The 41401-nt window shown below is 73.3% G+C and carries 38 protein-coding genes and 1 tRNA gene (1 of these 39 cut by a window edge); 26 read left to right on the forward strand and 13 right to left on the reverse strand.

Annotation, left to right across the window (positions count from 1 at the left end):
* Window positions 1-312, reverse strand: the 5' end (the start) of a protein-coding gene (locus ACGFZL_RS26350) for an ABC transporter permease (protein WP_393695312.1). Its footprint begins 765 nt before the window's first position; 312 of the gene's 1077 nt are visible here — the first part of the coding sequence; the start codon lies at window positions 310-312; its stop codon lies beyond the left edge, outside the window.
* Entirely contained in the window at window positions 312-1334 is a 1023-nt protein-coding gene (locus tag ACGFZL_RS26355) for a sugar ABC transporter substrate-binding protein (RefSeq protein ID WP_393695314.1), read from the reverse strand. The genes ACGFZL_RS26350 and ACGFZL_RS26355 overlap by 1 nt, the downstream gene beginning before the upstream one ends.
* A 197-nt stretch (window positions 1335-1531) precedes the next feature.
* On the opposite strand from ACGFZL_RS26355, the gene iolC reads away from it, so the two are divergent.
* The 4 genes from iolC to iolD all read left to right on the forward strand — a co-directional run bounded on the left by iolC (window position 1532) and on the right by iolD (window position 6246).
* Entirely contained in the window at window positions 1532-2500 is a 969-nt protein-coding gene (iolC, locus tag ACGFZL_RS26360; RefSeq protein ID WP_393695316.1) for a 5-dehydro-2-deoxygluconokinase, read from the forward strand.
* A complete protein-coding gene (locus ACGFZL_RS26365; protein ID WP_393695318.1) occupies window positions 2497-3387 on the forward strand; it encodes a deoxyribose-phosphate aldolase in 891 nt (296 codons plus the stop codon). Before iolC ends, ACGFZL_RS26365 begins: the two co-directional genes overlap by 4 nt.
* A 73-nt stretch (window positions 3388-3460) precedes the next feature.
* A complete protein-coding gene (iolB, locus tag ACGFZL_RS26370) occupies window positions 3461-4366 on the forward strand; it encodes a 5-deoxy-glucuronate isomerase (protein ID WP_393695397.1) in 906 nt (301 codons plus the stop codon).
* 8 nt (window positions 4367-4374) lie between these two features.
* Complete coding sequence (gene iolD, locus ACGFZL_RS26375; protein WP_393695320.1) at window positions 4375-6246, forward strand: 3D-(3,5/4)-trihydroxycyclohexane-1,2-dione acylhydrolase (decyclizing); 1872 nt, start codon at window positions 4375-4377, stop codon at window positions 6244-6246.
* A 7-nt stretch (window positions 6247-6253) separates the two neighbouring features.
* Here the strand turns inward: iolD and ACGFZL_RS26380 are convergent, their stop codons facing one another.
* A complete protein-coding gene (locus ACGFZL_RS26380) occupies window positions 6254-7240 on the reverse strand; it encodes an aldo/keto reductase (protein ID WP_393695322.1) in 987 nt (328 codons plus the stop codon).
* 109 nt (window positions 7241-7349) lie between these two features.
* Here ACGFZL_RS26380 and ACGFZL_RS26385 point away from each other — a divergent pair, with 109 nt between their 5' ends.
* Window positions 7350-7772, forward strand: coding sequence for an ankyrin repeat domain-containing protein (locus tag ACGFZL_RS26385; RefSeq protein WP_393695324.1), 423 nt, complete (start codon window positions 7350-7352; stop codon window positions 7770-7772).
* 145 nt (window positions 7773-7917) lie between these two features.
* Window positions 7918-9570, forward strand: a complete 1653-nt coding sequence (locus ACGFZL_RS26390; RefSeq protein WP_393695326.1) for a purine-cytosine permease family protein — start codon at window positions 7918-7920, stop codon at window positions 9568-9570.
* A gap of 42 nt (window positions 9571-9612) precedes the next feature.
* Here the strand turns inward: ACGFZL_RS26390 and ACGFZL_RS26395 are convergent, their stop codons facing one another.
* Together ACGFZL_RS26395 and ACGFZL_RS26400 are read right to left on the reverse strand one after the other, a co-directional pair.
* Window positions 9613-10419, reverse strand: coding sequence for an ABC transporter permease (locus tag ACGFZL_RS26395; protein ID WP_393695328.1), 807 nt, complete (start codon window positions 10417-10419; stop codon window positions 9613-9615).
* Window positions 10416-11426, reverse strand: a complete 1011-nt coding sequence (locus tag ACGFZL_RS26400) for an ATP-binding cassette domain-containing protein (protein ID WP_393695330.1) — start codon at window positions 11424-11426, stop codon at window positions 10416-10418. Before ACGFZL_RS26400 ends, ACGFZL_RS26395 begins: the two co-directional genes overlap by 4 nt.
* A 66-nt stretch (window positions 11427-11492) precedes the next feature.
* Here ACGFZL_RS26400 and ACGFZL_RS26405 point away from each other — a divergent pair, with 66 nt between their 5' ends.
* The 4 genes from ACGFZL_RS26405 to ACGFZL_RS26420 all read left to right on the forward strand — a co-directional run bounded on the left by ACGFZL_RS26405 (window position 11493) and on the right by ACGFZL_RS26420 (window position 15449).
* Window positions 11493-12122 (forward strand): TetR/AcrR family transcriptional regulator, encoded by a 630-nt coding sequence (locus ACGFZL_RS26405; RefSeq protein WP_393695332.1) that lies wholly within the window; start codon window positions 11493-11495, stop codon window positions 12120-12122.
* 107 nt (window positions 12123-12229) lie between these two features.
* The gene (locus ACGFZL_RS26410; RefSeq protein WP_393695334.1) at window positions 12230-13111 is read left to right on the forward strand and encodes an alkaline phosphatase family protein; all 882 of its coding nucleotides are present in this window, start codon (window positions 12230-12232) and stop codon (window positions 13109-13111) included.
* On the forward strand, window positions 13111-14418 hold the full coding sequence (locus tag ACGFZL_RS26415; RefSeq protein WP_393695336.1) for an MFS transporter: 1308 nt from the start codon (window positions 13111-13113) through the stop codon (window positions 14416-14418). The genes ACGFZL_RS26410 and ACGFZL_RS26415 overlap by 1 nt, the downstream gene beginning before the upstream one ends.
* On the forward strand, window positions 14415-15449 hold the full coding sequence (locus tag ACGFZL_RS26420) for a TolB-like translocation protein (protein WP_393695338.1): 1035 nt from the start codon (window positions 14415-14417) through the stop codon (window positions 15447-15449). Before ACGFZL_RS26415 ends, ACGFZL_RS26420 begins: the two co-directional genes overlap by 4 nt.
* Before the next feature lie 12 nt (window positions 15450-15461).
* Here ACGFZL_RS26420 and ACGFZL_RS26425 read toward each other — a convergent pair whose 3' ends face one another.
* Window positions 15462-16238, reverse strand: coding sequence for a class I SAM-dependent methyltransferase (locus ACGFZL_RS26425; RefSeq protein WP_393695340.1), 777 nt, complete (start codon window positions 16236-16238; stop codon window positions 15462-15464).
* A 66-nt stretch (window positions 16239-16304) separates the two neighbouring features.
* On the opposite strand from ACGFZL_RS26425, the gene ACGFZL_RS26430 reads away from it, so the two are divergent.
* Entirely contained in the window at window positions 16305-16907 is a 603-nt protein-coding gene (locus ACGFZL_RS26430; RefSeq protein WP_393695342.1) for a TetR/AcrR family transcriptional regulator, read from the forward strand.
* A gap of 64 nt (window positions 16908-16971) precedes the next feature.
* On the forward strand, window positions 16972-17754 hold the full coding sequence (map, locus tag ACGFZL_RS26435; RefSeq protein ID WP_393695344.1) for a type I methionyl aminopeptidase: 783 nt from the start codon (window positions 16972-16974) through the stop codon (window positions 17752-17754).
* 46 nt (window positions 17755-17800) lie between these two features.
* Here map and ACGFZL_RS26440 read toward each other — a convergent pair whose 3' ends face one another.
* The gene (locus ACGFZL_RS26440) at window positions 17801-18367 is read right to left on the reverse strand and encodes a hypothetical protein (protein ID WP_393695346.1); all 567 of its coding nucleotides are present in this window, start codon (window positions 18365-18367) and stop codon (window positions 17801-17803) included.
* Between the two features lie 157 nt (window positions 18368-18524).
* On the opposite strand from ACGFZL_RS26440, the gene ACGFZL_RS26445 reads away from it, so the two are divergent.
* On the forward strand, window positions 18525-19109 hold the full coding sequence (locus ACGFZL_RS26445; RefSeq protein WP_393695348.1) for a TetR/AcrR family transcriptional regulator: 585 nt from the start codon (window positions 18525-18527) through the stop codon (window positions 19107-19109).
* Window positions 19110-19179: 70 nt separating this feature from the next.
* Here ACGFZL_RS26445 and ACGFZL_RS26450 read toward each other — a convergent pair.
* Window positions 19180-19253 (reverse strand) — tRNA-Pro (locus ACGFZL_RS26450).
* Between the two features lie 102 nt (window positions 19254-19355).
* On the opposite strand from ACGFZL_RS26450, the gene ACGFZL_RS26455 reads away from it, so the two are divergent.
* The 3 genes from ACGFZL_RS26455 to ACGFZL_RS26465 all read left to right on the forward strand — a co-directional run bounded on the left by ACGFZL_RS26455 (window position 19356) and on the right by ACGFZL_RS26465 (window position 22840).
* A complete protein-coding gene (locus tag ACGFZL_RS26455) occupies window positions 19356-19865 on the forward strand; it encodes a DUF309 domain-containing protein (RefSeq protein WP_355175885.1) in 510 nt (169 codons plus the stop codon).
* A 38-nt stretch (window positions 19866-19903) separates the two neighbouring features.
* Window positions 19904-20677 (forward strand): precorrin-6A synthase (deacetylating), encoded by a 774-nt coding sequence (gene cobF / locus ACGFZL_RS26460; RefSeq protein WP_393695351.1) that lies wholly within the window; start codon window positions 19904-19906, stop codon window positions 20675-20677.
* A 75-nt stretch (window positions 20678-20752) separates the two neighbouring features.
* Complete coding sequence (locus tag ACGFZL_RS26465; protein ID WP_393695353.1) at window positions 20753-22840, forward strand: MDR family MFS transporter; 2088 nt, start codon at window positions 20753-20755, stop codon at window positions 22838-22840.
* A gap of 28 nt (window positions 22841-22868) precedes the next feature.
* Here ACGFZL_RS26465 and ACGFZL_RS26470 read toward each other — a convergent pair whose 3' ends face one another.
* The 3 genes from ACGFZL_RS26470 to ACGFZL_RS26480 all read right to left on the reverse strand — a co-directional run bounded on the left by ACGFZL_RS26470 (window position 22869) and on the right by ACGFZL_RS26480 (window position 26456).
* Window positions 22869-23639 (reverse strand): sulfite exporter TauE/SafE family protein, encoded by a 771-nt coding sequence (locus tag ACGFZL_RS26470; RefSeq protein WP_393695355.1) that lies wholly within the window; start codon window positions 23637-23639, stop codon window positions 22869-22871.
* Window positions 23640-23674: 35 nt separating this feature from the next.
* Window positions 23675-25186 (reverse strand): long-chain fatty acid--CoA ligase, encoded by a 1512-nt coding sequence (locus ACGFZL_RS26475; protein ID WP_393695357.1) that lies wholly within the window; start codon window positions 25184-25186, stop codon window positions 23675-23677.
* Window positions 25187-25268: 82 nt separating this feature from the next.
* Entirely contained in the window at window positions 25269-26456 is a 1188-nt protein-coding gene (locus tag ACGFZL_RS26480; protein WP_393695359.1) for a thiolase family protein, read from the reverse strand.
* A gap of 131 nt (window positions 26457-26587) precedes the next feature.
* On the opposite strand from ACGFZL_RS26480, the gene ACGFZL_RS26485 reads away from it, so the two are divergent.
* The 6 genes from ACGFZL_RS26485 to ACGFZL_RS26510 all read left to right on the forward strand — a co-directional run bounded on the left by ACGFZL_RS26485 (window position 26588) and on the right by ACGFZL_RS26510 (window position 30767).
* Window positions 26588-27394 (forward strand): alpha/beta hydrolase, encoded by an 807-nt coding sequence (locus ACGFZL_RS26485; RefSeq protein WP_393695361.1) that lies wholly within the window; start codon window positions 26588-26590, stop codon window positions 27392-27394.
* A gap of 80 nt (window positions 27395-27474) precedes the next feature.
* Window positions 27475-27807 (forward strand): DUF3140 domain-containing protein, encoded by a 333-nt coding sequence (locus tag ACGFZL_RS26490; RefSeq protein WP_355175892.1) that lies wholly within the window; start codon window positions 27475-27477, stop codon window positions 27805-27807.
* A complete protein-coding gene (locus ACGFZL_RS26495; protein WP_393695364.1) occupies window positions 27804-28460 on the forward strand; it encodes an endonuclease in 657 nt (218 codons plus the stop codon). The genes ACGFZL_RS26490 and ACGFZL_RS26495 overlap by 4 nt, the downstream gene beginning before the upstream one ends.
* Window positions 28461-28561: 101 nt before the next feature.
* Window positions 28562-29374, forward strand: a complete 813-nt coding sequence (locus ACGFZL_RS26500) for a hypothetical protein (protein ID WP_393695366.1) — start codon at window positions 28562-28564, stop codon at window positions 29372-29374.
* Window positions 29375-29495: 121 nt separating this feature from the next.
* Window positions 29496-30032 (forward strand): NUDIX hydrolase family protein, encoded by a 537-nt coding sequence (locus tag ACGFZL_RS26505; protein ID WP_393695368.1) that lies wholly within the window; start codon window positions 29496-29498, stop codon window positions 30030-30032.
* A gap of 78 nt (window positions 30033-30110) precedes the next feature.
* Window positions 30111-30767, forward strand: a complete 657-nt coding sequence (locus tag ACGFZL_RS26510; RefSeq protein ID WP_355175895.1) for a TetR family transcriptional regulator — start codon at window positions 30111-30113, stop codon at window positions 30765-30767.
* A 10-nt stretch (window positions 30768-30777) separates the two neighbouring features.
* On the opposite strand, the gene ACGFZL_RS26515 is transcribed toward ACGFZL_RS26510, so the two are convergent.
* Window positions 30778-30936: a hypothetical protein gene (locus tag ACGFZL_RS26515; protein ID WP_393695370.1), complete on the reverse strand. Its 159-nt coding sequence runs from the start codon at window positions 30934-30936 to the stop codon at window positions 30778-30780.
* A 533-nt stretch (window positions 30937-31469) separates the two neighbouring features.
* Between ACGFZL_RS26515 and ACGFZL_RS26520 the strand changes: the two genes are divergently transcribed.
* Entirely contained in the window at window positions 31470-32225 is a 756-nt protein-coding gene (locus ACGFZL_RS26520; protein WP_393695372.1) for a thioesterase II family protein, read from the forward strand.
* Between the two features lie 30 nt (window positions 32226-32255).
* Entirely contained in the window at window positions 32256-33053 is a 798-nt protein-coding gene (locus ACGFZL_RS26525) for a BTAD domain-containing putative transcriptional regulator (protein ID WP_393695374.1), read from the forward strand.
* Between the two features lie 60 nt (window positions 33054-33113).
* On the opposite strand, the gene ACGFZL_RS26530 is transcribed toward ACGFZL_RS26525, so the two are convergent.
* Window positions 33114-34376 (reverse strand): cytochrome P450, encoded by a 1263-nt coding sequence (locus ACGFZL_RS26530; protein ID WP_393695377.1) that lies wholly within the window; start codon window positions 34374-34376, stop codon window positions 33114-33116.
* Between the two features lie 232 nt (window positions 34377-34608).
* On the opposite strand from ACGFZL_RS26530, the gene ACGFZL_RS26535 reads away from it, so the two are divergent.
* The gene (locus tag ACGFZL_RS26535; protein WP_393695379.1) at window positions 34609-39525 is read left to right on the forward strand and encodes a type I polyketide synthase; all 4917 of its coding nucleotides are present in this window, start codon (window positions 34609-34611) and stop codon (window positions 39523-39525) included.
* 59 nt (window positions 39526-39584) lie between these two features.
* A partial coding sequence (locus ACGFZL_RS26540; RefSeq protein ID WP_393695381.1) for a type I polyketide synthase occupies window positions 39585-41401 on the forward strand: 1817 nt, incomplete at its 3' end.

The following is a 41401-nucleotide window of genomic DNA, read 5'->3' on the forward strand; positions in this document are numbered from 1 at the left end:
CGAGGTCACCACGGCGACGCCGGCCGACAGGTCGAACTCCCCGCCGATCATCAGCAGCGCCACCGGCAGCGCCATGATGCCGATGACGGACGACTGGTAGAGCACCGTCGCCATCGAGCCGCCGCTGCGCAGCGTGGGCGCGGCGATCAGGAAGAACACCAGCACGGCCGCGGCGCCGAGGAACACCCCGACCTCGGGCCGGGCGAGCAGCCGCAGCGCCAGGGGGCGCCGCCGGGTCCGCCCGTCGCCCGGCGCCGGGTCGCCGGCCGGCGGCGCGGTGGCCGCCGGCGCGTGCTGCCCGGTGGCACTCATCAGCGGGTGCCCTTCTCGGCGTACGCGGAGACGGCCGCCACGTTGGACTTGTCCACGAAGGCGGGTCCGGTCAGCACCGGCTGCTCGCCGCCGCCGGTGTAGTTGCCGTTGTTCTTGTACAGCCACAGGCCGTCCACCGCGAGGTAGCCCTGGAGGTAGGGCTGCTGGTCGACGGCGAACTCGACGGTGCCCTTCTCGATGGCGCCGGTCAGGTCCTTATTGAGGTCGAAGGTGGCGACCTTCGCCTTGCCGCCGGTCTCCTCGACGGCCTGCGCGGAGGTCATGGCGAAGGGGGCGCCGAGGGTGACGACGTGGTCGATGTCGCCGTCCTGCTTGAGCTTGGCGGTGACGGTGGACTTCACCGAGGGCATGTCGGTGCCGTTGACGTAGAGGTTCTCGAGCGAACCCTCGAAGGTCTTCCGCACGCCGTCGCAGCGCTGGGTGAGGCCGACGTTGCCCTGCTCGTGGATGACGCAGACTGCCTTCTTCGCGCCGACGTCGTTCAGCTTCCTGCCGAACGCCTCGCCGGCCACGCTCTCGTCCTGGCCGAAGAACTCCAGCAGGCCGAGCTTCTTCCAGTCCGCGAGGCCGGAGTTGAGGCCGACGACGGGTATTCCGGCCTGCTTCGCCTTGCCGAGGACCGAGCGCAGGGCGCCGGGCTTGGCGAGGGTGACGGCGATGCCGTCGACCTTCTGGTCGATGGCGTTCTGCACGAAGTTGGCCTGGTTGCCGGCGTTCGGGTCGGCGGAGTAGACCAGCTTGACGTTGTCCTTGGCCGCGGCGGCCTCCGCGCCCTTGCGGACGATGTCCCAGAAGGTGTCGCCCGGGGCCTGATGGGTGATCAGGGCGATGGTCAGACGGGGGGTGTTCGCCCTGCCCGCCGAGACGCCGGAGTCGTCCTTCTCGTCGGCCTTCTTGCCGCCGGAGTCGCTGGAGCAGCCGGCGAGGGCCAGGGCCGCGGCCGTCGCGAGGGCCACGGCGGGGGTGGATCTGCGGAAGCGGGCATGCGAAGAGCGGACCATCTTTCCTGCACCTCACTGTGCGACGGCTGGTGGCGCTGGAACCGGATACAAGTGCGTGTGCGGGCCACTGTCAAGGCAATGTCAAGACATCATTTCGCCCACAGGTCCGAATGTACGGACAAAGCCTTGACAAGGGTGCCGGGGCGTCCTACACCTGAGAGCCAACAGGCCCCCGCCCAGCCTGAGGAGCGTCGCACATGACCGCGTCGGCACAGCGTCTCGATCTCATCACGATGGGCCGGATCGGGGTGGACCTCTACCCCTTGCAGACCGGCGTGCCGCTGGCGGAGGTCGAGTCCTTCGGCAAGTTCCTCGGCGGCTCGGCGGCCAACGTGGCGGTGGCCGCCGCCCGCCTCGGCCGCGCCTCGGCGGTGATCACCCGCACCGGCGACGACCCGTTCGGCGCGTATCTGCACCGGGCGCTCGGGGAGTTCGGCGTCGACGACCGCTGGGTCACGCCGGTCGCGGCCTACCCGACGCCGGTCACCTTCTGCGAGGTCTTCCCGCCGGACGACTTCCCGCTCTACTTCTACCGCCTCCCCAAGGCCCCCGACCTGGAGATCCACCCGCACGAACTGGACCTGGCGGCGATCGCCGCGGCCCGCGTCTTCTGGGTCACCGGCACCGGCCTGAGCGAGGAGCCGAGCCGCACGGCGACGCTGACGGCGCTCGCCCACCGCGCACGGCGTGGGACCACCGTCTTCGACCTGGACTGGCGCCCGATGTTCTGGCGCGACCCCGACGCCGCCCGCCCCCACTACGCCGAGGCCCTGCGGCACGCCACCGTGGCGGTCGGCAACCTGGACGAGTGCGAGATCGCCACCGGCATCCGCGAACCGCACGCCTGCGCCGAGGCGTTGCTCGCGGCCGGCGTGGAGCTGGCCGTCGTCAAACAGGGCCCGAAGGGCGTCCTCGCCGTGCACCGCGACGGGCGCGGCGCGGACGTGCCGCCGGTGCCGGTCGAGGTGGTCAACGGGCTCGGCGCGGGCGACGCGTTCGGCGGCGCCCTCTGCCACGGCCTGCTGGCCGGCTGGGACCTGGAGCGCACCGTGCGCTTCGCGGGCGCGGCCGGCGCCCTGGTCGCCTCCCGGCTCGCCTGCTCCTCGGCGATGCCGGCCGAGGCGGAGGTCGCGGAGCTGCTGGAGCGTGCCGGGGACCGCCCGTGACCTCGCGCGTCACCGGCCTCACCGCGATACGGGCGCGGCACCCGGAGGCCGTCGCCGAGGCGGCGGCCCGCCGCGCCCGACGCCCGCTGCTCGGCGCCTCCGGCCGCCTGATGATCGTGGCCGCCGACCACCCGGCGCGCGGCGCGCTCGCCGTGGGCGAGCGCCGGCTCGCCATGGCCGACCGGGCCGACCTGCTGGAACGCCTGTGCACCGCGCTGTCCCGGCCCGGCGTCGACGGGGTCCTGGCCAGCGCCGACGTGCTGGAGGACCTGCTGCTGCTCGGCGCCCTGGAGGGCAAGGTCGTGATGGGCTCGATGAACCGCGGCGGCCTCGCGGGCGCCGCCTTCGAGCTGGACGACCGCTTCACCGGCCACCGCGCCGAGGACCTCGCCCGGCTGCGCTTCGACGCCGGCAAGGCGCTGCTGCGCATCGACTACGACGACCCGGGCTCGCTGACCACCCTGGAGGCCACCGCCCGGGCCGTCGACGCCATGGCCCGCCACCGACTGCCGCTCTTCGTCGAGCCGTTCATCTGCCGCCGCGACGAGGGCGGCCGGCTGCGCACCGACCTCTCCCCCGAGGCCGTCACCCGGTCGGTGGCCATCGCCTCGGGACTGGGCGGCACCTCCGCCTACACCTGGCTGAAACTGCCCGTCACCCGCGACCCGGACGCCATGGCCGAGGTCCTCGCGGCCTCCACGCTGCCGGTGGTCCTGCTCGGCGGCGACATCGGCGGCCGGCCCGGGGAGCAGGCCGCCGTCTACGAGCGGTGGCGCGCGGCGCTGCGGCTGCCCACCGTGCGGGGCCTGGTCGTGGGCCGCTCGCTGCTCTATCCGGCCGAGGGCGGAGTGGCGGAGGCGGTGGACGCGGCCGTCGCCCTGCTCTGAGCGGGGGCGGACGGGGAACACGGGACGGAGCAGAGCCAGTGACGGAGGACGCCCTGTGACCGGAAGGCAGCCGATGACGCACCACCTCGCCGCGGGCACGGCCCGGGGCGGCCCGTACACGGTCCACGTCACGCCCGAGACGGCCGGCTGGGACCACTCCTCGCTGCGCGTCCTCACCCTGCCGCCGGGCGGCACGCACACCTTCGCCGGCGGGGACAGCGAGTGGATCGTGCTGCCCCTGGCCGGCTCCTGCACCGTCACGGTCACCGACGAGGCCGGCCGGCACGTCTTCGAACTCGTCGGCCGAAAAGACGTGTTCAGCGCCGTGAGCGACTTCGCCTACGTGCCGCGCGACGCCCACGCCACCGTCTCCTCGGCGGCCGGCGGCCGGTTCGCGCTGACCGGCGCCCGGTGCGAGCGGCGGCTGCCCGCGCGCCACGGCCCGGCCGCCTCGGTGCCGGTGGAGCTGCGCGGCGGCGGCAGCTGCTCCCGGCAGGTCAACAACTTCGCGGCGGCCGACGTCTTCGCCTGCGACCGGCTGATCGCGGTGGAGGTGCTCACCCCCGGCGGCAACTGGTCGTCCTTCCCGCCGCACAAGCACGACGAGCACCGGCCGGGCGAGGAGTCGGTCCTGGAGGAGATCTACTACTTCGAGTTCGCCGCCCACGACGGCGTGCCCGGCCTCGGCTACCAGCGGGTCTCCCCCTCCGGCCCCGGCCGCACCACCGACGTCCTCGCCGAGGTCCGCGACGGCGACGTGGTGCTCATCCCCGACGGCTGGCACGGCCCGTCGATGGCGGTGCCGGGCCACCACATGTACTACCTCAACGTCATGGCCGGCCCCGGCGCCGAACGGGCCTGGCTGATCAGCGACCACCCCGACCACGCCTGGGTCCGCGACACCTGGACCGGGCAGCCGGCCGACCCCCGCCTCCCCCTGTACTCCGCGCCGGCCCCGTCCGGCCACCCGTCCCCGTGAGGTCCGCCATGCCCACCTCCACCAACCGGCTGACCACCGCCCAGGCCCTGGTGCGGTTCCTGGCCGCCCAGTACACGGAGCGGGACGGCCGCCGGCACCGCCTGATCGCCGGGACCTGGGGCGTCTTCGGCCACGGCAACGTGGCCGGGCTGGGGCAGGCGTTGGTCGAGTACGCCGACCTCATGCCCTTCCACCAGGGCCGCAACGAGCAGGCCATGGTGCACGCGGCGGTCGGCCACGCCCGGCACCTGAACCGGCTCTCCGCGCAGGCGGTGACGACGTCCATCGGGCCCGGGGCCACCAATCTCGTCACCGGCGCGGCCCTCGCCACCGTCAACCGGCTGCCGGTCCTGCTGCTGCCCGGCGACTACTTCGCCTCGCACGCCGCCGACCCGCTGCTCCAGCAGCTGGAGCACCCGGTCTCCGCCGACCTCTCGGTCAACGACACCCTGCGCCCGGTCTCCCGGTACTTCGACCGCGTCACCCGCCCCGAGGCGCTGATCCCCTCCGCGCTCAAGGCGATGCGCGTGCTCACCGACCCCGCGGAGACCGGCGCGGTCACCCTCGCGCTCCCGCAGGACGTGCAGGCGGAGGCGTACGACTGGCCGGCCGAGTTCTTCGCCGAGCGCGTCTGGCGGGTCCGCAGGCCGGCGCCCGACCCGGCCGAACTGGCCGACGCCGTGCACGCGATCCGCGCCGCCGAGCGCCCGCTGATCGTCGCCGGCGGCGGCGTCCACCACAGCGAGGCCGAGCAGGCGCTCGCCGCGCTGGTGGACGCCACCGGCATCCCGGTCGCCGCCACCCAGGCCGGCAAGGGCTCGCTCCGCCACGACCACCCGGCCGACCTCGGCGGCATCGGCCACACCGGCACCGCCGTCGCCGACGGCCTGGCCCGCGCCGCCGACCTGGTGATCGGGGTCGGCACCCGGCTCACCGACTTCACCACCGCCTCCGGCACCCTCTTCCAGCACCCCGACGTCCGCTTCCTGAACCTCAACGTCACCGCCTTCGACGCCCACAAGCTCGCCGCCCGCCCCCTGGTCTGCGACGCCCGCGCGGGCCTGACGGCCCTGGCCGAGGCGCTGGCCGGCCACCGCGTGGACCCTTCGTACGAGACGGAGTACCGGGCCGGCAAGGAGCGCTGGGACACCGTCGTGGCCGGGGCCTACCGCGCCGACGACGAGGACGCGGTGCCGGCCCAGACGCAGGTGCTCGGCGCCCTGGACGCGGTGGTCGGCGAGACGGACGTGGTGATCAACGCGGCCGGCTCCCTCCCCGGCGACCTGCACAAGCTGTGGCGGGCCCGCTCCCCGCGCCAGTACCACCTGGAGTACGGCTACTCGTGCATGGGCTACGAGATCCCGGCCGCGCTCGGCGTCCAGCAGGCGGCGCCCGGCACCCGGGTCTGGGCGCTGGTCGGCGACGGCACCTTTCTGATGAACCCGACCGAGGTCGTCACCGCCGTGCAGGAGAACCTGCCGGTGAAGCTGGTCCTGGTGCAGAACCACGGGTACGCCTCCATCGGCGGCCTGTCCGAGGCGGTGGGCGCCGAGGGGTTCGGCACGGCCTACCGCCACCGGGCCGCCGACGGCACCTTCACCGGCGCCCCGCTCCCCGTCGACCTCGCCGCCACCGCGGCCGGACTCGGCCTGCGGGTGCTGCGCGCCAAGACGGTGCGGGAGCTGCGCGAGGCGCTCGCGGCGGCACGCGACGCGTCCGCCCCGACCTGCGTGTACGTCGAGACCGACCCGGCCGGCACCGCGCCCCCGCCCGAGGCCTGGTGGGACGTGCCGGTGGCCGAGGTGTCCGGCCGCGAGGCGCCGGCACGGGCCCGTGCGGCGTACGAGCGGGCCCGCGCCGACCGCAGACCGTATCTGTGACCACGAGTCAGTACGCCGCGTCCAGCCGGGCGCGCTGCTCGGCGCTCAGCTCCAGGTCGACGGCGGCCAGGTTCTCCTCCAGCTGCGCCACCGAGGACGCCCCGGCCAGCGGCACGATCGGCAGGTCCGCGCCGATCTGCCAGGCGAGGACGACCTGGTTGACGGTGGCGCCGGTCTCCCGGGCGACCTCGCGCAGCGCCGCGAGCCGGGCCGGGGTGCCCGGGTGGTCGTAGTCCGGGGGCAGCGGCTTGTCCTCGCGGACGTAGGCACCGGCCAGCAGCGGTGAGTAGGCGACCAGGGTGAGGGACGGCTCGGCCCGCAGGTAGCCGAGGAGTTCGGGCCCGGCGTGGCCGAGGCTGCCGTCCGGGAACTGCTCGCCGGGGATGTCGAAGCGGGGCCTGAGGAGACTGTGCTGGTACTGGAGCACCTCGTAGCCCGGCACTCCGGCAGCCGCCGCGAGGTTCCGGGCGCGCTCCACCCGCCACATCGCCTGGTTGCTGGCGCCGAGCAGCCCGACGGCGCCCTCCGCGACCAGCTCGCCGAATGCCTCGACGGTCTCCTGCTGCGGCGTGGTGAGGTCGTCGACGTGCGCGTACAGCAGGTCGAGCTTGTCGACGCCCAGCAACTCGCGGCTGCGGTCGGCGGACTCGCGGACGACCTTGGCGGACAGGCCCTCGGGGTTGTCGATGTAGCCGGTGCCGGCGGCGGCCGGGCGGGCGCCCAGCTTGGTGGCGATGACGATCTCGTCGCCGACGCCCCGGCTGCGCCGCCACCGGCCGAGCAGGGCCTCGCTGTGGCCGCCCTGCCCGCCGTCGTGCCAGTAGGCGTAGGCGTTGGAGGTGTCGATGAAGTTCCCGCCGGCCTCGACATAGCGGTCGAGGACGGCGAAGGAGGTCTTCTCGTCGGTGTACGACCCGAAGAGCATGGCGCCGAGCGCCAGCACGCTCACCTCCCGGCGGTGGGCGGGGTCGCTGCCGAGGGTGCGGTACTTCATGGTGGTGCTCCTCCCCTTGCGGGCCCGGTCGTCCGGGCCACGTCGAGGAGTGTTCTTGTTGAAGCGCACTTCAAGTCAAGTGCCGCGGGCTCACCTTAGGGTCGGCGTCGTGAACAGGCGACGTCGCAAGAAGCTGTCCGCGCGGCTGGTGGAGGCCGCTCTCGTCGACGACCTCCTGCGGGTGCGGAGGCTGCTGCGGTCGGGTGCCCCGGCCGAGACGGCCGACGCCGCGGGCACCACGCCGCTGTACCAGGCGTCCGTGAACGGCTCGGCCGGAATCGTGCGGGAGCTGCTGGCGGCCGGGGCGGCGCCGGACACCGAGAGCGGCACGGGCTCGGAGGGCACACCCCTGTGCGCGGCGGCCTGTTGGGGCCATACGGAGGCGGTGCGGGCGCTCCTGGAACACGGCGCCGACCCGAATCTGCGCGAGGACCACGGCACGGGGTGGGCGCCGCTGGAGTGGGCGGCGAAGGGACCGTATCCGTCGACCGAGGCGCTGCTCGTGGCCGCCGGTGCCCGCCACCGGGACTGATCGTCCGGGGAGGGGCCCGTCCGCGCCGGCGGGGAGAGCCTTCCGAAACACCCACGTCATCCGGGGCGTACCCGGGGGTAATGGCGGCTGCCTAGCGTCCCCGGCAGCACCGAGCCCCCGTCCGGCCCTAGTTGAGGAGACGTGGATGAGCACCGAGGAACGCCTGGTCGACGCCGGCGCCGTGGGGACGGCCGCCGGGGGGACGACGGCCGCGAAGGAGACGCTGGAGGACTACACCCTCCGTTTCGCGCCCCGCAGTTACCGGCGCTGGTCGCCGATGGTGGTGGCGACGACCGCGCTGGGCGGCATCGCCTACATGGCGGACTTCTCCATCGGCGCCGGCATCGGCCTGGCGCACGGCACCGGGAACGCGCTGCTGGCCATCGCCGTCGCGGCGGTCGTCATCTTCGTCACCGGCTTCCCGCTGGCCTACTACGCGGCCCGCTACAACATCGACCTGGACCTGATCACCCGCGGTTCGGGCTTCGGCTACTTCGGCTCGGTGCTGACCAGCGTCATCTTCGCGAGCTTCACCTTCATCTTCTTCGCCCTCGAGGGCTCGATCATGGCGCAGGGCCTGAAGCTGGGCCTGGGTCTCCCGCTCTGGCTGGGCTACCTGCTCTCCACGCTGATGGTGATCCCCCTGGTGATCTACGGGATGAAGGCGCTGAGCAAGCTCCAGGTGTGGACGACGCCGGTCTGGCTGCTGCTGATGGTCGGCCCGCTGATGTACCTCGTGGCCGCCGACCCGGGCACGGTGGACCGCTTCCTGGCCTATGCGGGCAGCGACGGCGACGGGGGCCTGAGCACCGCGTCGGTGCTGCTCGGCGCCGGGGTGTGCCTGTCCCTCATCGCGCAGATCGGCGAGCAGATCGACTACCTGCGCTTCATGCCGCCGCGCACCGAGGCGAACCGGCGGGGCTGGTGGACCGCGGTGGTCATGGCCGGGCCCGGCTGGGTGGTCCTCGGCGCGTTGAAGCAGGCCATCGGCGTCTTCCTCGCGGTGTACGTGCTGGCGGAGATCGGTCCCGCCGCGGCGACCGAGCCGATCCAGCAGTTCAAGGGCGCCTTCGACGCGATGCTGCCGTCCTGGCTGGTGGTGCCGCTGGCCGTCGTCCTCGTGGTGATCAGCCAGATCAAGATCAACGTGACGAACGCCTACTCCGGCTCGCTCGCCTGGACCAACTCCTTCACCCGCGTCACCGGCCGCTATCCGGGACGCATGGTGTTCGTGCTGCTGAACCTCGGCTTCGCGCTCGCGCTGATGGAGGCCGACATGTTCAGCTTCCTCAACGACATCCTGGGCTTCTACTCGAACTGCGCGATCGCCTGGGTCGTCACGGTGGCCACCGACATCATGGTCAACAAGTACCTGCTCAAACTCTCCCCGCAGGCACCGGAGTTCCGCCGCGGCATGCTCTACGCCGTCAACCCGGTCGGCGTCACCGCGTTCACCGCCGCGTCCGGGCTGTCCATCGCGATGTACTTCCACGCCCTGGGCGACACCCTCCAGCCCTACTCCCCCGTCGCGGCGGCCGTCCTCGCCTTCGTGCTCACCCCGGTGATGGCCGTGGTCACCAAGGGCCGCTACTACCTGCGCCGCACCGACGACGGCATCGCCGAACCCCGGCTGGACGCCGACGGCAACCCCAGCGCGGTCACCTACACCTGCCACGTCTGCCGCCAGGACTTCGAGCGGCCCGACGTGGCCCGGTGCCCCACGCATGACGCGGTGGTCTGCTCGCTCTGTCTGAGCACGGACCAGGTCGGCGACCATGTGCTGCCGGCGGCGCCGTGACGCCTCCCGGACGCAGACCTCCGCGGGAGCCCGGGCCGCACCTCAGCCCTGCCTGGCGTAGAGGCGGAGTGCCAGGGGCCCGCACACCAGGGTGAGGGCGGCGGTCGCGAGGAGGGACCAGGTGATCTCGCCGCCGGCGCCGCCGGTGTCGTTCATCAGCCGGCGGGACGCGCTCGCGAGGTGGCTGAGCGGGTTGGCGTCGACGAAGGCGCGGAGCCAGCCGGGCATCGTGCCGGGCCGGACGAAGACGTTGCTGGCGAAGGAGAGCGGCATCAGCACGGCGTTGGCGATGCCGAGGACGACCGCCGGGTCCCGGACGGCCAGGGCGAGCGCGGCCCACAGCAGGGAGAGCGCGAGGCCGAAGGCGACGACCAGGGCGACGGCGGCGAGCACCCCGGGTGCGCCGCCGTCGGGCCGGTAGCCCATGACGAGGCCGAGGCCCACCACGACGGCGGAGGCGAACAGGTAGCGCGCGACATCGCTGAGCAGGCCGCCGAGGACGAGGGCGCCGCGCCAGACCGGCAGGCCCCGGAAGCGGTCGAAGGCCCCGCCGCGCACGTCCTGGGCGAGCCGGGCGCCGCCGTACATGGTGACGATGGCGATGGACATGCTGAGCACGCCGGGCAGCAGGACCTTGAGGTACGCGTCCGTGGAGCCGCTGACGGCACCGCCGAAGAGGTACGTGAACAGCACGGTGAAGAGCACCGGGATGGCGGCCGAGTCCACGAGTTGCTTGGGGTCGTGCCGGAGCTTGAGCACGGCGCGGTGTCCGAAGGCGGCCGAGGCGGCGAGCGCCCCGGCGCGGTGGCGCACGCGTCCGTCGGCGAGCAGGGTGTCGAGGGGGCTCACGCGGTCACTTCCTCATGGTCGTCGGCGGCGGCCTGCCGGCCGGTGAGGGCGAGGAACGCCTCGTCCAGGGTGGGCCGGCCCAGGGAGAGGTCGGCGACGCCCACGCCGGCTTCGGCGAGCCGGGTCAGGACGCGACCGACCTGCCGGCCCGTGTCGGTGGCGTCGGCCGGGGTGCTCAACAGCACGGACAGGGAGGGCGGTTCGGCGCCGAGCCGGACCGTGCCGTCCAGGGTGCCGGCGAGGATCTGCCGCGCCCGGGACCGCTGCTCGGCGTCGAGGAGCCTGAGGTGCAGGGTGGCGGAGCCGACCCGGGACCTGAGCTGGGCGCCGGTGCCCTCCGCGACGATCCGGCCGCCGTCGACGACCGCGATGCGCTCGGCGAGCCGGTCGGCCTCCTCGAGGTACTGGGTGGTGAGCAGCACGGTGGTGCCGGCCGCGGCGACCCGCCGGACCAGCTCCCACACCTGGTTGCGGCTGCGCGGGTCGAGTCCGGTGGTCGGCTCGTCCAGGAAGAGCAGGTCGGGGGTGACGATCAGGCCCGCGCCGATGTCGAGCCGGCGGCGCATGCCGCCCGAGTAGCCGCTCACCGGGCGGCGGGCCGCGCCGGTCAGGTCGAACGCGGCGAGCAGGTCGTCGGCGCGCCGGCGGGCGGCGGCCCGGGACAGGCCCCGCAGCCGGGCGAGCAGCAGCAGGTTCTCCTGCCCCGTCAGATCCTCGTCGAGGGAGGCGAACTGGCCGGTCACCGCGATCCGGGCCCGCACGGCGTCCGCCTCGCCCACCACGTCGTGCCCGAGGACGCGGGCCGTGCCGGCGGTCGGGCGGGTCAGCGTGGACAGGATGCGCAGGGTGGTGGTCTTGCCCGCGCCGTTGGGACCGAGGAACCCGTACACCTGCCCGCGCCGGATGGTGAGGTCGACGCCGTCCAGGGCCCGGCTGTCTCCGTAGTCCTTGACCAGACCGCGCGCCTCGACGGCGGGGAGGTCCTCGTCGGAACTCATCTTTGACATGCCGTAAGAATTGGCTATCTCTGACACTCTGTCAATGTTCTGCGCGGAACGCCTATGCTTCTCGTCATGCCCGACTCGCCCTCAGGGGCCGCACCGCCCCGCCGCCGCAGGTCCGACGCCCGGCGCAGCATCGGCGCGATCCTCGACGCGGCCCGGGTCGTGCTGGGCGAGCGCCCGGAGGCGAGCATGGAGGACGTCGCCACCGCGGCCGGCGTCACCCGCCAGACCGTCTACGCCCACTTCCCCTCGCGCGACGCCCTGGTGGGGGCCCTCGTCGAGGCCGCCGCCGCCGAGTACCTCGCGCTGCTGGACGCCGCCGGACTGGACACCGCCCCGCCCGCCGAGGCACTGGCCCGGTTCCTCGACGCCGGCTGGCACTTCCTCGGCCGTCACCCGCTCGTGCTGAACCCGGCCGCGCCCGGGGCTCCGCAGCCGGGCCGCAACGCCCTCTCCGCAGCGGTGCCCCCGCGGCTCGAACGCCTCGTGCGGCGCGGCCAGTGCTCGGGCGACTTCGACGCGGCCCTCCCCGCCGACTGGCTGGCCGACGCCGTCATCGGCGTGCAGCACACCGCCGCGGCCCACCTGGCGGCCGGGCGGGTCACCGCGCGGGAGGCGGCGGCGCTGTGCCTGGAGAGCACCCTGCGCCTCTGCGGCGGCAGCCTGCCCGTGACGAAGACCCGTCGCGGGCACCCGTAACGTTCGCCTCCGCTTCACCGGACTCGGCTGTTGATGCAGCCATGTCATCAGCCGAGCCTCCTACCGTGGCGCCGCCATCCGGCACACCCCACCAGGGAGGACCCTCCGTGGAAGCCACGTCCCGCTCCCGCCGCACCCTCGGTGCCGCGGCCGCCGCCCTCGGGCTGGCCGCCGCCGCGCTGTGGACCGGCCTCGGCAACGCCCCCGAGGCCGGCGCCGCGGCCTCCGTCCCCACCCCCGACCACGTCGTGGTCGTCGTGATGGAGAACCACGCCTACGACCAGGTGATCGGCAGCTCCAGCGCGCCGTACCTCAATTCGCTGAAGGCTGGCGGCGCCAACCTCACCGCGATGTACGCCGAGACCCACCCGAGCCAGCCCAACTACTTCGCCCTGTTCTCCGGTTCGACCCAGGGCGTCACGGACGACGGCTGCTACACCCCCGGCTTCAGCTCCGCGCCCAACCTGGCCTCCGAGCTGGCCGCCGCCGGCAAGAGCTGGGCCTCGTACAACGAGGACCTGCCGAGCCAGGGCTCGACCACCTGCTCCAGCGGCGACTACGCCCGCAAGCACAACCCGTGGTTCGGCTTCTCCAACGTGCCGACCTCCTCGGCGTACACGTTCGGCCAGTTCCCGACGGACTACACCAAGCTGCCGAAGGTGTCGTTCGTCGTCCCGGACCTGTGCAACGACATGCACGACTGCTCGGTGTCCACCGGCGACACCTGGCTGAAGAACAAGCTGGGCGCCTACGCGACCTGGGCGAAGACCCACAACAGCGTCCTCGCCGTCACCTTCGACGAGGACAACCGCCTGGCCGGCAACCGCATCGCGACCGTGCTGTACGGCCAGCCGGTCAAGCCGGGCAGCTCCTCCGCCACCAGGTACAGCCACTACAGCCTGCTGCGCACCCTGGAGGACATGTACGGCACCGCGCACGCCGGCAACGCCGCCTCGGCCTCCGACATCACCGGGATCTGGGCGAGCTGATGTACGTCGCGGACTCACGGGCCACCCCCGCGCCGTCCGCGGCCCCCGCCGGCCGGGCCGTCCCCGGCCGGCGTCGGGCCGTGGCGCCGACCGTGCTGGCGCTCGGCACCGTCAGCCTGATCACGGACGTGTCGTCCGAGATGGTGACGGCGGTGCTGCCCCTCTACCTGGTGGCCGGGCTCGGGCTCAGTCCGCTGGGGTTCGGGCTGCTCGACGGCCTCTACAACGGGTTCAGCGCCGTGGTGCGGCTGGCCGGCGGCCACCTCGCCGACCGGCGCCGGGTGGGGCACAAGGCGGTCGCCGTCGCCGGGTACGGCCTCTCGGCGCTGTGCCGGCCGCTGCTGCTCGTCGCCGGCTCGCTGCCACTGATCGGGGCGGTGCTCGCCGCCGACCGGACCGGCAAGGGGCTGCGGACCGCCCCGCGCGACGCGATGATCTCCCTGGCGTCCGCCGAGGCGGACCGGGGACGGGCGTTCGGCGTGCACCGGGCGATGGACACCGCGGGCGCCCTGATGGGCCCGCTGGTCGCCTTCGCGGTGCTCGCGTACTCGCCGGAGGGCTACCACGCGGTGTTCACCCTCAGCAGCTGCGTGGCGGTGCTCGGGGTGCTGGTGCTGCTGCTGTTCGTGCCGGGGCGTTCGTCCTCGCGGGAGGACTCCCCGGCCGGCCCGGCCGAACGGCCCACGCTGCGCGCCGCGCTGGCGCTGCTGCGCCGCCCGGCGGTACGGCGCCTCGCCGTGTGCTCGGCGCTCCTGGGCCTGGCGACGGTCAGCGACTCCTTCGTCTTCCTGCTGCTCCAGACCCGGCTCGACCTGGCCGGCCGGTGGTTCGCGCTGCTGCCGCTGGGCACGGCGGCGGGGTTCCTGCTGCTCGCGGTGCCGCTGGGGCGGCTCGCCGACCGGGTCGGCCGGTGGCGGGTCTTCCTCGGCGGGCACGTGGCGCTGCTCGCGGCGTACGGGGCGCTGCTGTCGTCCGCGGACGCCGGGTGGCTGCCGTTCGCGGTGCTCGGCCTGCACGGCGCCTTCTACGCGGCCACCGACGGGGTGCTGATGGCCGCCGCCTCCCAGGCGCTGCCGGGCCGACTGCTGACCAGCGGTCTGGCACTGGTGCAGACGGGGCAGGCCGGGGCGCGGTTCGTCTGCTCGCTGCTGTTCGGAGCGGCGTGGTCGGCCTGGGGCGGGCCGCACGCGCTGGCCGTCTTCACCGTGGCCCTGGCGGTGGCGGCGGGAACGGCGGCGGCAGTCCGCCCGGCGCGCGACACGACCGTGGCGGGCCCGGAGACGTACGAGAAGGGAGCGCGCTCGTGAGGACGCGCGAGAAGATCCTGGTCCTGCTCGCCGCGGTCGTCGTCCTGGCGGCCGTCTCCGGCGCAGCCCTGTGGCACGGCCGGCAGCAGGCCGCCCGCAAGGACCAGGCGCAGCAGGGCGGTCCGCCGGTGCGGGAGGGCACGGTGTCGCTGGCGCGGGGCGGCCCGGCCCGGATCGTCTTCCGCAACACCGCGTGGGGCCCGCACCGCGACGAGCTGACCTCGGTCCCGGCCGGCTCCCCCGACACCGTGCGCACCGCTCCGTCCTCGGCTCCGGTGAAGTGCCTGCGCTTCCACGCGGCGGGCGGCACGGGCATCTGCCTGCAGTCGGAGCACCACGCGCTGGGCGAGACGTACCGGGCGGTGGTCCTGGACTCCGCGCTGCACGAGACGCGCCGGATCACGGTGCCCGGCATCCCCACCCGGGACCGGGTCTCCCCCAGCGGCCGGATGGTCGCCTGGACCGTCTTCGTCGGCGGGGACAGCTACGCGGGGACCGACTTCTCCACCCGCACCGGCATCCTGGACACCCGCACGGGCGCGCTCACACCGAGCCTGGAGAGCTACCGCGTCGTCAAGGACGGCCGGACGTACCACGCGGCGGACGTCAACTTCTGGGGCGTCACCTTCGCCGACGACGCCCACTTCTACGCCACGCTCGGCACCAAGGGCGCCACCTACCTGGTCCGCGGCGACATCGCCCGGCGCACGGTGACGACGGTGCGCCCCAACGTCGAGTGCCCCTCGCTGTCGCCGGACGGGCGGCGGCTGGCGTTCAAGAAGCGGGTGCGGGGTGCCGACCCGGACGCGCCGTGGCGGCTGTACGTCCTGGATCTGGCGACGATGCGGGAGAGCCCGCTCGCCGAGTCCCGCAGCGTCGACGACCAGGCGGTGTGGTCCCCGGACGGCCGCACGGTCACCTACGAACTGGCCGGGGACTACGGCGCCGACCTGTGGACGGTGCCGGCGGACGGCACGGGCGCCCCGCACCGGATGACCCGGGGCGCCCTCTCGCCGGCCTTCCTGCGCTGAGCCCGCGGGCGGCTAGTGGGCGTCCCGCACGGCGGAGGTCGCGAGGGTGGTGTAGCGCATCGTGAAGCGGCCCCCCAGCCCGTCGACGGCGTCGCCGACCGCGCCCAGGATCTCGGCCAGTGGGCCGGGATCCAGCCGGGTGAGGCCGCCGGTGGTGGGCAACAGGTCCAGCCACTCGTCGCGGGCGTAGGACCGCTCCCAGTCGAAGCGCCACCGTTCCGGTTCGCCGAACCGCCCGGTCTCCCGGATCGCGTCGGCGACCCGCGCGTACCCCGCCTGGTACGTCTCCAGCGGACGCCGGCCGCCGGACGGGGAGTCGGGTGCCACCCGGCGGCAGGCGTCCGCGAAGGGCTCGGCCACGTCGGCGGGCGGCTCGAAGACATGCCCGAAGACCGCCAGACGCCCGCCCGGCCGCAGCACCCGGGCCGCCTTGGCGGCGCCGACGGCCGGGTCCACCCAGTGCCACGACTGGGCGGCGGTCACGACGTCGAATGCCCGCCCGGCCGGCTCCCAGCCCTCGAAGGTCGCCACCTCCACCCGCAGCCCGCCGGCCCGCGCGAAGTCGGCCATCCGCGCATCCGGCTCGACGCCGAGCACGGCACAGCCGGCGGCCTGGAACTGGCGGGCCGCGATTCCCGTGCCGCAGCCGACATCGAGGACCTCGGCCCCCGGCCTCCCGGCGACGACTCGGGCCACCAGCTCTTCGGGGTAGGGCGGCCGGGCCCGGTCGTAGCGCCGCGCGTCCGCACCGAAGGACTCGGCCGTTCGCCGGGCCTGGTGGGGTGACACCGGCTCGGGTTGTTCCGACGGTAGCCCAGGGGCGGCGGGCGGCCGGCACACGAGAGGAGCGGCGGGTTGCCGACCGGGGTCCACCTTCGCGACGTACGACAGCAGCTGTTCGACGCCGCCGAACGCGTACTGCTGCGGTCCGGCCCGAACGGGCTGACCAGCAGGGCCGTCACCGACGAGGCGGGCTGCTCCAAGGGCGTCCTGCACCGGCACTTCGCCGACTTCGACGCCTTCCTCACCGAGCTGGTGCTCGACCGGGCGGCACGGCTCGGGACGCGGGCCCGGGCGCTGCGCGAGCGGGCCGGCGCCGGCACCGTGGCCGGCAACCTCACCGAGGCGCTGACCAGCCTGTTCGGCCCGGTCCCCGTCGCGATCGTCCCACTCGTCACCTTCCGCGACGAACTGCGCGCACGGCTGCGGCAGGCCAGGCCCGGAGGCGGCATCGCGATCCTCGCCGAGATCACGTCCGCGGTCTCGGCCTATCTGGCCGACGAGCGCACGAGGGGCCGGATCACGGACGCCGCCGACCTCGACTCACTCACCCTCTCCCTGGTCGGCGGCACCCACCTGCTCTACACCGACCACGCCCCCGACCCACCGACGACGGAAGCCGTCGCCAAGCTGGTCACCGCAGCCCTCGCCGTCGCCGCGCCGCGGCCGCCCACCTGACCCACGATTCTCATACCGGTATAGTTAGACCGGTATAGTTATCGGCTACGCGAGAAGGCGCCACATGATCGAGATCCTGAACCCCACCCTGCTCACCCGGGCGAGGGACACCGGCGCCCTCGTCGCCGACATCCTGCAGACGCTGAAGGGCCGCAGCACGGTCGGCACCAACCTCCTGGACATCGACCGGTGGACCAGGGCGATGATCGTCGACGCTGGGGCGCAGTCCTGCTACGTCGACTACGCGCCGTCCTTCGGCCGCGGCCCGTTCGGCCACCACATCTGCACCGGCGTCAACGACGCCGTGCTGCACGGCCGGCCGTACGACTACGCGCTCGCCGACGGCGACCTGCTGACGCTGGACCTGGCCGTGTCCCGGGGCGGCGTCGCGGCGGACGCCGCCATCAGCTTCGTCGTGGGGACGGCCCGGGACCCGGAGAGCACGGCGCTCATCGACGTGACCGAGCGCGCGCTGGCCGCGGGGATCGCCGCCGCCGGGCCCGGGGCCCGCGTCGGCGACCTCTCGCACGCGATCGGCACGGTGCTGCGGGACGCGGGGTACCGGATCAACACCGAGTTCGGCGGTCACGGCATCGGATCGACGATGCACCAGGACCCGCACATCCCGAACGCCGGCCGGCCGGGGCGGGGGTACACGCTCCGCCCCGGCCTGCTGCTGGCCCTGGAACCATGGGTCATGGCGGACACCGCCGACCTCGTCACCGACGCCGACGGCTGGACGCTCCGCAGCGCGACCGGCTGCCGCACGGCCCACAGCGAGCACACGATCGCCATCACGGACGACGGGGCGGAGATCCTCACCGCTGCCGGGCCGAGGACGGCTTGATCGGGCTCGCCCGGGCCGTGGAGGCGGACTGCGCTGTCGCGGTGCATCAACCTGCCTTGCCGCCCCGGCCCAGTCGGAGTGCGGAGACGAGGAAGAAGACACCGCCGAGGAAGGCGTAACCGGCCAGGCTCCCGAGGGAGGCGTCGCCCTTGCCGGCCTGCACGACGAACGAGGCCCCGGCCAGCGTGGAGAGGCCCCCGCTGACGATCATCGGCCACTGCCCGCCGAGGCCCCGGCGCAGGACGCCGACGATCAGTTGGACGAGCCCCGCGGTGATGGCCCAGGCGCCCCAGACACGCAGTACGGCCGGGATACCGGAGGCGGTGGCGGCGGCCAGGCCGGCGGTGGCGGCGGCACTGAGCGCGATGTTCGCGCCGAGACCCCGCGCCGATCCGCCGCGGGCCCGGGCGGACCTGAGGTCGGCGATCGCGCACGCCACGTCGAACAGGGGGTAGATCACCAGCAGCGCCGTGCCGAGAGGGCCGAGAGTGCGGGCCGAGGCAAGGAGCAGCCCGGCCCACACGGCGGCGAAGGCGAAGCGCAGGAAGTAGAGGCGGCGCAGAGCCACCGCCTCGCCCGTGGTGGGAGCGGGAGTGGTGACGATGGTGTCCATCAGGATCCTTTCAGCGGCTCGAGAGCCGGGACGAGCCCCGAGCACCCCAGCACGGGGTGCGAGGGATAGAACGTTCGGTCTTGCAGTGACTCAAGCCCATTCCCCGCTGCACGTCAAGACCGAACGTTCTCCCTCACCCACTGGTACGCTGCACGCCATGAGCGCGAGCACAAAGGGCGAGAGCACATCCGCGGCACGGGCGCGACTGCTCGACACGGCCACGCGGATCTTCTACGCCGAGGGCATCCACTCCGTCGGGGTGGACCGGATCATCGCGCAGGCCGGGGTCACCCGCGCCACCCTGTACCGGCATTTCAAGGGGAAGGAGGAGTTGATCCTCTCCTACCTCCAGCAGGCCGATCGCGGTATGCGCGGCCAGGTCGAGGCCATCAGGGACATGGGCCTCCCGGCCGCCGACACGGTGCGGGCCGTGAGCCGGAGCATCGCCGAGGGGATTCGGTCCGCGGGGTTTCGCGGGTGTGCGTTCCTGAACGCCGCGGCGGAGTTCCCCGACCCGGCGCACCCGGTCCACCAGGCCGTACTGGCACACCGACGGTGGTTCCTCGAAACGGCCACGCACTTGCTGGCCGAGGCCGGCTGCACGCCCGCCGACGCATCGGCCCGGCACTTCGTCATGCTCCGGGACGGCGCCATGGCGGCCGGCTGCCTCTCCGACCCCGCGCCGATCTGCGAGACGTTCCTGCGGGGCGTCGAGGACATCTTGCGAGCGGCGTCGCGGTGAGCCCTCCGGACAGCGAAGGGCCGGCTTCAGACTCCGCTGAAACCGGCCCTGACCCTGCGACTCTCACGAGTCGGGACGACAGGATTTGAACCTGCGACCCCTTGACCCCCAGTCAAGTGCGCTACCAAGCTGCGCCACGTCCCGGTGATCCTCCGCGCGGTGTGCCCGCGCGATCACGTGAGCAGAACTCTACCCCACGCCCCCGGGCAACCCGAAAGCGGACAGGGACGCGCGACAATCGGGGGCATGGACGCCACACCCACCGACCAGGGCCGGGACCGCGACGCGGAGGGGCGGGCGCGCAGCGCGCGGCCCCGGGACGGGCTCGGGCGGCCGCTGCCGTACGGGGCGCCGGGCGTGGAGCGGCAGCCGGAGGGCGTCGTGCGCCGCCCGGAGGACACCGTCGCCGAGGCGCAGCGGCTGCTCGACGCGGGCAAGCCCTTCCACGCGCACGAGGTGTTCGAGGACGCCTGGAAGGCGGGGCCCGCCGAGGAGCGGGAGCTGTGGCGGGGCCTGGCCCAGCTGGCCGTCGGGCTCACGCACGCGGCGCGCGGCAACGCCAGGGGCGGTGCCCGGCTGCTGCGGCGCGGGGCCGGGGCGGTGACCGGGTGGGCCTCGGAGGACGGGGGGCGGGAGCGACCGTACGGGATCGACCTGGGCGACCTCGCGGCGTGGGCCGGGGAGCTGGCGCGGGAGGTGGAGGACGGCGGGCGGCCCGTGGACGCGGGGGCCAGGGCGCCCCGGCTGCGGGGCTGAACGACGCGGCGTCGGCGCCGTAGGGCAGACTCGGCGGGGTGCGGAAGATTCATGTCATCGGTATCGGCGCGGGCGACCCCGAGCAGCTGACCCTCCAGGCGGTCCGGGCGATGCGGGACACGGACGTGTTCTTCGTCGTGGACAAGGGCGAGACCACCGGGGAGCTGGTGGAGCTGCGCCGGGAGATGCTGCGCGCCCACCTGGCGGACGGCACCTACCGGGTGGTGGACGTGCGCGACCCCGAGCGCGACCGGCGCGCCGAGGGTGCCGCGTACGCCCCGGCCGTCGGGGACTGGCGCAGCGCCCGCGCCGGCCTCTTCGAGCGGCTGGTCGCCGACGAGCTGGGCGAGGACGGCACCGGCGCGTTCCTGGTGTGGGGCGACCCGGCGCTGTACGACAGCACGCTGGGCGTCCTGGAGGAGGTGCTGGCGCGCGGCGCCGTCGCCTTCGCGTACGACGTGATCCCGGGGGTGAGCAGCGTGTCGACGCTGGTGGCACGGCACCGCACCGGGCTGAACCGGGTCGGGCGGCCGGTGCAGATCACCACCGGGCGACGGCTCGCCGAGGGCTTCCCGGCCGACGCCGACGACGTCGTGGTGATGCTCGACGCGCAACAGGCGTTCCGGCACTACGCCGACCAGGACATCGACATCTACTGGGGTGCCTACCTGGGCACGGAGGACGAGATCCTGGTGTCCGGGCCGCTCGCCGAGGCCGGGCCGCGCATCGAGCGGCTGCGGGCCGAGGCCCGGGAGCGCAAGGGCTGGATCATGGACACGTATCTGCTGCGCCGCCGGCCGGGCGACGGCTGAGCCCCGCTCCGGCCCGGGCACCCGGCCGGACCGCCCCCGCATGCGTGCCCCGTGCACCGGTGTGATCGTGACCGTGTGACAGTCGCCGAGGAGTCGCAGCGGACCGCCGACCAGCCACCCGTGCTCGACAAGCGGCGGCGCAACGTCGTCTTCGTGACGATCATGCTGGGGATGCTGCTCGCGGCGCTCGACCAGACCATCGTGGGCACCGCCCTGCCGACCATCGTGTCCGATCTCGGCGGCGCCTCGCACATGTCGTGGGTGGTGACGTCGTACCTGCTCGCGGAGACCGTGGCGACGGTGCTGGTCGGCAAGTTCGGCGACCTGTTCGGGCGCAAGACGGTCTTCCAGGTGTCGGCGATCGTCTTCATCACCGGCTCCTTCCTGTGCGGCCTGGCCACGGACATGCCGCTGCTGATCGCCTGGCGGGCGATGCAGGGCATCGGCGCGGGCGGCCTGATGGTCACCGCCATGGCGCTGATCGCCGACGTGATCCCGCTGCGCGAGCGCGGCAAGTACCAGGGCGCGATCGGGGCGGTGTTCGGCGTCGCCACGGTAGTCGGGCCGCTGCTGGGCGGGCTGTTCACCGACCACCTGTCCTGGCGGTGGGCCTTCTACGTCAACGTGCCCATCGCGGTGATCGTCGTCATCGCCGCCGCCCGCACCATCCCGTCGGTGAAGGCGGCGACCCGGCCCTCCATCGACTACCTGGGCATCGCCCTGGTCGCGGTCGGCGCCAGCGCGCTGATCCTCGCGACGAGTTGGGGCGGCAACGAGTACGGGTGGGGCTCCCCGGTCATCCTCGGCCTGTTCGCCGGGGGCGTGATCGCGCTCGCGGCGTTCTGCTGGGCGGAGACCCGGGCGGCCGAACCGATGCTGCCGATGCGGCTGTTCAGGAACCCGGTGTTCCGGGTCTGCTCGGCGCTCAGCTTCATCGTCGGCTTCGCGATGCTCGGCGCGCTCACCTACCTGCCGACCTACCTCCAGTACGTCGACGGCGACTCCGCCACGATCTCCGGCGTGCGGACGCTGCCGATGGTGATCGGGCTGCTGATCGCCTCGGTGTTCAGCGGCACCGTGGTCAGCCGCACCGGGCGGTACCGGCTCTTCCCCATCGCGGGGACGCTGGTGATGGGCCTCGGGCTGTACCTGATGTCCCTGATGGGGCCGGACACCGGCGCGGCCCTGGAGTCGCTGTACATGTTCGTCCTCGGCACCGGGATCGGCCTGTCGATGCAGGTGCTGACCATCGCGGTGCAGAACACGGTGGACTACTCCGACCTGGGCACCGCCACCTCCGGCGTGACCTTCTTCCGTACGCTGGGCAGCTCCTTCGGCACCGCCGTGTTCGGCACGATCTACACCAACGCGCTCGGCCCCAACCTGCGCGACGGCATCGCCGCGGCGGCGCGCACCGGCACCGCGGACCCGGCGGTCATCAGCGGGGCGGCGACCAACCCGGAGGGCGTGCACCGGCTGCCCGCGCGGGCGGCGGCCCCGGTGATCGGCGCCTACGCGGACACCATCCAGACGGTGTTCCTGTGGACCGTGCCGGTCGCCGCGCTGGGCTTCGTCATCGCGCTGTTCCTCAAGCAGGTGCGGCTGCGCGACAGCGCGCGGCGCGGCTCCACCGACCTCGGCGACGGCTTCGGCTCCCCGCAGGACGCCAACCGGCAGCGGGCGGTGGAGGCCGCGGTCGGGCGGATCATCGGCAGTACGGAGCTGGACACGGCCCGGCGCATCGTCGCGGACAGCGACACCCGCCTCGACGTGGCCGGGGCGTGGGCGGTGATGCAGGTGGAGCTGTTCACCCGCCTGGTCGGCCACGCCAGCCTCGGGCTGATCGCCGCCCGCCGCCGGCTGCCGCCCGAGGTGCTGCTGCCGGTCTTCGACCGGATGGTGGACGAGGGGTTCCTGACCCGGCACGGCTCGCTGCTCTCGCACACCGAGGCCGGCGCCCGGGAGGCGCTGGTCATCGGGCGGGCCTGGGCGGCCTGGCTGGAGGACCGGGTGGAGCAGGACGTCGGCCGGCCCTCGGACGCGGAGCTGCGCGTCGCGGTGGACTCCATCGCCAAGCGGCTGCTGGTGGAGGACCTGGGCAACGGGCTGCCGGCCCGGGTGCGGCAGCCGGTGGGCAGTGCGGCCGGGAGCACGGCGGGCTGAGCGGGCGTACCGGGGGCGCCCCAGCCGCTCAGCGCAGCAGCAGTTGCAGGCCGCCGACGACGGTCGCCGCGATCACCAGCCGCTCGAAGAGCACCTGGTCGATCCACCGCACGGCCCACCGGCCGAGCAGCGCGCCCGGCACCACGAAGACCACCAGCGCGGCGTCCAGGAACAGCGACCGGCCGTCGATCAGACCGAGGCCGGCGCTGAAGGGCAGCTTGGCGACGTTGACGATCAGGAAGAAGAACGCGGAGGTGCCGAGGAAGCCCAGCTTCCGGAAGCCCGCGCTGAGCAGGTACATCGACATCACCGGGCCGCCCGCGTTGGCGACCATGGTGGTGAAGCCGCCGAGGACGCCGTAGGAGCGGGCCTTGGCGCGCCCGGAACCGGAGTCCCCGGTCTCCTCCTCGCCCTCCCGGGAGCGCCGCCGGCGCCACAGCGTCACCCCCGCCATGAACAGCAGGATCGCCCCGATCGACGTCCGCATCACCGCGTCGTCCGCCCACAGCAGGAACACCGTGCCGACCGCCACCCCGGCCCCCACCGCCGGGAACAGCCGCCACAGTGTGGGCCAGTGCGCGTGCCGCCGGTAGGTCAGGACGGCCAGCACGTCGCCGGCGATCAGCACCGGCAGCAGGATGCCGGTGGAGGCGCGGGCCGGCAGCACCGCGGCGAAGATCGCCAGGCTGACCGTGTTGGCGCCGCTGACCGCGGTCTTGGAGAAGCCGACAAGCAGGGCGGCGAGGGCGAGCGCGGCGAATCCCCAACCGCCGACGCCCCACAGTGTCATCGTGTCCATGGCGTGAACCGATGCTAGACGGGCGTCTTCGCTGCTCAGTCGGCGGTGTACCTGACCCGCAGCTCGCGCTTGAGCACCTTCATGCTCGGCCCCAGCGGCAGCGCGTCGGTGATCTCGATCCGGCGCGGGTACTTGTGCTTGCCCAGGTGCTCCTTGGACCAGGCGGCGACCTCGGCGGGGTCGAGCCGCGCGCCCTCGGCCGGCACGACCACGGCGCACACCTCCTCGCCGTGCAGCTCGTCGGGCAGGCCGATGACGGCTGCCTGGGCGATGCCGGGGTGCCGGGTCAGCACCTCCTCGACCTCGCGCGGGTAGACGTTGTAGCCGCCGCGGATCACGATGTCCTTCTTGCGGTCGACGATCCGCAGGAACCCCTCGTCGTCCTTGGTGCCCAGGTCGCCGGTGCGGAACCAGCCGTCGACCAGCGCCTCGGTTGTGGCCTCGGGGCGGCCGAGGTAGCCGGAGAAGACGTTGTGGCCCCGGACCACGACCTCGCCCAGCTCGCCGGGCGGCAGCAGCTCGATCCGGTCCTCCGCCTCGGCGCGGGCGATCTCCACGTCGACGCCCCACAGCGGGTGGCCGATGGTGCCGGGCCGGGTGCCGAACACCGGCTGGTTCACGGCCGCCGCCGGGGAGGTCTCGGACAGCCCGTACCCCTCGTGGATCTCCGCGCCGAAGGCCGCCTCGAAGCGCTCCAGGACGGCGACGGGCAGCGAGGCGCCGCCGGAGACGCACACCCGCAGGGACGGCAGCTCCCCGGCGCCGGCTGCCGCGGCGGCGAGGGCGACGAACATGGTGGGCACGCCGTGGAAGGTGTTGACCCGCTCCCGCACCATCAGCTCGATCGCCCGGGCGGCGTCGAAGCGGGGCAGCAGCACGAGGGTGGCCCCGGCGCGCCAGGTGGAGTTCAGGGAGACGGTCTGGCCGAAGGCGTGGAAGAGCGGCAGCGCGCCGAGCGCGATGTCGTCGGGGCGGATGTCGTTGGCGTCGAAGGCGTTGACGGTCGCGTTCATCACCAGGTTGAGGTGGCTGAGCACGGCGCCCTTGGGGACGCCGGTGGTGCCGCTGGTGTAGAAGACGACGGCCGGGTCGTCGGCTTCGCGGGTGACGTACGAGGGCAGCGGCTCGGCGTCCGCGGCGAGCTTGTCCAGTTCGTCGCCGAGTGCGACCAGCCGCACGCCGGCCTCCCGCGCCGCCGCAGCGCCGGTCTCGGCCTGCGCCGGGTGGCAGAGCAGCAGGGTCGCGCCGCTGTCGCGCAGCACGTGCTCGACCTCGGCCGGGGAGAGCAGCAGGTGGACGGGGACGACGACCGCGCCGGTCGCGGCGACGGCGTAGTACGCGAGGGGGAACTCGGCGGTGTTCGGCGCCATCAGGGCGACCCGGTCCCCCGGCCGGACGCCGAGCGCGGTCAGCGCCCCGGCCCGGGCGCGGGCGCGGCGCCACGTCTCGGCGAAGGTCATCCGCAGGTCGCCCTCGACCAGCGCCTCCTTGTCGGGGCGGCGCCGGGCGTTCTCGGCGAGGATGGCGGCGACGGACAGGGTGGCCATGGGGTGGTGCTCCGTTCCTTGCTTCCTTGCTGCGGCCCGAAGGCTGTTCTGCGGCGGCTCTACGATGCTGTGGACCTGTGCCTCAGGGGCGTTCGACCAGCACCGCGCTCCCTTGCCCCACCCCGACGCACATCGTGGCGAGCCCGCGCCCGGCCCCCGTGCGCCGCATGCGGTGGAGCAGGGTGGTGAGGATGCGGGCGCCCGAGCAGCCGAGGGGGTGGCCGAGGGCGATGGCGCCGCCGCTGGGGTTGACCAGCTCCGGGTCGATGCCGAGCTGGTCGACGCAGGCGAGGGCCTGGGCGGCGAACGCCTCGTTGAACTCGGCCGCCCCGAGGTCGCCGATCCGCCAGCCGGCCCGGGCGAGGACCTTGCGGGTGGCGGGGACGGGCCCGATGCCCATCACGTCGGGGTGGACGCCGGCCGAGCCGCCGGCGACGTAGCGGCCGAGCGAGGTGAGGCCGAACTCGGTCAGCGCCTCCTCGCTGACCAGGAGGAGCCCCGCGGCGCCGTCGTTCATCGGGGAGGCGTTGCCCGCGGTGACCGTGCCGCCGGCGCGGAAGACCGGCTTGAGGCGGGCCAGCTTCTCCGGCGAGGTGTCCTCGCGCACGCACTCGTCGGTGTCCACCAGGACGCCGTCGGGCCGCTCGACGGGGAGCAGCTCGGCGTCGAAGTGGCCGTTCTTGCGTGCGTCGGCGGCCAGGCGGTGGCTGCGCAGGGCGAAGGCGTCCTGCCGCTCGCGCGAGACGCCGTACCGCGCGGCGACCTCCTCGGCGGTCTCACCCATGGCGAGCAGGCCGTGCAGCTCCTTCATCGCCGGGTTGACCAGGCGCCAGCCGAGCCGGGTGTCGACGGTCTCGATGCGGTGCGGCAGCGCCTCGTCGGGGCGGGGCAGCACGAAGGGGGCGCGGCTCATGGACTCCGAGCCGCCGGCCAGGACCACGTCCGCCTCGCCGGCCGCGACGGTGCGCGCGGCGGCGGTGACGGCCTCCATGCCGGAGGCGCACAGGCGGTTGACGGTGGCGCCGGGCACGGTCTCGGGCAGGCCGGCCAGGAGCACGGCCATCCGGGCGACGTTGCGGTTGTCCTCGCCCGCCTGGTTGGCGGCGCCCCAGTAGACGTCGTCGATCCGGGCGGGGTCGAGGGCCGGCACGTCGGCCAGGACGCCCCGGATCACGGCGGCGGCGAGGTCGTCGGGCCGCACGGTGGACAGGGCGCCGCGCAGCTTGCCGATCGGGGTGCGGCGGGCTGCGGCGAAGTGGACGGGACGCACGGGGTCTCCTGACCGTCACGCTCAATTGACACTCACGCTTAATTAGCACTGCTAGTTTTGGACTGTAGACCCCGGACCGGCTCCCTGGGAAGATCCCCCCGACCGCCTTCACCGACGCCGCCGGAGGACCCGTGCCCGACACCCGCGAGCTTGCCCTGGCCGGAACCCGCGGACGGATCAGCGCGCGCGAGTGGACCACCGGACGGCCCCGGTACGTCGCCCTGCTGGTGCACGGCTACGGCGAGCACGTCGGCCGCTACGAGGGCCTCGCCGGCGCCCTGACCGCGCACGGCGCGGCGGTGTACGGCCCCGACCACGCCGGGCACGGCCGCTCCGAGGGCGAGCGGGCGCTGGTCGAGGACTTCGAGGACCTGGTCACCGACGTGCACGCCGTCGCCGGACTGACCCGGGCCGCGCACCCCGGGCTGCCGGTGGTCATGGTCGGGCACTCGATGGGCGGCCTGATCGCCGCCCGCCACGCCCAGCGGTACGCCGGTGAACTGAGCGCCCTCGTGCTGTCGGGACCGGTGATCGGCGACTGGGCGCTGCCGCGCCGGCTGCTCGCACTGGAGGCGATCCCCGACACACCGATCAGCCCGGCCGCCCTCTCCCGTGACCCGGCGGTCGGCGCGGCGTACGCGGCGGACCCGCTGGTGTGGCACGGCCCGATGAAGCGGCCCACCCTGGAGTCCTTCGTCCGCACCCTGGACGCCGTCGCGCGCGGCGGCGACCTGGGCCGGCTCCCGCTGCTGTGGCTGCACGGCGACGACGACCGCCTTGTGCCGCTCGCCGGCAGCCGGCCCGGCGTGCAGCGGCTCGGCGGCGTCCGCACCGAGCGGGTGTATCCCGGCGCCCGGCACGAGGTCTTCCTGGAGACGAACCGCGCCGAGGTGCTCGCCGACCTCACCGCCTTCCTGGACGGCGCACTCGCCGGCTGACCGCCCGGGGCGGGTGTTTGCCCAGCTGGGGCACGGGCACCCGCGCCCCGTCCGAGCAGCACCGAAGATGGAGCGACCTCATGGCCGACGCCCTCGAACTCGACGCGCTGTGGGAGGACTTCCACCGCGTGGTGAACATGACCTCCGCGGAGCTGGCCGCCTGGCTGCGGGTCCGGGACGCCGAGGAGCAGGTGGAGCCGCTGCCCGACGAGGCCGGCTCGCCCACCGGGCAGCACGTCCTCGCCATCCTCCAGAAGCGCCGCACCGACCTGACCGACGACGACCTGCGCGTGATGCGCCGGGTGGTGGACACGGTGACCTCGCAGGCCGATCCGGAGAACGAGCCGGAGGCCCGGGACGAGCGGCTGCGGCACCGGCTGATGACCCTCGGCCACGACACCCTGAAGCCGTGACCGCGGACCGCGACGCACGCGTCCTCGAGGAGCTCGTCGGCGAGCACGGGCGGACGTACGCCGAGGAGGCGGGCATCACGCTCAAGGACACCCCGCAGCCGCTGTACCGGCTGCTGGTCCTCGCCCACCTGCTCAGCGCCCGCATCAGCAGCTCGATCGCCGTGGCCGCCGCCCGCGAGCTGTCCGACGCCGGACTGCGCGACCCGCACAGGATGGCCGACGCCACTTGGCAGCAGCGGGTGGACGCCCTCGGCCGGGGCGGCTACCGGCGCTACGACGAGCGCACCGCCACCCAGCTCGGCGACGGCGCCGAGCTGCTGACCGAGCGCTGGGGCGGCGACCTGCGCCGGCTGCGCGAGGAGGCCGACGGGGACCTCGCGCGGCTGCGGGAGCTGTTGCAGGAGTTCCCCGGCATGGGGCCCGCCGGCGCGGACATCTTCCTGCGCGAGGCGCAGGCCGTGTGGACCGAGGCGGCGCCCTACCTGGACCGCAAGGCCCTCCAGGGCGCGGAGCGCCTGGACCTGCCGCAGGACCCGGACAAACTCCTGAAGCTCGCGGGGAAGGCGGAACCGGCGGTGCTGGCCGCCGCGCTGGTGCGGGCGGCGCTGGAGAAGGAGGTACGGGAGGACACCGTGGAGAAGGCGGAGTCGTAGGGGCTTTCCCCGTGTCACCCGGTCGGCCCGCCGCGGCTGGTGGCGCCGGTGTGGCGGTGGTGCGCTGGGGACACCGTGTCCCGTCCCAGGAGGCCCCCGCGATGAGCCGTCGCCCGTCCCGCCCCGTCCGCCTCGCGGCCACCGCCCTCACGGCGGGCGCCCTGCTGGCCACCGCCGCCTGCGCGGACGACGACGGCGGCACGACCGCCGCACAGGCCGTCGCCCAGCCCACCGGCACCGTCTCCGCCAGCCCCTCGCCCGGCGCGCTCACCGCGTCCGGCGCGAAGGCCGCGCTGCTCACCGAGGGCGACCTGGAGGGCGACTGGAACAAGGTCTCCGACCCCGGTTCCTGGCGCGACAGCCTGCTCGTCGGCAAGGTCGACGTCGCCGACTTCCTCACCGCCGACGCGAACGCCCAGGACTGCCAGCGGCTGATGGACGGGCTGTACGGCGACGACCTGCTCGGCAAGCCGTCCGGCGCCTCCGCGCTCGCCGGGTTCTCGATGGGCGACTCCCGCCTCCTGGAGCAGGTCGCGGCGTACGACCGTTCCTCGCTGGACGACTCCCTGAAGTGGCTCGCCTCGCTGCCCCAGAAGTGCGACCAGTTCACCGCGACCGACTCCGCCGGCGGCAAGCGCACCGTCCAGGTCACCGAGGCATCGCTGCCGAAGTCGGGCGACGCCCGCCAGGGCCTGCACGTCGTCGTGCAGGGCACCAGCAACGGCACGCCGGCCACCCTGACCCTGGACGTCGCCGCGGTCCGGGTCGGCACCGACGCGGTCCTCGTCACCGGCGGCGGCCTGGACGGCGGCCAGACCGACTCGGTGACGGCGGGCGCCAGGACGGGCACCGACCGGCTGAAGACCGTGCTGTCCGGCAAGACCCCGTCGTCGGAGCCGGGCGGCGTGAACTGAGCGGCGCGGGCGCCCCTCCCGCGCCGAGCGGAGGTGGACCGACGGGGGCGTGGCCGCCCTCACACCACCGAGTTCGGAGCGGCTCGCCCCGAGCCGCGGAGGCTGAAAGTATGATCAAGCGATGTCTGACATGACCGATACCACGCCCGGCTGGCTCACCACCGACGAACTGGAATCGGCGCGCGCCCGCATGCCGATCCTGTACGTGGAGGCGGTCCCCGTGCGTGTCGACGACAGCGGCGATGTCACCAGCGTGGGCCTCCTCCTGCGGATCGGTCCCGACGGGACGGTCAGCCGGACGCTGGTCTCCGGGCGGGTGCTGCACCACGAGCGGGTCCGCGACGCCCTGCTGCGGCACCTGGAGAAGGACCTCGGCCCGGTGGCGCTGCCCCGGGTGCCGTCCTCGCTCCAGCCGTTCACGGTGGCCGAGTACTTCCCCACCCAGGGCGTCACGCCGTACCACGACCCCCGGCAGCACGCGGTGTCGCTGGCCTACGTGGTCCCGGTGACCGGCGACTGCCGGCCCCGGCAGGACGCGCTCGACCTGGTCTGGTTCAGCCCCGAGGAGGCGCTGTCCGCCGCGGTGCAGAGCGAGATGCCGGGCGGGCACGGGGTGCTGCTGAAGCAGGCGCTGGCGCACGTCGGCTGGGTGGCCTGACGGCGCCGGAGGCTTCCGCGAAGGTGGCAGCGGCTGCCAGTAGGCAGTCGTTGCCACCAGGTCTGTCATGATGGACGCATGACCGCGGTCGACACGCGCGAACCCGGCCTGCGGGAACGCAAGAAACAGCTCACCCGGGACGCGCTGATCCGCTCGGCGATCGCCCTGTTCACGGAGCGGGGCTACGAGCGGACGACGGTGGACGAGATCGTCGCCGCCGTCGACGTCTCGCAGCGCACCTTCTTCCGCTACTTCGCGGGCAAGGAGGACGTCGCCCTCGCCCCGCTGACGGAGATCGACGAGCGCCTGCTCGACCAGCTGGCCGCGCGGCCCGCCGCGGAGAGCCCGCTCCAGGCGCTGCGGGCCGCGCTGCGGGAGACCTGGGCGCAGACCCGGGAGCGGTCCGAGGCGCTCGGCCAGGTCTCCGCGCTCGCCCGCATCCTGCGCATCGTGGAGACCGCGCCCGGGCTGAGCGCCGCCCACGCCCAGCGGACCATGGCCTTCGAGGACCGCCTGGGCCGCGAGATCGCCCGCCGCGAGGGCCTGGACTACGAGGCGGACGCGCGCCCCCGGCTGCTCGTGGCCCTCTTCACCGCGGTGACCCGGGTGGCCGCGCGCCGCTGGGGCCTGGAGGAGGACGCCGACCTCGACGCGGTCGCCCGCACCCTGGAGGACCACTTCGACCTGCTGCGCCCCACCCTCGAAGGCCCCTGGACACCCCGCGCGGCGGGCTGACCCGGGCGGGTCAGTCCCGCGCCGCCCCGTGGGCCGCCCGCCACGCCGCCATCGAGGCGTCCCGCTCCTCCCCCGACAGCGCCGTCAGCGACGCCGGGAAGAGTCCGTCCTCCTCGCCCCGCCAGTGCGCGGCGAGCTCTCGGGCCATCCGCTCGACGAGCGCGGTCACCGCCAAAGCACCCCTCGAGAACCACCGGAACGGGCGCTCGCACGGACCGCACGATTCACGCCATCGTCGGAGTCGACCCCCACTCGTCAAGAAGACGTGAGCACTGCGACAAGAACGCGTATGACCTCGGCACTCCATCCCGCTGCCGCGCCCGCGATCGCCCGACATCCGGCCGACTCACATTCTTGGGGCATTTATCAGTTCTTCTGCCGCCAAGACGCCACACCCTCACATGCGACAGAGCAGGCGGAATGTCTTATTCCGGCCGGGTACCACATGAGAGCCGGTTGCCCTGGGAAAGAGAACCTTGCATCATCGATGCGTAAGCCAATGATCTTCCCCGAACGCCCAAAGGTGCGCAATTCCTCTTCAAGGGAAAGCCGGCCTCTCGGCTTTTGCGCACGCTCTGGCAATTCTTGCACGGCAGGTCGCCCCGCCGGCCACGCCGTACACCAAAGGTGGTCGACGACGACCACACGGCCCAGAACTGCCGGTGAAGGGAATGACTCTTGCCCCCACCCTCCCTCCCCGCCTTGTCAGACCTATGGATACGGCGCTTCCGGCCTCGCCCGGAAGCCCGGATCCGGCTCCTCTGCTTCCCCCACGCGGGCGGATCCGCCCCCTACTTCGCCCCTCTGGCCCGGTCCCCCGGGCTGCCCGCCGAGGTCGAGGTCCTGGCCGTGCAGTACCCAGGGCGTCAGGAGCGGCGAAAAGAACGGCTCGTCGACAGCCTTCCCGAACTCGCCGACCACGTCTCCTCCGTGCTGGACCCGTTCGCCGACCGGCCCCTCGTCTTCTTCGGCCACAGCATGGGAGCGGCCCTCGCCTTCGAGGTGGCGCAGCGCCTCGCCGGGCGGTCGGACAACGTGCCGCGCTGGCTGTTCGTGTCGGGGCGCCGCGCGCCGTCCCGATTCCGGCCCGGCACGAACCACCTGCTCAGTGATGCCGGGATCGCCGACGAGCTGCGTCGGGCCGGCGGCACCGAACCGGTCTTCCTGGACGATCCGGAGCTGCTGGCGGAGATCATCCCCGTCGTCCGGAACGACTACCGCGCGATAGAGACGTACCGATGGGTACCCGCTCCGCCCTTGGGGTGCCCGATCACCGCGCTGGTCGGCGACCGGGATCCGCAGACGACGCTGGACGAGGCGGCCGCCTGGCGGCAGCACACCAGCGCGCCGTTCGACCTCAAGTCCTTCTCCGGCGGCCATTTCTACCTGAACGCCCATCAGCAGGGCGTGGTGGAGGTGGTCTCAGCGGCTCTCCGGGACGTCGCGCGGCAAGCGTGAACACAAGTAAAAACAAAAGGGGGAAAAGCAGTGAGGTACGAGTTGTTGGGACCGCTCCGCGTCGTGGAGGGATCCCATTGCCTGTCCACCAGCACGCGCAAGGTCGAGATGGTCCTGTCCGTCCTCCTCATCCGCGCCGATCAGGTGGTCTCGCTGGACCAGCTGATGACGGAGATCTGGGGCGAGGACCTGCCGCGGCGCGCCACCGCCGCACTCCATGTGTACATCTCGCAGCTACGCAAGTTCCTCAAGGTTCCCCGGTCGGTCCACAGTCCCATCGAAACCCGTGCGCCGGGGTATGTCCTGCACAAGGGCGACGACGACATCGACTCGCAGGAATTCCCTCGCCTGGTCGACGAGGGACGGGCATTCCTCAGGGAGCAGCAGTACCACGAGGCCGTGCTCCGCTTCGAGCGGGCGCTCGCGCTGTGGCGCGGCCCGGTTCTCGGCTACGGCGGCAAGGGAACGGCCGCCAACGGGCCGATCATCGAGGGGTTCTCGACCTGGTTGGCCGAGACCCGGCTGGAGTGTCAGGAGATGCTGGCCGAGTGCCGGCTCCAGCTGGGGCGCCACCGGGAGGCCGTGGGCATGCTGTACGCCCTCATCGCCGAGAACCCGATGCGCGAGGCCTTCTACCGCCAGCTCATGCTGGCGCTGTACCGGTCCGAGCGGCAGGCGGACGCGCTGAAGGTCTACCAGTCGGTGCGCAGGACGCTCAAGGACGAACTGGGCCTGGAGCCCGGACGCCCGCTGCAGGATCTGCAGCGGGCGATACTCGCCGGGGACAAGGACCTGATGGTTCCGCCCCTCGTCCTGTCGGGCCGCTGACGGCAGCTCCGCACACCGGCGGGGCCTCCTCCTCGGTGTGCGGAGCCGTGCGAACGCGGGTCAGAACGCGCAGTGCAGCTTCTTGATGCCCTCGATGAAGCTGGAGTGCAAGCGGCGCGGCTCGCCCTCGGCGCGGATCTGCGGGAGCGCGGCGAGCAGTTCGCGGTAGAGCACGGTGATCTCCATACGGGCCAGGTGGGCGCCGAGGCAGATGTGCGGGCCCACCGCGCCGAAGGTGACGTGGGCGTTCGACTGGCGGGTGATGTCGAACCGGTACGGGTCGGGGAAGACGTCCTCGTCCCGGTTGCCGGACCAGTAGAAGAGGAAGACCCGGTCGCCCTTGCGAAACCGGTGGCCGTTCATGTCGCAGTCGCGGGTGGCGACGCGGCGCATCCAGTTGATGGGCGTGCAGACGCGGAGGATCTCCTCGACGGCGTCCTTCGCGTACGTGTCGAAGTCCCCGAGCAGCAACTGCTTCTGCTCGGGGTGCTCGGTGAGCAGGACCAGGGCGTGGGCGATGGCGTTGCGGGTGGTCTCCATGCCGGCGATGACCAGCAGGATGAAGAACGAGACGAGTTCCTGCCGCGTCAACTGCTCACCGTCCGCCCGCACCTGGACGAGCTTGGTGATGAGGTCGTCGCGCGGGTGGGCGAGCCGGTCCCGCCGCAGGCCCGCGATGTAGTCACCGAGTTCCTGCGACGCCTCGATCACCGCCCGCGCGGAGTCCGCCCGGTCGGGGACGTAGTCCGGATCGAGGGGGCCGACGATCGTGTTCGACCGGTCGAAGAGGAAGTCGTGGTCCTCCTCGGGGATGCCCATCATGTCGCTGAGCACGGCGATCGGCATCTCCGCGGCCACCGGCCGGATGAAGTCGCCCGGCCCGCGCGCGACGAGCTCGCGGATGATGCGCCGGGCCGTCCGGGTCGCCACTGCCTCGAACTCCGGCACCATGTCGCGGCCGAAGGAGCGCGAGACGATGCGCCGGAGCCGGGAGTGCTCCGGGTTGTCCATGTTGATCATCGAGCCGTAGTACTCGTCGAGTTCGGGCGGCAGGCCGACGATGGTGGTCGCGCCCGCCGAGGAGAAGTCCTGCGGGCGGCGGCTCACCTCGGCGATGTCCGCGTACGTGACCAGCGCGGAGTAGCCGAATGCCGCGGGCACGCCCGGCATGCGCTGCTGGATGAACGGCGGGTGCCCCAGCCGGCGCAACTCCTCGAACAGGGCTCTGCGTTCCTCGTGCGGCCGTGCCCAGAACGACGGGTCTACCAGGTCGGGGAACCCGGCGGTGGCGGACGCGTTCGCTGCCGTTTCCGTGGTCGACACGATGCCTCGATTCGCCTGGTCCGGAGGCGAACGACCCTGACAGGCAGGGCTTAAGCATCCCTAAACGACAATTTCCCGTCCTCGCTGCCGTCCCCACTGCCGTCCCTGCTGCAGATGAGTATTAGGAGGACTTTAGCGGCGTCGACAATGGTGCAGCTCGGTGGGACCTCGCCTGCCCAGTGCTGAGCCCGGGGTCCGCCTGTTCTCGCGGAGAGGGGCGGTTGTCACCGGGATGGCGCACACCGAGCACACCGAAGAGAAGCTTCTTGCCTACCTGAAGCGCGTCACTGCGGACCTGCGTCAGGCCGAACACCGGCTGCAGGAGCTCGAGTCGGCGGACCACGAGCCGATCGCGGTCATCGGCATGGCGTGCCGCCTGCCGGGCGGTGTCCGATCCCCCGCGGAGTTCTGGGATCTGGTCTCCCGGGGCCGCGACGCCGTCGCCCCGCTGCCCAGCGACCGCAACTGGGACCTCGACGCCCTCTACGATCCCGACCCCGAGAGCACCGGCACCAGTTACGTCCGCGAGGGCGGATTCGTCTACGACGTCGGTGAGTTCGACGCCACGTTCTTCGGCATCGGCCCCAGCGAGGCCCTCGCGATGGCCCCGCAGCAGCGGCTCGCCCTGGAGACCGCGTGGGAGGCCGTCGAGCGCGCGGGCATCGACCCGCGCTCGCTGCGGGCCAGCGCCACCAGCACCTTCATCGGCTGCGACGGACTCGACTACGCGCTCGGTGCCTTCGAGGTCCCCGAGGGCAGCAGCGGGTACTTCACCATCGGCAACTCCGCCAGCGTCACCTCCGGCCGCGTCGCCTACACCCTGGGCCTGGAGGGTGCCGCGGTGACGATGGACACGGCGTGCTCGTCGTCCCTGGTCTCCCTCCATCTGGCGGCGCGTTCGCTGCGCACGCGGGAGAGCACCCTGGCCCTGGCCGGAGGTTCGTACGTGATGTCCTCCCCCGCCCCGCTGATCGGCTTCAGCGAGCTGCGCGGCCTGGCGCCCGACGGCCGGTGCAAACCGTTCTCGGCGAGCAGCGACGGCATGGGCATGGCCGAGGGCACGGGCGTCGTGCTCCTGGAGCGGCTCTCCGACGCGCGCCGCAACGGGCGCAGGATCCTCGCGGTGATCCGGGGTTCGGCCGTCAACCAGGACGGCGCGAGCAACGGGCTGACCGCCCCTCACGGGCCGTCGCAGGAGAAGGTCATCCGGGCGGCGCTCGCCGATGCGCGCCTGTCCGCCGCGGACGTCGACGCCGTGGAGGCGCACGGCACCGGCACCACGCTCGGCGACCCGATCGAGGCCGGCGCTCTCAGCTCCGCCTACGGGCAGGACCGGCCCGAGGACCCTCCGCTGTGGGTCGGGTCCGTGAAGTCCAACATCGGGCACACCCAGATCGCCGCCGGTGTGGCCGGAGTCATCAAGATGGTGCTCGCCCTCCAGCACGAGCTGCTGCCCGCGACCTTGCACATCGACGCCCCGTCTCCCCACGTGGAGTGGGACGGCAGTGGGCTACGGCTGCTCACCGAGCCGGTGAAGTGGCCGCGCGGCGCGCATCCGCGTCGTGCGGGGGTGTCCTCGTTCGGATTCTCCGGCACGAACGCGCATCTGATCCTGGAGGAGGCGCCGGCGCCGGAGGCTTCGGCAGAGCCGCCCGAGGCGCCCGAGCCGGCGGACGGCGGGGTGTTGCCGTGGGTGGTCTCCGGGCGGTCCGAGGAGGCGTTGCGGCAGCAGGCTCGGCGGTTGGGTGACTTCGTGTCCGGAGAGGTCTCTCCGACCGAGGTGGCTTGGTCGCTCGTCAGTACGCGGTCGGTGTTCGAGCACCGGGCGGTGGTGGTGGGGCGGGGGCCTGAGGAGCTGACTGCGGGGCTGGAGGCGCTGGCTTCGGGTGAGGCTTCGGCCGACGTGGTGTCGGGGGTGGCGGGGTCGGTGGGGCCGGGTCCGGTGCTGGTGTTTCCGGGGCAGGGCTCGCAGTGGGTGGGGATGGGTGCGCGGCTGTTGGAGGAGTCGCCGGTGTTCGCCGCCCGGATCACGGAGTGCGAGCGGGCGTTGTCGGCGTATGTGGACTGGTCACTGACGGGTGTGCTGCGCGGGGACGGTGGTGAGCTGTCCCGGGTGGAGGTCGTGCAGCCGGTGCTGTGGGCCGTGATGGTCTCGCTCGCCGCCGTCTGGGAGCACTACGGCGTCAAGCCCGCCGCCGTCATCGGCCACTCGCAGGGGGAGATGGCCGCCGCCTGCGTCGCCGGAGCCCTGTCGCTGGAGGACGCGGCGCGGGTGGTCGCCGTGCGCAGCGAGGCTCTGCGCCGGCTCCAGGGGCACGGGGACATGGCCTCCCTCGGCACCGGTGCCGAACAGGCCGAGGAACTGATCGCCGGGCGGTCGGGGGTGGTGGTGGCGGCGGTGAACGGGCCCGCCTCCACCGTGATCTCGGGACCGCCCGCAGAAGTCGCCGCCGTGGTCGCCGAGGCCGAGTCCCTCGGGCTTCGGGCCCGGGTCATCGACGTCGGCTACGCCTCCCACGGCCCGCAGATCGACGACATCCACGACCTGCTGACCGAGCGACTGAAGGGCATCGAGCCTGCCGCCACGGAGGTGGCGTTCTACTCCACGGTCACCGCCGAGCGTCTGACCGACACGACCGGTCTGGACGCCGAGTACTGGGTGACCAACCTGCGCCGGCAGGTCCGCTTCGCCGACACCGTCCAAACCCTCCTCGCCGACGGCTACCGCCTGTTCATCGAGGCCAGCCCCCACCCCGTCCTCACCCTCGGCATCGAGGAGACCATCGAGCAGGCCGACGTCTCCGCCACCGTCGTCCCCACCCTGCGCCGCGACCACGGCGACACCACCCAGCTCACCCGAGCCGCCGCCCACGCCTTCACCGCCGGCGCCGACATCGACTGGCACCGCTGGTTCCCCACCGAACCCACCACCCCCCGCACCGTCGACCTCCCCACCTACGCCTTCCAACGCCGCCGCTACTGGCTGAAGCAGGCGGCTGCCTCCGCGACCGACAATGACGAGTCCACCGCGGCCGAAGCGCGGCTGTGGCGGGCGATCGAGGATCTCGACCTCGGGCTCCTCTCCGAGACGCTGAGTTCGGAGGACGGCAGCGAGCAGGCGGTCAGGGCGTTGCAGCCCGCACTGCCCGTGCTGTCCGGTTGGCGGCGCCGGCATCGGGAGCAGGCGACCATCGACTCCTGGCGCTATCGCGTCGCCTGGCAGCACCTCGACGACGCGGCGGCCCCCGAACTGGCCGGAGAGTGGCTGCTGTTCATCCCCGAGGGCCAGGCCGAACACCCCGCCGTGCGGCTCACCGCCGAGGCGCTGGAGGCGCACGGCGCGACCGTCCGACTGCATCCGGCCGAGGCGGGCCGGGTGCGGCGTGAGTCACTGGCCGCGGTGGAGACGGCCGGGCTCGCCGGGATCGTGAATCTGCTGGCCCTGGACGAGGAGCCGCACCCCGACCACCCGGCCGTGCCCGCCGGACTCGCCGCCACCACCGTCCTTGTCCAGGCCCTCGGCGACAACGGCACCACCGCGCCCCTGCACACCGTCACTCAGGGCGCCGTCTCCACCAGCGCCGCCGATCCACTCGCCCACCCGCTCCAGGCCCACGTGTGGGGTCTGGGTCGGGTAGCGGCCCTGGAACACCCCCGTCTCTGGGCCGGGCTCATCGATCTGCCCACCCGGATCGACCAGCACACGCTCACCCGGCTCGCCGCAGGTCTGAGCCCGCAGGACGAGGACCAGATCGCGGTCCGGCCCACCGGCACCCACGTCCGCCGGTTCACCCACGCCCCCGCCACCCGGGCCCCGGAGACGCGCTGGCGGCCCGAGGGCACCACCCTCGTCACCGGCGGCACTGGCGGCATCGGCGCCGTCCTGGCCCGCTGGCTCGCCCGTCAAGGCGCCCCCCGTCTCCTCCTCACCAGCCGTCGCGGTCCCGACGCCCCCGGCGCCCGGGAACTCGAGGCAGAGCTGACGCGGCTCGGCACGGCCGTCACGATCAGCGCCTGCGACGCCGGCGACCCCGGCCGACTCCGGCGGCTCCTCGAAGGCATCCCGCCCGAGCATCCGCTCACCGCCGTCATCCACGCCGCGGGGACGACCGACCTGACCTCGATCAACGACCTGACGCCGGCTCGCCTGCACGAGGTCCTCGCCGCCAAGGCGTACGCGGCCTGGAACCTGCATCAGCTGACCCGGGAGTGCGACCTCTCGGCCTTCGTGCTCTTCTCCTCGGGCGCCGGGGTCTGGGGCAGCGGCCAGCAGGGCGCGTACGGCGCGGCCAACCACTTCCTCGACGCCCTCGCCGAGCACCGCCGCTCCCAGGGCCTCACCGCCACCTCCATCGCCTGGGGGCCCTGGGCCGAGGCCGGGATGTCCGCGGACCAGGAGTCGCTCAGCTACTTCAAGCGGTTCGGTCTGCACCCGCTCCTCCCGGACCTGTGCGTCAAGGCCCTGCACCAGGCCCTCGACACGGGCGAGGCCACCCTGACCGTGGCCAACTTCGACTGGGCGCGGTTCACCCCGACGTTCACCACGCAGCGCCCCAGCCCGTTCCTCGACGGCATCCCGGAGAACCGGCGCGAGGCGGAGCAGACGGGTTCGACGGCGGAGACCAGCGCGTTCCGCGCGCAGCTCGCGAAGACTCCCGTGCCACAGCGGCACAGCTTCCTCGTCCAGCACATACGGACGCACGCGGCTGCCACGCTCGGCCGTGCGGTGGAGGACATCTCGGCCGCCCAGCCGTTCAAGGACCTCGGTTTCGACTCGCTGACCGCGGTCCAGCTGCGCAACCAGCTCAACGGCACGACCGGTCTCACGCTGCCTCCGACGGTGATCTTCGACCATCCCACGCCCGAGGCCCTCGCCACGCATCTGCGCGGGCAGCTCGGTGACGAGGGCACGGCCGTCGGCGAGGGCGACGTCCTCTCGGCGCTCGACAAGTGGGACGCGGCGTACGACACGGACGAGGTGGACGAGGCCGCCCGCCGGCGGATCGTGGGCCGGCTGCGGGTCCTGATCTCCAAGTGGGACCCGGCGAAGGCCGGCTCCGAGGGCGGCGAGTCCGCGCACGGCGACCTCGAGTCCGCGAGCGCGGACGACATCTTCGACCTCATCTCCACCGAGTTCGGCAAGTCCTGACGCACCGTCCCCTCCGCCAAGACCTCGATCACCATCAAGCACCAAGGAGCCTGGGTCAGATGTCGAACGAGGAGAAGCTTCTCGATCACCTCAAGTGGGTCACCGCGGAGCTGCGCGAGGCCCGCCAACGGCTCCATGACAAGGAGACCGCCGAGCCGGTCGCCATCATCGGCATGGCCTGCCGCTTCCCCGGCGGCACCCGGTCCGCCGAGGACCTCTGGCAGCTCGTGCGGGACCGGGGCGACGCCGTCGCGGCGTTCCCTGACGACCGGGGCTGGGACCTGGACGCCCTCTACCACCCCGATCCCGAGCATCCGGGCACCAGTTACGTGCGGGACGGCGCCTTCCTGTACGACGCGGGCGACTTCGACGCCGAGTTCTTCGGCATCAGCCCGCGCGAGGCCGTGGCGATGGACCCGCAGCAGCGCCTGCTCCTGGAGACCGCCTGGGAGGCGATCGAGCACTCGGGCCTGAGCCCCGCGTCCCTGCAGGGCAGCGACACCGGCGTCTTCACCGGGGTGAGCGCCCACGACTACCTGACGCTGATCAGTCAGACCGCCAGCGAGGTCGAGGGGTACATCGGCACCGGCAACCTCGGCAGCGTCGTATCGGGCCGCATCTCCTACACCCTGGGCCTGGAGGGCCCGGCGGTGACGGTCGACACCGCGTGCTCCTCCTCTCTGGTCGCCATCCACCTGGCGGCCAACGCGCTGCGGCAGGGCGAGTGCTCACTCGCGCTCGCCGGTGGCTCCACCGTCATGGCCACACCAGGTTCGTTCACGGAGTTCTCGCGCCAGCGCGGGCTCGCGCCCGACGGCCGGTGCAAGCCGTTCGCAGCCGCCGCGGACGGCACCGGCTGGGGCGAGGGAGCCGGTGTGGTGGCTCTGGAGCTGCTCTCCGAGGCGCGCCGCCGCGGTCATCGGGTCCTCGCGGTGGTCCGCGGGTCGGCCGTCAACCAGGACGGCACCAGCAACGGCCTCGCCGCCCCCAACGGCCCCTCTCAGGAGCGGGTCATCCGCGCCGCGCTCGCGAACGCGCGCCTGTCCGCCGAGGACGTCGACGTGGTGGAGGCGCACGGCACCGGCACCACGCTGGGCGACCCCATCGAGGCGGGCGCGCTGCTCGCCACCTACGGGCAGGGGCGGCCCGCGGACCGGCCGTTGTGGCTCGGCTCGGTCAAGTCCAACATCGGTCACACCCAGGCCGCCGCCGGGGTCGCCGGGGTCATCAAGATGGTCATGGCCATCCGCAACTGCCTCATGCCGGCCTCCCTGCACATCGATGCGCCGTCGCCGCACGTCCAGTGGGACCGGGGCGGCGTACGGCTGCTCTACCAGCCGGTCGAGTGGCCGGCGGAGCGTACGCGCCGGGCGGGGGTCTCCGCGTTCGGCATCTCGGGCACGAACGCGCACGTGATCCTGGAGCAGGCGCCCGAGGCGCAGGAGGAGGCGGAGGGGGCGGAGCAGACCGCGCCGGAGCCCTCGAACTCGGTGGTGCCCTGGGTGGTCACGGCCCGTGGCGAGGAGGCGCTGCGCGAACAGGTGCGCCGTCTCGCCGCGTGCGTCGACGGGGGCCTGGATGCGTCGGCCGTGGAGGTGGGCCGTTCGCTCATCACCACGCGGTCGGTGTTCGAGCACCGGGCCGTGGTCGTCGGCCGGGACCTGGCCGAGGCCGTGGCCGGGTTGCGGGCCTTGTCATCGGGCCAGGCTTCGGCCGATGTGGTGTCGGGGGTGGCGGGCTCGGTGGGGCCGGGTCCGGTGCTGGTGTTTCCGGGGCAGGGTTCGCAGTGGGTGGGGATGGGTGCGCGGCTGCTGGAGGAGTCGCCGGTGTTCGCCGCCCGGATCGCCGAGTGCGAGCGGGCCCTGTCGCCGTATGT

It is taken from the genome of Streptomyces sp. NPDC048182 (assembly GCF_043202555.1).
Taxonomy (GTDB): domain Bacteria; phylum Actinomycetota; class Actinomycetes; order Streptomycetales; family Streptomycetaceae; genus Streptomyces.

Bases quoted from the DNA above. Each gene is read 5' to 3' on its own strand.
- ACGFZL_RS26355 (WP_393695314.1), bottom strand. From the start codon at position 1,334: ATGGTCCGCTCTTCGCATGCCCGCTTCCGCAGATCCACCCCCGCCGTG.
- iolC (WP_393695316.1), top strand. From the start codon at position 1,532: ATGACCGCGTCGGCACAGCGTCTCGATCTCATCACGATGGGCCGGATC.
- iolB (WP_393695397.1), top strand. From the start codon at position 3,461: ATGACGCACCACCTCGCCGCGGGCACGGCCCGGGGCGGCCCGTACACG.
- iolD (WP_393695320.1), top strand. From the start codon at position 4,375: ATGCCCACCTCCACCAACCGGCTGACCACCGCCCAGGCCCTGGTGCGG.
- ACGFZL_RS26380 (WP_393695322.1), bottom strand. From the start codon at position 7,240: ATGAAGTACCGCACCCTCGGCAGCGACCCCGCCCACCGCCGGGAGGTG.
- ACGFZL_RS26390 (WP_393695326.1), top strand. From the start codon at position 7,918: ATGAGCACCGAGGAACGCCTGGTCGACGCCGGCGCCGTGGGGACGGCC.
- ACGFZL_RS26400 (WP_393695330.1), bottom strand. From the start codon at position 11,426: ATGTCAAAGATGAGTTCCGACGAGGACCTCCCCGCCGTCGAGGCGCGC.
- ACGFZL_RS26405 (WP_393695332.1), top strand. From the start codon at position 11,493: ATGCCCGACTCGCCCTCAGGGGCCGCACCGCCCCGCCGCCGCAGGTCC.
- ACGFZL_RS26415 (WP_393695336.1), top strand. From the start codon at position 13,111: ATGTACGTCGCGGACTCACGGGCCACCCCCGCGCCGTCCGCGGCCCCC.
- map (WP_393695344.1), top strand. From the start codon at position 16,972: ATGATCGAGATCCTGAACCCCACCCTGCTCACCCGGGCGAGGGACACC.
- ACGFZL_RS26440 (WP_393695346.1), bottom strand. From the start codon at position 18,367: ATGGACACCATCGTCACCACTCCCGCTCCCACCACGGGCGAGGCGGTG.
- ACGFZL_RS26445 (WP_393695348.1), top strand. From the start codon at position 18,525: ATGAGCGCGAGCACAAAGGGCGAGAGCACATCCGCGGCACGGGCGCGA.
- ACGFZL_RS26455 (WP_355175885.1), top strand. From the start codon at position 19,356: ATGGACGCCACACCCACCGACCAGGGCCGGGACCGCGACGCGGAGGGG.
- ACGFZL_RS26470 (WP_393695355.1), bottom strand. From the start codon at position 23,639: ATGGACACGATGACACTGTGGGGCGTCGGCGGTTGGGGATTCGCCGCG.
- ACGFZL_RS26475 (WP_393695357.1), bottom strand. From the start codon at position 25,186: ATGGCCACCCTGTCCGTCGCCGCCATCCTCGCCGAGAACGCCCGGCGC.
- ACGFZL_RS26490 (WP_355175892.1), top strand. From the start codon at position 27,475: ATGGCCGACGCCCTCGAACTCGACGCGCTGTGGGAGGACTTCCACCGC.
- ACGFZL_RS26500 (WP_393695366.1), top strand. From the start codon at position 28,562: ATGAGCCGTCGCCCGTCCCGCCCCGTCCGCCTCGCGGCCACCGCCCTC.
- ACGFZL_RS26505 (WP_393695368.1), top strand. From the start codon at position 29,496: ATGTCTGACATGACCGATACCACGCCCGGCTGGCTCACCACCGACGAA.
- ACGFZL_RS26510 (WP_355175895.1), top strand. From the start codon at position 30,111: ATGACCGCGGTCGACACGCGCGAACCCGGCCTGCGGGAACGCAAGAAA.
- ACGFZL_RS26535 (WP_393695379.1), top strand. From the start codon at position 34,609: ATGGCGCACACCGAGCACACCGAAGAGAAGCTTCTTGCCTACCTGAAG.